The following is a 57,671-nucleotide window of genomic DNA, read 5'->3' as shown; positions in this document are numbered from 1 at the left end:
TGCGGTTTGGGGCATTACGGCTTGTGTGGTTGTTGGCTTCCTGAACCCGCATAACCGGATGGGCCTCAAGGATCTGATTGAGTCTCTGGCAACGGGTGCCAAGTACTCACTGGCTGTGGGTGCTGCTGCGGCGGCGGTGGGCATCATCGTCGGTGTGGTGACGCTGACAGGCACCGGCTTCCGGCTGTCGTTTGTGGTGACGCAGGCGGCGTCTGATCTGGGTGGCTTTATCGCGTCTGGTATGCTTGCAGAATACGTAACGCAGAATGCTCTGACGCTGTTCTTCACCCTGCTGTTTACGGCCATTGCCTGTATCATTATGGGGGCAGGCATTCCGACAACGGCGACCTACATCATTCTGGTTTCCATTGCTGCGCCGGCTCTTGGCCTGCTGGGCGTTCAGCCGCTCGTGGCGCACTTCTTCGTGTTCTATTACGGTGTGCTGGCGGATGTGACGCCACCTGTAGCATTGGCGGCGTATGCAGGGGCTGGCATTGCGGGGGCGAACCCGTTCAAGACTGGTAACACCGCGTTCCGGCTTGGCATTGCGAAGGCCCTGGTGCCGTTTGTGTTTGTCTACTCACCAGCCTTGCTGTTGGTGACGCCTGAGTTCACCTGGTACGACTTCCTGATCACCCTTTCCGGTGCCATGGTTGGCATTGGTCTGCTGGGTGTTGCGTTCTCTGGCTATATGCTGGCCGGGCTGAACAAGCTGGAGCGATACTGGACAGCTTTTGCAGCCATGTTCTTCGTGGCTCCGGGAATACAGACCATGGCGATTGGTGGGGTGCTGATGCTTCCGGTTATCGTGCGGCAAATGCTCGCCCGCAAGAACCAACAGCTGGTGATGCAAGACGCTTAGTGCGGGTGTCGGATTTGTGAGAATAACTCTGCCGGATGAGTAGGTTCGGCGGGGTGGTATTGAGGAACGGTTTGAGTGACTGAGTGTGGCACGAAAAGTTTGCTTGGGGTGACCCTTCCTGGACTGGCGTTGCGGGCGACGAGTGGTGAGATAGTGGATGTTTCAGCGTTGCCGGGCATTACTGTAATCTACGCTTATCCGAGAACAAGTCCTCCTGATGAAGGGCCGATTGAAGGATGGGATCTGATACCGGGTGCGCGCGGGTGTACGCCTCAATCCTGTTCGTTTCGCGATCACTTCAGTGAGTTGAAGGTTTCTGGCGCTCAGGCGGTGTTCGGGCTTTCCACCCAATCAACTGCGTTTCAGAGAGAAGCGGCTGAGCGGTTACATCTGCCGTTTGCTCTTCTTTCGGATGAAGATCTGGCCCTGACCAAGGCAATGGAGCTGCCGGTCTTTGAAGCGGGGGGCATGGTTCTGCTTAAACGGCTGACCATGATCCTTAAAGATGGTGTGGTTGAGCACGTTATGTATCCGGTGAGCGATCCGGCGAAAAATGCTGAAGACGTGATTGCCTATCTGAAGCAGGCTCAGTGACAAACCCCGCCGGACGCACCAATCCGGCGGGGTGTTTTGTTTATGCGGCTTCGGTTGCGTCCTCCGGGTAGGCTTCTTTGATGCGGTTGGCGTAGGCGACAAGGTTGGGGAACTGCTCGACGGTTTTTCTCCAGCCGGAGAATGGCAGATCGGAGAGAGCACAGAGGATCTGGGCACCAACGGCGGCGTCAGCAAAGCACGGGCGATCGCCGAGCAGGTATGGCTTGTCGCCTAACTGGGTGGAGATGGCCTGCAAATCCGCGCGGCCCAGTGCGAGACGCTCTTCCCATGTGTGCTGGCCGTAACCGTGGTTGTTGACTTTGGTGATGACGCTTTTGCGGGACTCGTTTGCGAGGGAACTGCGCATTTCTGGTGGCAGAATACCGAAGAACTGATCTTCGATGACAGCGAAGTTTTCATCTGGCAGCCAGCGGGTGCAGACGGTTACGAAGTAAAGGGAATGCTCTGCCATGCGCATGAAAGCGTGGGCGACAGCCAGCTCTGCCTCAGAATAACCGCCTGAGAAATCAGCGTTATAGTTGATCACCAAATGCCGTCTGATGAACTCGGAATCCGCAATCAGTTCCTCTTGATCCTTCATCACTGGCAGCTTGCCTTTGGGGGCGGTTTGCAATGCTGCCGGGCCTTCCAGAACGTCATAGGACAGGCCTGCCATGGCGAGCAAGATGTCGATCTTCAGGCAAAATGGGCTTGCACTGACACCGTCGAGTTTGGCGCTGAATTTGTGATGTGTGAGCATTTGCTTTCTCCGCTTGTGTTTGCTGGGGGATTGGTAGCAAGGTGCTCCTGACAGCATGGTGTCAGGAGTGTTCGGCTTCTGACAAATTTCTGGAGGATTTCATGCGCAGGGCAGATCGGTTGCTGCAGATCGTGCAGTTGCTGCGGCGTCATCGGGGGCCGGTGACTGGAGATGTGATGGCAGAGGAACTGGAGGTTTCTGTGCGCACGCTTTATCGCGATATTGTCAGCCTTCAATCAACCGGAGTGCCGATCCGCGGGGAGGCGGGTGTCGGCTACGTGCTGGATGAGGGTTATGATCTGCCGCCGCTGATGTTCAACAGTGATGAGCTGGAAGCGGTGATGATGGGCTTGCGCCATGTGCAGGTGCGCGGGGATGAGCAGCTCATCCGCACAGCCAGTGATGTGATTGCCAAGATAGCGGCGGTGCTTTCTCCCGAAGCGCGGGATGAGTTTATTGAGGCACCATTGTATGCGCCGGACTTTGGGGTGGAGCCTATTCCGACAGCGCGTATCGAGCTGAAGGATGTGCGGCAGGCTATTCGCGGGCAGCACAAGCTGCGGCTTACCTATGAAGATGCGCAGGGTGAGATGAGTGAACGCCTCATTTGGCCACTGAGTCTGACTTTTTTTGCGCAGTCCCGGATGATTGTGGCGTGGTGTGAACTGCGCAAGGACTTCCGGGCCTTCCGGACAGACCGTGTTACCCACATGGAGGTGCTGGAAGAACGCTACCGCGAAAACCGCGTCACCCTGCGCAATCGCTGGTGGAAGCTGGAATTGGCACGACGGGAGAAAGAGGCGGCGGAGAAGGCTGCGAAAGACGGCTTGCCTGTTGCAACGAGTTAGTGCGAGCCCTATCAATACTAAATGTATTTCTTCATTCTCACTCTACTCGTCGTATCCTTGATTTCAGCCGGAATTTCAGAGGGAATTTTTCTTCGGTTCAAAGCTGACGACTACTTTGAAAATAGGCAATCCGCACACATCTTTCATTTTCTAGTTGCGATGCTAGCTGGATTTGTTGCGATGTATTATACGTTATGGGATTACCATCAGGCTGCTGCTGATGAGCCACGAGCTTTCCAATACCTAGGGTACATCGTCAGTCTACCTACCGGCATTTTGGCGTATGCCGTTTGCAACCTGTTCTACGAGTTCTTCCGGTATGTGAGAGGAGCGTGAATACGTGCCGCAATATGCACCTTAAGGTTGTGATTGGCTGGTTTGTAAGTGAGAATGATTGCGTTTTGAAATTGCTTTTTTGAACGCGTGTGAGACTCGCTTTGCATTATATGATCTGGGACAGTCTTTTTTTGCTCGTTATCACCTTCGCTTTCACGGGGTTTGCTGAGCTGCTTATTATCGGGCGTAATGCTGAAGGATACTTCCGGTTTAATAAACTGGCGCGCGTGCTGTTGTTTGCTGGTGCGATGGCCGTATCGTTTGCGACGACGCTTTGGGTGCTACTCGGTTATGGCTTCGCTGATCCAGTTATGTATAGGGCGAATGGATACATGGCATTTGTTGCAGTTGTTTCCAGCTCGTTTCTCTCGTATCTGGCGCTCTATCTGATCTATAAGTTTGTCGAAGATATCTTCAACTAAGCAGCGACTTATCTGAGGTGCTCAGCACTCATTGCTTCCTTAATTTTTTTGAGTATCGCCAGCTGCTCGTCGTGGGGTGGATGGGGTCTATCCTGAAAAGTAAGGTCCTCATTGAGGATGTAGCGGCGGGAGGTGATGTCGGTTTTCTCATACATCGGGACCAGATGAGCGTGGGCGTGGGGGATGTCTCCGCCGGTGAAGAGGAACGCTACTCTTTCGACACCCGTGATTTGCTTGAGCGCTTTGGCAAGGCGTTGGCCGAGTTCCATGATGTTGGTCGCAAGTTCGAGCGGCAGGTCATCAAAGTAGTCGTAATGCTCCAGTGGGATGATCTGAATATGACCGGGACGGATTGGGCCATTGTCGAGAAAGGCCATGACCTTGTCATCGCGGTAGACCTCAAAAACGCGATAGTGCTTCTGGGCTATTTTGCAAAAGGAGCAATCCGTCTGTTCGGTCATCTTTACTCCGCTACCACTGCAGTGCCATGTGAGACCGTATCTCCCGGAAACTGGATCACAGTGTCGTTCTGGGTCAGACCAGAGCGGACTTCGGCCATATCCTGGTTGAAGGCGCCGATTGTGAGGAGTTGGAGGTGGGCTTTGCCGTCGATGACTTTGAAGGTGGCCCAGTCATTGCCCTCTCTGAATAGTGCAGTCATGGGAATACGCAGGACGTTTTGGCCGTGCCAGGTTTCGATGGCGGCGCGCAGGTGGAAGCCGTGGCCGAGTTCCAGAGCTGGGGTGTCCAGATCCAGAATGGCGTTGACGCGTTGCTCTTCGATGCCGAGGGCTGAGACCTTGGTGAAGCCAGCCGGGTCAATGCGGCGGACGGTTGCCTTCAAGGTGTTGCCGCCCCAATCGACCAGCGTTGCTTTTGCGCCTTCAGCGATTTTTACTGCTTCCGTTGAGAGCAGGTCGACAACCACCTCGATGTCCGCCGGATCGCCTAGTTCCATTAGCAGGGCGCCAGACTGGATGGTTTGCTCACTTTCGACGGCCAGATTGAGGACGACACCATTGATCGGGGAGATCATGCGGACGGCCAGTTCTTCTGAACGTTCAGGGTCTTGTGCGATGTGCGGCTCGATGAGGCGGGCTTTGGCGCTTTGCAGGTCGCTGCTCCGCTGGGCGATTTGAGCTTCTGCGCTTTGGACTTTGGCGGCTTTCAGGGTGACGTCGATTTCCACGCGCTCCAGCTGCGCATCAGAGATGGTTTTGGAGCGGTTGAGGCGCTGGGCGCGGATGAGCTCTGACTTGGCCAGTTTGTGCTCTGCCTTGGCGGAGGCGAGTTCAGCTTCTGCCAGAGTGATGGCGGCTTTGGCGGTTTCAACGCCTGCCAGTGCCTCTGCCTTGGTGCGGGCGTTCATGAACGGGGTGGTGAGCGGGTTGATGGTGGCAACTGTGGTTTCGCCGCGAGATACCTTATCGCCAACCTCCAGCAGGGAACGATCTACTCTTCCAGCGATTGGAGCGGAGATCTTGTAGATCTCCTTCACGCGGGTTTTGCCGTCTTCTTCCACGGTGACGACCAGATCGCCGCGCGTGACCTTAGCGGTTTCAACGGAGATTGGCTTTTCCTTCAAGGCCCAGCCGAAGAGGAGGAGAACGACCAGAGCGATAGCGATGTAAGCGCCTCGTTTGACGTATTTACCGTTCATTCCTATTCCCTCGTTTTTAAGGTTTTGATGAGATCAAGTTTGCCCACACGGCGGCGCACGATCAGCGCACAGGCCAGTGCGGCTGTGAGAATGACAAAACTGGCGATGGCGTAGGTGCTTGGCAGTACCACAAGCGGTACGCGGAAGAGATCGCTGGCGAAGCCCTGTATCATGCCCGCTGCCATGCCGTAGCCGATGAGCCAGCCCATGGGCTGTGCCAGCAGGACGATCATCGCCATCTCTACCAGAATGACATGGAAGACTTCTTGTTTGGAGAAGCCAATGACGCGCAGACTGGCGAGCTCGCGGCCCCGCTCTGACAGCTGGATGCGGGCGGCGTTGTAGACCACGCCAAAGGCCACGATGACGGCGATGGTGATGTAGGCCACCAGCATGGAGGTGAAGCTTTGGTCCATGAGCTCGCGGAATTTCTCGCGTGAGAGCATCTGCATGGCGATGCCACCAAGGCCCGGCGTTTCCTTCACAGCGTCGTAAAGATCATCAAGCCGTGTGCGATCGATGTTGATTGCCAGATCAGAGATGCGCGGGCCTGTTGGGACGAGGGCGTTCAGCGCGTCGATGTGCATGGAGGCGGAGATGCCCATGTAACTGGTGACGGTGCCGGACACGCGAACCTGCCGCTCAACAGAGTTGTGCTTGGTGAGCTCTACGGTGACCATCTCACCCGGCTTTACGCCCAACTGGTTGGCGAGATGGGTTGGGAGCATGAGGCCGGTTTGGGGCATCTGGATGGCGCGTTCATCAAGGTCCAGAATGCGGGAGAGATTGGCGTTGGTTGGGCGGCCTGTGATGGCGACGCGCTTTTCCTTTGGGCCAAAGCGCAGGATGACGGGTTCTTGTCTGTAGGCTTCAGCGGTGAGCACGCCGGGCAGGCGCAGGATGTCATCAAGCACGCTGGGGGCTTTGTCATCTGCCAGTGTCAGGCGGGCATCTGCGGTTTCTGCTTTGTTGAAGGCCACGTTAATCATGTGGTCCATGGAGTTGGTCAGGAACAATGCAGAGACGAGCAGGGCCAGTGAGAAGGAGACGCCAAGGCTGGTGAGCAAGCTGCGCACTGGATTGTGCATGAGATGGCGCAGGCCCATGGTGCTGAGCTGGGACAGGATGCGCACACGTCTGGATTTGGGCGAGAGGAAGCTGCGGAACCGTGGCGGGGCTGGTGGGCGCATAGCCACAGCAGGTGGCAGGCGGGCGGCTTTCATGATGGAGGAGAATGCGCCACCCAGAGCTGCGGCCAGTGAGATGACGGCTGCGATGAAGTACAGATCTGGGCTTTCATCGAAGACGAGGAAGGGGAACGAGAAGTACTGCGCATACATCTGCGTCATCAGGCGGCCCATGTAATTGCCTGCGATGGAACCGATGCCAACGCCTAGGAACGCAACGATGGAAACCAGTTTGGCGTAGTGACCGGCGACGGACCATGAAGAGTATCCGCAGGCTTTCAGCAGGCCGATTTGCTCGCGCTCCAGAGCAATCAGTCGGGACAGGATCATGTTGACCAGAAAAGCTGAGACCAGCAGGAATATGGGAGGGAGAACCTTCGCCATGGCAGAGAGCTGGGTGAGTTCTGCATCCAGAAACGCGTGGGATTGCTGGTCTTTGCGTTTGTATGCGCCGGTGCCGCCATAGGGCTTCAGCAAGCGATCGAGTTTCTCCAGCACGCAAGGTGTGCAGGCCCCTCTGAGCAGTCTCAGGGAGATGTCGTTGGCCGCGTTCTTCATATCAAACAGGCCTTCCATGGCGGATTGGGCCATGAAGAAGACGGCGAAGCGGCGGTCATCGGGGACCAGATCTCCGGGGCCGAGGGCATAGATGAACTCAGGGGAGAGGATGATCCCGGTGATTTCGAGATTCAGCTTTTTGCCGTTCAGGGTGGCGCTGAAGGTGTCTCCGGGGTTTAGTCCATGTGCTTTGGCAAAGCGCGAGTCGAGGGCAACCTCGTTGGTGCGGGAGCCTTCGGGCAACCGGCCAGCTCTCAGGTAGAGGCGGTTGACGGCTGGTTTTCTGCCGGAGGGCAGGGAAAGGGCGATACCGGCGGCGGGCTCGGCCATCTGTGGGATGTCGAGAATGGCAGAACGAACGATGCGCATTTCGACGGCTGCTACGCCATCAATGGCGGCGATGCGGTCTTTCAGGTGATCAGGTGCGCGGACGGCCTGCGCGAAGATGTGGCCGAAGCGGTATTGATCGTAATAGGTTTTCTGCGTTTCGCTCAGAGAGCGATAGGCTCCCTGGGCGAGGATCAACGTCATCACTCCGCAGGCCATGACCAAAGCAATCGCGAGGACTTGCGCCCAAAGGCGTTTCAAGTCGCGGATTACTTTCCGGTCAAGGACGGGCAGAGCTACCATGCAACCTCCGACGGCTGCTTGGGTGTCTCGTTTTCATGCGTGCTTTCAATGGCGCCGTCTTTGAAGACGTAGACACGGTTTGCCATTTGCTGGATGGCTGTGTTGTGCGTGATGATGGCTGTTGTGGTGCCCAGCTCTTTGTTGATGCGCTGCAAGGCTTCCAGCACCAATGTGCCGGTCTTAGTGTCGAGGGCGCCCGTGGGCTCATCACAGAGCAGGACTTCCGGTCGCTTGGCGATGGCGCGGGCGATGGCGACACGCTGCTGTTCACCGCCAGACATTTCCGCCGGGAAGTGGGAGGAGCGTTTGCCGAGACCGACCAGTTCCAACGCCTCCTGCGGGTCCATTGGGTTCTTGGCGATCTCGGTTGTCAGCGCTACGTTTTCCCACGCGTTGAGGCTGGGAATGAGGTTGTAGAACTGGAAGACGAAGCCAACGTAGTCGCGCCGGTAGCGGGTCAACTCGCTTTCGCTGAAATCGGTGAGGTTCTTGCCCATGAAGGAGACTGTGCCGGAGGTGGCATTGTCCAGCCCACCGAGAATGTTCAGGAAGGTAGACTTTCCGGAGCCGGATGGTCCGAGCAGCACAACCATTTCGCCTTCAAAAAGTGTCATGGAGACACCGCGAAGTGCGTGCACCTCAACCTCGTTGGTGACATAGGTTTTGGTGGTGTTTTCAGCGATGAATACTGGCGTTGGCATTGGGGCCCCAACCTGAATGTGCAGCTACATTACACTATAGCCTCAAACTCAAGTTGTATGGCAATGATCCCACTCAAGGAATTGAGTAAATTCCCTAGGTCAGCTGCCGCTACGTGGCGGAGCGCCTACAGATTTGCGGAAAATCAGCTCAGGGTGCCAGAGGCATTGCAACTCTTTGATGTCTGCGCCTTTGAGGTAGTTCATCGCCATGATTGCGATCTCACGACCTGCATCGCGCAGTGGGGAGCGGGTGACCGTCAATGGCGGGTCCATATCCGCTGCTTGTGCAAGTGGTACATTATCATCGTGGGCAACAATGGAGACTTCTGAGCCGATCTTGATGCCCAGTTCGTTGCAGGCTCTGTAGGCGCCTTTTGCCATGACCACGCTTGAGCAGAGCAGGGCGGTCGGACGATCTTCCAGTTGCAGGATCTCCATGGCGAAGGTGTAGCCATTCTCCTCAGACATGGCGCCAGCGCGCACGTAATCCGGGTTTGGCGTAACGCCTCGTTCTTTCAACGCATCTTGCCAGCCATTGAAGCGGTCAATGGCGTAGACGCGGTTTGGATGACCGTTGAGGATTGCGATCTTATCGTGCCCCATCTCCAGCAGCATCTTTGCTGGCTCATGGAAGACGCCATAGTTATCGATGTCGATATACGAGTAGCTGTCGCAAGTGGCGGTTCGGCCATGCACGATGAATGGCATGTTGAGGTCTTGCAGAAGACGGATCCGCTCTTCGCTGAGGTCCACGTTGGACAGGATCACCAGATCAACGGTGCCTTTTTCTGCAAAGCGGCGGTAGACGTCCACTTCCTCGCTCTGAGACGAGGAAATCATGATGTCGTAGTCCAGCTCGGATGCCTTTTCCGAGAGACCTGTCAGAAACTCGATGAAGTGCGGATCGAGGAACATGTTCATGTCTGTTGGGAAGGCGATGCCGATGACGCTGGAACGGCCTGTTGCCAGGCGACGTGCGTTGACATTGGGACGATAGCCATAGGTCTTCGCGGCTTCAGCGACCCGGTTTCGGGTGGCGAGCGACACATCAGAATACCCGTTGAGGGCTCTGCTGACTGTGGTTTGTGAAAGACCGAGATGATTGGCTAACGTCTTAAGATTCATAATTATTCAATGGCTCAAACTTGCTATGCGCCGCGTTTATAGCCCCTTTTTCTCCCGCATGCTTGTGAGAAATGTAGACCATAAACTTCAGGAAAATCCAGTGAGACCTTTGTCTTTTCCAAAGCGCTTTGGGTCCGATACCGGAGTCAGTGGAAAACTGATATTTTTCAGAGATGCAGTAAAATACCACATATGGGGTGCTCTAAACTTAGGAGAATTCAGCTATTTTGCAGGTGTTGCATCGCAAAATTGGGCCTTTGGCGGGCATGGTCACAAATGTTTCTACGGATTTTTACTATTGACTTAGACCGGTGAGTAAACTTTGCTGGTCTCAAAGCGCTTTGGGAATCTTTCAATAGATTGCCAGTGTTTGGGGAGCCCTTCGCTCTGGAGGGTTAATTACTGGCCGGACAACGATTGGGAATTCGTTGAATGAGGGCCAAGGACGAAACAGGGAGGCGTCCCATTATGGGTATCCGTCGTACATTATTAGGTTCTGCTGTTGCACTTGCTGGTATGGCTGGCGTTGCGGGTTATGCAATGGCTGCTGAAGTTACTGTTGTTTGCGGCAGTGTTGGGCAGGGCGCTAAGCTTTGTAAGGGCGCAGCAACTGAGTGGGCCAAAGAAACCGGCAACACCGTCAAGTTCTTCGCTGCACCTGCATCTTCTACCGAGCAGCTGGCCCTTTACCAGCAGATCCTGAGCTCTGGTTCCTCTGATATCGACGTCTTCCAGATTGACGTTATCTGGCCTGGTATTCTTGGAAGTCACCTGATCGATCTGAAGCCATACTCTAATGGCGCAGAAGACATGCACTTCCAGCCAATCGTTGCGAACAACACCTACAAAGGCAAACTGGTTGCGATGCCTTGGTACACCGACGCTGGCCTGCTGTTCTACCGCAAAGACCTGCTTGAAAAGCACGGCGAAAAAGCTCCTGAAACCTGGGGTGATCTGACCGCGACTGCGAAGAAAATCCAGGATGCTGAACGTGCAGCTGGCAACGACAAAATGTGGGGCTTCGTTTATCAGGCGAAGGCTTACGAAGGTCTGACCTGTGACGCTCTTGAGTGGGTTGACAGCTTCGGCGGTGGCGATGTTGTGAACGCAGACGGCGACATCACCATCAACAACGAAAAAGCTGCGAAAGCTCTTAAACTGGCAGCTAGCTGGACCGGTTCCATCGCACCTGCTGGTGTTCTTTCCTATCAGGAAGAAGATGCACGCGGTGTGTTCCAGTCTGGTAATGCGGTGTTCATGCGTAACTGGCCTTATGCATGGTCTCTTGGTCAGGCTGACGATTCCCCGATCAAAGACAAAATCGGTGTGATGGCTCTGCCTAAAGGTGGCGAAGACGGAAAGCAGACCGGTACTCTTGGTGGCTGGCAGCTTGCTGTTTCCAAATACTCTAAAGCGCCTGAAGCAGCTGCAAGCCTTGTTATGCACCTGACCAGCAAAAAGAGCCAGAAGCAGCGCGCTATCGAAGGTTCTTACAACCCAACCATTGCTGATCTGTACACCGATGCAGACGTGCTGGCAGCAAGCCCATTCATGGGTCAGCTAAAAGACACCTTCACCAACGCCGTGGCACGTCCATCCCGTGCAACTGGCTCTAACTACAACAAAGTTTCCAACGCATTCTACAATGCAGTGCATGATGTGCTTTCCGGTAAAACCGAAGCAGAAGCATCCCTTGCGAAACTTGAAAAGAACCTGAAACGCATCAAGCGTAAAGGCTGGTAAGTCTCCTCCCTAGACTTGCGATCTGTGTTGCGGCCTCCCGATGGCCGCAACACTGAACCGAGCTCCGGGGTGGTTCCTTGGAGTTTCCCTGAAATAAAGAAACCAAGGATCAGAGGATGACCCTTGCTCTGCAGCAGGATGGTACTGCCACACGTAAGGCAAAACGCTCTAATCTGAGTTCTGCCAGATTACGCGCCGCGTGGCTTTTTCTCGCCCCCATGATGATCGCATTGGCCGCTGTTGCAGGCTGGCCGTTGCTCCGCACCATCTGGTTGGGTTTTACCGACGCAAACCTCATAGATCTCAGTGAATCCCAGTTCATCGGCTTTGAGAACTATCTCGCCTTTTATGATGGGGAAGCTTACGGCGTTCTCGTTGATGCCGAGTGGTGGAATGCGGTTTGGAATACACTCTGGTTCTCTGTCATTTCTGTTGGTCTTGAAACCCTGTTCGGGCTCATCATTGCGCTGATCCTGAATGCGGAGTTCAAGGGACGCGGCCTTGTGCGTGCTGCTGTTCTGATCCCATGGGCGATCCCGACAATTGTTTCCGCCAAGATGTGGGGCTGGATGCTTCATGACCAGTTTGGCGTGATCAACGAAATTCTCCTCGGCGTTGGCATTCTGTCTGAGCCTGTTGCCTGGACCGCTGATCCTTCCACCGCGATGTGGGCTGTGATCATGGTGGATGTGTGGAAGACCACTCCATTCATGGCATTGCTGACCCTTGCTGCGCTGCAGATGTTGCCCGGCGATATCTATGAGGCGGCGCGTGTGGATGGCATCAATCCGATCCGCGTGTTCTTCAAAGTGACTTTGCCGCTGATCCGTCCAGCGATCATTGTTGCAGTGATTTTCCGCAGTCTTGATGCGTTGCGCGTGTTTGATTTGATTTACGTGCTGACATCCAACTCCACTTCAACAATGTCCATGTCAGTCTATGCAAGGCAGCAGCTGGTGGACTTCCAGGAAGTTGGCTACGGCTCTGCCGCTGCAACGCTGCTGTTCATTGTGATTGCCTTGTTGACGACCATTACTGTGGTGGCAGGCGGATTGAAATCCGGTGAAGGAGATCAGGCATGAACCGTCAAATCAAAACCTTTGTGTTCTATGCGCTGGTTGTCGGAGTTGTTCTCTTCTCTGTCTTTCCGTTCTACTACGCGATCATAACCAGTTTCAGAAGCGGGCAGGAGCTGTTCAATCCGTCTGTGTTCCCGACCAGCTTCAGTATTGGCAACTACTTCTCGATCTTTAAAGAGCAGCCGTTTGGTTTGAACATTCTGAACTCGGTGATCGTGGCGACATCCGTTGTGATCTTGTCGCTGATCATTGCGGTGACAGCATCTTATGCGCTGGCACGCATCCACTTCCGTGGTCGTGGCCTGCTGCTGATGACTATTCTGTCTGTCTCCATGTTCCCGCAGGTGGCAATCCTTTCCGGCATGTACGAGCTGATCCGCTCCATGGGGCTTTATAACTCCCTGCCGGGTCTGATTATTCCAAACACCGTGCTGACGCTGCCGTTTACCGTGTGGGTGCTGACCACCTTCATGAAGGAGCTGCCAAAGGAACTGGAAGAGGCTGCTGTTGTTGATGGTGCTTCTCCGCTGACCATTGTGCGCCGGATCTTCCTGCCGCTGATGTGGCCAGCCATGGTGACCACCGGTCTGCTTGCTTTCATCGGTGCGTGGAACGAGTTCCTGTTCGCGCTCACCTTTACTCTATCCAACGAAGTTCGCACCGTGCCAGTGGCGATTGCCCTGATGTCCGGCGCAACTGAATACGAGCTGCCATGGGGCAACATCATGGCTGCTTCTGTACTAGTGACCGTTCCGATCGTGGTCTTAGTGCTGGTGTTTCAACGAAAAATCGTCGCTGGTCTTACTGCCGGTGCGGTTAAAGGATAACTGGAATGAACCTCTCTACCCCAATAAACGAAAACACAAGCCATCGAGTTCTGGCGAACGATCCGGATTGGTGGCGGGGCGCAGTCATTTATCAAATCTATCCGCGCTCCTTCGCTGATAGCAACGGTGATGGCATTGGTGACCTTCCAGGAATTACCGAGAAGCTGGATTACATCTCTGATCTTGGTGCCGCTGCGATCTGGATTTCGCCTTTCATGAAGTCGCCGATGGATGATTTTGGCTATGACGTTTCTGATTATGAAGACGTTGATCCAATGTTCGGCTCTCTGGACGACTTTAAAGAGCTGATTGCCAAAGCGCATGGCAAGGGCATTCGTGTGCTGATCGATCTGGTGATCTCGCACACCTCTGATCAGCATGAGTGGTTTGTTGAAAGCCGGAGCAATAAGACCAACAGCAAGTCTGACTGGTATGTGTGGGCTGATCCGAAGGCTGATGGGTCTCCGCCAAACAACTGGTTGTCCATCTTTGGTGGTTCTGCTTGGCAGTGGGATAGCCGTCGTTGTCAGTACTACCTGCACAACTTCCTGCGCTCCCAGCCGGACCTAAACTTCCATTGCGAAGAAGTGCAGCAGGCTGTTCTGGATGCAGCGCGCTTCTGGCTGAAGCTGGGTGTTGACGGGTTCCGTCTTGATACTGTGAACTTCTACGTTCACGACAAGCAACTGCGTGACAACCCTCCTTATCCGGATCCAGATAGCCTTGCGGATGTGACCGGCGTGAACCCTTATGCGTTCCAGGATCACAAGTTCGATAAGTCTCAGCCTGAGAACCTGAAGTTCCTTGAGCGTCTGCGTGAGGTGATGAATGAGTTCCCGAACACCACCACAGTTGGTGAGATCGGTGCGGGGCACGAAGCCAGCGAGATCATGAAGCAGTACACCTCAGGTGATGGTCGTCTGCACATGGCTTACAGCTTCGATCTGCTTTCCAATACGCCAACCGCGAAGTACGTGCGTGAGCGTGTGACCAATCTGCAGAACATCGTGACTGAGGGCTGGCCTAGCTGGGCGATGTCCAACCACGATGTGAAGCGTATGGGTTCTCGGTTGCCAGAGGGTGTTGATCCTCAGGTGGCAACACCGGCTCTGCTGGCTCTGAGTGCTTCACTGCGTGGTAGCCCTTGCATCTATCAGGGTGAGGAGCTTGGCTTCAAAGAGGCTGATGTTGCTTTTGAAGATCTTCAGGATCCGTATGGCATTGAGTTCTGGCCTGAGTATAAGGGGCGTGATGGTTGTCGTACGCCCATTGCCTGGTCCAAGGATGGTGGTTTCACCACTGGCAAGCCTTGGCTGCCAATGGCGCAGGATCATCTGGATCACAGTGCTGAAGCTCAGGTGGGCGATGAGGCTTCTCCAATGCGCCGGACTGCGAAGTACCTGCATTGGCGCAAGGACCAGAAGGTTCTGCAGAAGGGCTCTCTGGACTTTGTTGATCTGGGTGAAGATGTGCTGGCGTTTGAGCGTGAGCATGATGGAGAGAAAGTTCTGTGCATCTTCAACCTGACAAATGATGATATGCGTGTTGCTCTGGGAGCTTACAGCTCTGCTACGTTGCTGGAGGGGCATGGATTTAGTGCGGAAATGGACGGCGAGGCACTCAACCTGCCTGCATGGCAAGTGGCTTACTTGCAAATCTCAAAGAACTAAGCTGAGGGCAACACCATGGCAGATGTAACACTTAAGGGTATCGTCAAGGACTTCGGGTCAACCCGCATCATCCACGGCGTTGATTTGCAGATCAAAGATCGTGAACTGATCGTGTTTGTCGGACCTTCCGGCTGCGGTAAGTCGACTTTGCTGCGCCTGATCGCCGGGCTTGAAGATATCACTGATGGTGACATGTTCATTGATGGAGACCTGGTGAACCAGCGCACTCCTAAGGAACGCAAGATTGCCATGGTGTTCCAGAGCTATGCTCTTTATCCGCACATGAGTGTTTATGAGAACATGGCGTTTGGCCTTGAGCTCTCCAAGCACTCTAAAGAGGACATCAAAGAGAAGGTGATGGAGGCGGCTCGAATTCTTGAGCTGACTCCGTTGCTGGAACGTAAGCCGAAGCAGCTCTCTGGTGGTCAGCGTCAGCGTGTGGCGATTGGCCGTGCGATTGTTCGTAATCCGAAGGTCTTCCTGTTTGATGAGCCGCTGTCCAACCTTGATGCGGCGCTGCGTGTGCAGATGCGTATCGAGATTGCCAAGCTGCATCAGGACATGGATGCCACCATGGTGTACGTGACCCACGATCAGGTGGAAGCAATGACGCTTGCTGACCGGATTGTGGTGCTGAATGCGGGCCGTATTGAGCAGGTTGGTAGCCCGCTTGAGCTGTATCACCGTCCACGCAACAAGTTCGTGGCTGGCTTCATTGGATCGCCAAAGATGAATTTCATTGAGGCTCAGGTGACAGGTGTTGCTGAAGATGGTGTTGAGCTGTCTGTTGTTGGCTCCGCACCGGTGAAGGTTGCTGTTGACCCGTCCTCTGTTGCTGTTGGCGATAAGGTGGAATTCGGCATTCGTCCTGAGCATATGGTGAGCGGCGGCGAAGGTGAGCTGGCTGGCAAGGTGGAAGTCATCGAAGAGCTTGGTGAAAGCCACTTTCTGCATGTGCGCCTGACGGATGGTTCTCTGGTGACTGTTCAGGGCAAGGGTGATGCGCAGGCGAAGGCTGGCGAGAGCTGTCAGGTGAAGCTGGAATGCGGCCATGCGCACGTGTTTGGTGGTGACGGATTCGCGATTTCCAAATTGGGGACGTTAGGTCAGCAAGAAAAGGCCGCAACTCTTGAGAGTGTTTGATAAATAAAATTTCTCACAGGCTCAGTCCAATTTGGCATTTTGTTCCAGTGCCGCACCTTGTGTGCGGCACTTGTCGTTTGGGGAGTCGCCAACGCATCCTTAAAACGATTAAATAGCTGATTTTTTTAGGCTGAATCAGGTCTGATCATACCAATTGACTACTCCGTTAGGGGAGGTTGGATTACTGGCAGAAACCGCAAGGTTAGTCTTTCAGGATCAAGCGAAGATTGAGCTCCTGCATGGTATTCTTTGGCTGAGCTCAACCAAGGGTACTTGTTCCCTTTCCTAAAAAATGAAAGAATTTAATCAGTGATTGCACTTATGCGCGATTACAATTCTTTTTGCCTTTGCCAGTCCAACGATGCGAAGGCCTTTTATAAATAGGGGAGCATTTTTAAATGCAATTTAAGCGTAGTCTTCTCTCGCTCGCGCTTGCTGCAAGCGTGGCGATGCCAATTTCCGGCGCTATCATCACTGAGGTAGGTGCTGCAACACCACCTAACATGCTCATCATTGCTGGCCGTATCGACGACCTCATCTCTCTTGACCCGCAAGAGATGTTTGAGTTCTCCGGCACAGACATGGCGAACAACATCTACGACAAGCTGGTTATGCTGGATCCATCCGACCTTTCTAAAGGTTATGGCCCAGGTCTGGCTGAGAGCTGGGAGATCTCCGAGGATGGCAAGACCTTTACCTTCAAAATGCGTGAAGGCATCAAGTTCCATTCCGGCAACCCTGTAACTGCAAAGGACGCTGAGTTCAGTATCCGCCGTGCAGTTGCTCTGAAAAAGACGCCTTCATTCATTCTTACTCAGTTCGGTTTCACCGCTGAGAATATGAATGACACCATCAAGGCTGTTGATGCGAACACCTTCCAGATCACCACTGACAAGAAGTACGCTCCTTCTTTCGTGCTGAACTGCTTCACCGCTGCAATCGCTTCCATCGTTGACTCCGAGCTGGTTAAGTCCAACGAAGTCGATGGTGACTGGGGTAACGGCTGGCTGAAAACCAACTCTGCTGGTTCTGGCGCATTCAAGCTGCAGAACTGGAAGCCAAATGAGTCTTACTCTCTGACAGCTGTTCCAGGTTACTGGCGCGGTGAAGTTGCGATGAAGCGCGTTATTGTGCGTCACGTGATGGAATCTGCTTCTCAGCGTCTGATGCTGGAAAAAGGCGACGTTGATATTGCTCGTCACCTGTCTCCAGAAGACATTGCATCCATCTCCACCAACGAAGACCTCAAGGTTGAGGACACTCTTCGCGGTCGTCTGATGTACATCTCCTTCAACCAGAAAGATAAGGCTCTGTCCCATCCGAAGGTTGCGGAAGCTCTGAAGTACCTGGTTGACTATAAAGGTATGACCGGATCCTTCCTGAAAGGTCAGTACACCATTCAGCAGGCGTTCCTGCCACAGACCTACATGGGTGAGTTAAAAGACACTCCTTACTCCCTGAACGTTGAAAAAGCGAAAGCTCTGCTGGATGAAGCTGGTTATGCTGATGGCTTCGACGTTGAGTTCATCGTTCGTAATGCAACAGAGCGTCTCGAAATTGCTCAGAGCTTGCAGAACACCTTCGGTCAGGCTGGCATCAACGCGAAGATCTCTACCGGTACTGGTAAGCAGATCCTCGGTCGTTACCGTGCTCGTGACTTCCAGATCTACGTAGGTGCATGGGGTCCGGACTATCCAGATCCACACACAAACGCTGACACCTTCGCGAACAACCCTGACAACCGCGATGAAGCAAAACTGACAGGTAAACTGGCATGGCGTAACGCTTATCCAGCAAAAGACCTGACTGTTCTGACTGATCTGGCTGTGCAGGAAAGTGACCGTGAGAAGCGTGCTCGCATGTACGTTGAAGCTCAGAAGACCTTCCAGAAAGAAGCTCCATTTGCAGTTATGTTCCAGAAAATCGAACAGAACTCCATGCGTGCAAACGTATCTGGCTTCAATCCGGGTGGCGCGATCACAAGCGTATTCTACTGGCCTGTTAAAAAATAAGATTGGCTGATACAAAATGAGCATCGCTGACTCTACAGCGACTGTGGCGCGGCGAGGGACTTCCTCGCCGCTCTACAAAATTTTGAAAGGTTTGATCGCTGGCCTTTTCTCCATCACCCTCACCATGGTGGGGCTGCTTTTCGTAACCTTTATCATTGCGCGCGTTATGCCCGTCGATCCGGTTCTTGCGGTTGTCGGTGAGCGTGCTTCCCAAGAAATTTATGAGGCAGCCTACAAGGCCATGGGTCTCGACCAGCCACTGATTGTGCAGTTCTGGCTGTTCCTGAAACAGGTGGCTATGGGTGACTTCGGGATGTCGACGCTGACAGCGCGGCCCGTAGTTGAAGATGTTGCCCGTGTATTCCCGGCAACCCTTGAGCTTGCAACCCTGGCGACGATTGCCGGTGTGGGCCTAGGTGTGCCGATGGGTGTGATTGCAGCTGTGAATGAAGGCCGGTGGCCTGACCAGCTGATCCGCCTTGTTGGATTGTTTGGCTACTCCATGCCGATCTTCTGGTTCGGTCTGATGGGCCTGCTGATTTTCTACGGCATTCTTGGTTGGGTTGGTGGCCCAGGCCGTATTGATATCTACTATGAAGATATTGTTCCTGTCGTTTCAGGGATGATCCTGATTGATAGCCTGCTTGCCGGTGAGATCGAGATCTTCTGGAATGCGGTGAGCCACATCATCCTGCCTGCCAGCATTCTTGGCTATTATTCCATCGCCTACATTTCACGCATGACTCGGTCTTTCATGCTTGAGCAGTTCTCTCAGGAGTACATTACAACTGCGCGCGTGAAGGGTGTTTCTGAGACTGCTGTGATCTGGCGTCATGCTTTGCCGAACGTGATGATACCGCTGATTACCGTTATTGCGCTTTCCTACGCGAACCTGCTGGAAGGGTCTGTGCTGACTGAGATCATCTTCTCCTGGCCGGGGCTGGGCAACTACATCACCAACGCTCTGCTTTCTGCGGATATGAACGCGGTTCTGGGTGGAACGGTTGTGGTTGGTGCGATCTTTGTGGGTCTCAACCTCTTCTCTGACTTTATGTACAAAGTGGTGGATCCGAGGGCACGATGACAACAGCACCTGTAAAATCAAATGTGCCTGAGAAGACTGGTTTGAAGGCATGGTTAACTTCGGATGCGCCTGAATCTCGTGGGCATGCCCGTGCGGTTCAGCTGTATCTTGGATGGTTGAAACTCTACGAAAACAAGCTGGCTTTCCTTGGCTTCCTGATCATTCTTGGTCTGGTGTTGATGGCTGTCTTTGCGCCGCTGCTGGCGACCGCTGAACCGAATGCGCAGGACTTGAGTAAACGCCTGCTGTCACCGGGGACAGATGGGTATTTGCTGGGTACTGATGAGCTGGGTCGCGACATTTACAGCCGGCTTGTTTATGGCTCCCGTATCACTCTCTTGATTGTCGGCATTGTTGCCTTCACCGCACCGGTCTTCGGTTTGCTGATTGGTACAGTGGCTGGTTATCTGGGTGGTTGGGTTGATCAGGTGCTGATGCGCTTGGTGGACATCTTCCTTGCCTTCCCGCGCCTTGTTTTGGCGCTGGCGTTTGTTGCTGCGATTGGTGCAGGTATTGAGAGTGCCATTATCGCGATCAGCCTGACAGCCTGGCCTCCTTACGCGCGTATTGCACGTGCTGAAACTCTGACCATTCGTAATGCAGATTACATCAGTGCTGTGCGTTTGCAGGGTGCGGGTGTCATGCACATCATCGTGGGCCATGTGTGGCCGCTGTGTTTGTCCTCCATCATCGTGCGTGTGACGCTGGACATGGCTGGTATCATTCTGACCGCTGCTGGTCTTGGCTTCCTTGGTCTTGGTGCTCAGCCGCCAGAGCCAGAGTGGGGCGCGATGATCTCTGCTGGCCGTAAGTTTGTTCTGGACCAGTGGTGGGTTGCCGCCATGCCAGGTATGGCGATCTTTATCGTGTCTTTGGGCTTCAACCTGCTGGGTGATGGTCTGCGCGATATTCTTGATCCGAAGAAAAGCCAGAGCTGAGGGAGAGGACCATGAGTGATACGCTTTTAAGCGTTGAGGACCTTTGGGTTCGCTTCCCAACCCGCAATGGTACCGTTGATGCTGTGCGGGGGATATCGTTCTCCGTCGGGCGTGAGCGCGTTGGAATCGTGGGTGAGAGTGGTTCTGGTAAGTCTATGACTGGCCGCAGTATCCTTCGGTTGATCCGTGCTCCGGGGCAGATGGAAGCCAAGTCCATCCTGTTCAACGGTGAGAATCTGCTGGACTATTCTGAAAAACAGATGCGCAAGATCCGTGGGCACCAGATTTCCATGGTGATGCAGGACCCGAAGTTCTCGCTGAACCCGGTTCACACTGTTGGTAAGCAGATCTGTGAAGCTTTGCGCCTTCACACCAAGGCGTCTCGCCGCGAAGCTTGTCAGGGCGCATTGGAGATGCTGGAAGCGGTGCAGATCCGTAATCCTGAGCGTGTGTTTGACAGCTACCCACATGAGCTTTCAGGCGGTATGGGCCAGCGTGTGATGATCGCGATGATGCTGATCACCGATCCCAAACTGCTGATTGCTGATGAGCCGACTTCTGCATTGGACGTGACCGTTCAGATGAAGGTGCTGGCGATTATGGACAAGCTGGTACAGGAACGTGGTATGGGGCTGATCTTTATCAGTCACGACCTGAACCTTGTCTCGTCTTTCTGTGACCGCATCATCATCATGTATGCAGGCCGTATTGTTGAGACCTGTAAGGCCAGTGAGCTGCACAAAGCCACACATCCTTATACTCGCGGGTTGCTGAACGCTTTGCCGCGCATTGAGGAGCCTAAGGGACGTCTTGAAGCGCTGCAGCGTCAGGACAGTTGGAAGCAGGAGGCCAGTGTCGATGCAAGGGTCTGATAGTGCTGTGATGGAACGTAAGCCATGGGTTGCGGAAGCAACGAATGATGCGCGTCTCGAAATCAAGAATCTCAATGTTTACTTCGGTGATGGTCCGGATCGCTTTCAGGCTGTCAAGAATGTGAGCCTCAAGGTTCAGCAGGGTGGCAGCTTCGGTATTGTTGGTGAATCTGGCTCAGGTAAATCAACTGTTCTGCGCGCTGTGTGCGGACTGGTTGAGAGCTGGGACGGTGAGATCGATATTGATGGAGCCCCTGTCTCTCATAAGCGCGACAAGGCCTTTGCGCGTAAGATTCAGATGGTCTTTCAAGATCCTTACGCATCGCTGCATCCACGCCATACGGTTGATCGAGTTTTGTCAGAACCGCTGAAATTACACGGGTTTGACGATATTGATGGTCGTGTGCTTCGTGCGTTGGATGACGTGGGGCTGGGCGCTGATTTCCGCTTCCGTTATCCGCATCAGCTTTCTGGTGGTCAGCGGCAACGTGTGGCGGTTGCACGAGCTTTGATGCTGGAGCCGGAGATCTTGTTGTTGGATGAACCAACCTCAGCGTTGGATGTGTCCGTGCAGGCGGAGATCCTGAACCTGTTCGCAGATCTACGCAAAGAGCATAACCTCACCTACGTGATGGTGACGCACGATCTGGCTGTGGTGGCTCATATGTGTGATGAGATCGCGGTTATGCAGCATGGCGAAGTGGTTGAGGTGATGGATGTTGAGGCTATGCGCCAATCCAAACCGGAGACTGCCTACACGCAGGAACTGCTAAAGGCCTCCATGGGATATGACGCTGAGTTCTTTGGAGACAGCTGATTTGCCAATGAGTTAGACGATTTACGAAAGCCCTGCCATCTTGGTGGGGCTTTTGTTGTTTTGGGCCAAGAACTTTACTAGGATCGCGTCATTGCTTTTGGGATTATGAGCTGCGGAGCCGCAGATGAAATATTTTTATGGCCTTCTTTGTATTTTGGGATTTCTGCTGCCCTACTGGGCATTTATGCCATGGCTGCTTGAAAATGGCCCGGATTTGCCACGGCTTTTAACGGAGGCCTTTTCAGGTGAGATTTCTGCATTTGCCTGGCTGGATGTTGTGGTTTCTGCTGTGGTTTTGACCGGCTTCATCTTTGCCGAAGGGCAACGACTTGGAATGAAGTTTCTTTGGCTACCGATTCTTTCCGTGTTCACCGTTGGTGTGTCACTCGGCCTGCCATTGTTCTTGCTGCTGCGGGAATTACACGTTGAAAAAACATCGAAAACGGGTGCGGTTAGCGGAAAAAACGTAGCGCGTATATGATAGTTGGAACTCATGTGCAGAAAATAGACTACGCCAATGAGTTCACTGTGAATTTCTTAATGTTTTCTGCTATAAACAAGCCGCTTAATCCTACGAGTACACGAGCTGAAACACTCGCAGATTAGCTTGGGTGTTTTCTAATTTATCTACGGTGTCTTCTTTGAGAAGTCTTGACGAAAATCTTATTTCGCATATTCCTCCGTTCCGCAAACTGGAACGCGTTGATATTAGAGAGATTTTGGACGCAGCAACGCCAAAGCGTTTCAGTGCGGGTCAAGCTATCTTTGAAGAACATGAGCCAGCAGAGCGGTTCTTTCTGCTTCTCGATGGCCATGTGCGGGTTATTCGCACCACCGCAGCTGGTGATCAGGTGATTGCACGCCACATCGTCAGCGGCGAGCTGATGGGCATCGCGCCTGCAATCGGGCGCACGACTTATCCGGCAAGTGCTGTCGCGATTGATGATTGCCTTGTGCTGTTCTGGCCTACAAACCTCTGGCAGACGTTTGTTGCGAAGTATGATGGCTTTGCCACGGAGACCTACAAAACCGTCGGTGAGCGCATCTCAGAGGCTAACAACCACATTCTGGAGCTGGCGACCCAGCAGGTTGAGCAGCGTGTTGCTCGTGCGCTTCTGCGTCTGGCTATTCAAAGCCATCGTGACACGGAAGAGGGCATGGAAATCGATTTTCCGCTTACCCGCCAGAATATCTCCGAGATGACAGGCACAACTCTCTACACCGTGAGTCGTTTGCTAAGTGCTTGGGAGAAGCAGGGAATTGTGACCAGCGGTCGTAAAAAGGTTGTTGTGACAGACCTCGGCAAGCTGAAGACTCTGGCTGATTTGGACCCTATGGGCGACTCCTAAGTAGGGCAGGGTACTCATGCGTGTGGTACTAGGCATAAGTACCAGTATTCTCGATTTTGTATCTCATTGTTTTATTTGAATTATTTCTTACATATCCGGTAATTACCGAATAGGTTGTTCTAGCACAAACTTCGCCACTGGCGTCAATTTTATCATCTTCGGGACCGTAACCACGATAGGATTCCGTAGATGTCAGAATTCCTTACAAAATCGCGGGCACGAAATATTTTTTATGGGGGATCCTTATTCTTCATAGGCATATTTGCCGTGCTCTCAATCGACAGCCACCTTTACGTCGTGAATGAATCGACTGCTAAGGCTCCGCTTACGGACGAAGTCGTCCTTGGTAAGCACGTTTGGGAAAAGCATTCCTGCATCAACTGTCACACACTGCATGGTGAAGGTGCTTACTTTGCACCAGAAGTCGGCAACGTGATGACACGTTGGGGTGTTCTGGATGATCCAGATGATGCTGCTGAAACTCTTGGCTCATGGATGGAATCTCAACCTAGCGGCATCGAAGGGCGTCGTCAGATGCCATACTTCAAGCTGACAGAAGAAGAAGTCCGCGGCCTCTCAGAATTCTTGCGTTGGGCTGACAAGACCAACACGCAAGACTGGCCACCGAACGACGCTGGTTAAGGGGTGGTATTATGAAATACAGTTCTCAAAAAGTTGCGTATGCTTACTTCGTAGCTGCGCTTGGACTATTTGCAATCCAGGTTCTCGTCGGTTTGATCGGCGGCTGGATTTACGTTTCACCTAACTTCCTTTCGGAGTTGCTGCCGTTCAACATCGTTCGCATGTTGCACACCAACGCGCTGGTCGTCTGGCTTCTGCTCGGCTTCTTCGGTGCGGCTTACTTCATCATTCCTGAAGAGAGTGAGCGGGAAATCCATTCCGTAAAGCTCGCTTACATCCAGTTGCTTATTCTGGTTGTTGGTACTCTGGGTGCTGTTGTCAGCTATATCTTCGGCATTCACGAAGGTCGTGAGTTCCTTGAGCAGCCGCTCTGGGTTAAAGTCGGCATTCTTGTTGCTGCACTGATCTTCCTGTTCAACATCTCCATGACTGTGCTGAAAGGTCGTAAGACTGCAATCACCAACATCCTGGTGATCGGTCTGTGGGCTCTTTCCCTGCTGTGGCTGTTTGCATTCTACAACCCTGCAAACCTCAGCCTGGACAAAATGTACTGGTGGTATGTTGTTCACCTTTGGGTGGAAGGTACCTGGGAACTCGTGATGGCTTCCATCCTCGGCTTCCTGATGCTGAAGCTCACCGGTGTTGACCGCGAAGTTATCGAGAAATGGCTCTACATCATCGTAGCAACCGCTCTGTTCTCCGGTATTCTTGGTACAGGCCACCACTACTACTGGATTGGCTTGCCTGGCTACTGGCAGTGGATTGGTTCCATCTTCTCAACTCTGGAAGTTATTCCATTCTTCCTGATGATGACCTTCTCCTTCGTCATGGTCTGGAAGGGTCGTAAGAACCATCCAAACAAAGCAGCTCTGCTGTGGTCTCTCGGTTCCGCAACTGTCGCGTTCTTCGGCGCTGGCGTATGGGGCTTCCTGCATACTCTGCACGGTGTGAACTTCTACTCACACGGTACTCAGATCACTGCAGCGCATGGTCACCTTGCCTTCTTCGGCGCATACGTTGCTCTGAACCTTGCAGTATTCACCTACGCAATGCCAATGCTGAAGGGTCGTAACCCATACAACCAGGTTATCAATATGGGCAGCTTCTGGCTCATGACCGGTGGTATGTCCTTCATGACCTTCGTGCTGACATTTGCTGGTACCATCCAGACACACATGCAGCGTGTTGTTGGTGAAGACTTCATGACCGTTCAGGATCAGCTGACAGTGTTCTACATCATGCGCTTCGGTGCTGGTGCAGCTGTTGTACTCGGTGCAATCCTGTTCATCTACTCCGTGCTCGTACCACGGAAGGAACTGTTCACCGAGACATCTGGTTCCAAACCAGTAACCGGAAGCAACCCTGAAGCCCAAGCAGTTCTGGAAGGTGGTCGTTAATGACTGTACAGAACCACGTTTTTGATGTGCCCTATTATCAGCCAATCGCCGATGAATGTGCATTATTTGAAACGGCTTTTAACAAAGGTCTGCCCCTTCTTTTGAAGGGGCCGACGGGCTGCGGCAAAACCCGCTTCGTGGAACACATGGCCGCGAAGCTGGGTCGCCCGATCTACACCGTGGCTTGCCACGATGATCTTTCCGCAGCAGACCTGATTGGTCGTTACCTGCTTAAAGGCGGCGTGACTGAGTGGGTTGATGGCCCGCTGACCCGCGCTGTTCGTGAAGGTGCGATCTGCTATCTTGATGAAGTGATCGAAGCACGGAAAGACGTTGCGGTTGTTCTGCACCCGCTGACCGATAACCGTCGTCGTCTCATCATTGAGAGAACTGGCGAAGAGCTGCAAGCTCCTCCGAACTTTATGCTCGTTGCCAGCTATAACCCCGGCTATCAGAACGTTCTGAAGCAGATGAAGCCTTCCACACGGCAGCGCTTCCTCTCAACCACCTTCGATTTCCCTGATGCGGAAACTGAAATTCAGGTTGTTGCTAAAGAAAGCGGACTTGATGTTGAGCGTACCAAGAACCTGGTTCGTCTTGCCGGCCATATCCGTGGTCTTTCCAGCCTGGATCTGGAAGAGGGTGTCTCAACCCGCTTGCTGATCTATGCAGCATCCCTGATTGCTGGTGGTATGCCAGTCGACAAAGCACTGCAATACTCTGTTGTTGAACCGCTGAGTGATGAACCTGATGTTCAGGTTGCGCTTCGTGATTTGATCGCAGTTGTTTACGGGTGAGCCTGATGAAAGAGCAAATACTGGAGTTTTTAGAGCCTGAAGAAGCCGTAGGTAATCTGTGGCATGATTATGCTTCAAGCCTGGGTGCTCCAGTGCACTACGAAGATATGGAGGTCGAGCTGGCTAAGCTTCGTACCTCCGTGCAAGTGGTGTTTCGCGGGTTAGGTGGTGAAGCGAAAGTCGAGATCAGTCAAGCTCCGGCGACCGCTTCAACCTACCGTATGCCCGTCAAACGCAAACTGGGTAACGCGGCTGAGACTATTTTTCTCTCCGAGTTTGATGGTGAGCGTTTAAGACTTCCGCCGGTTCTTGGTGTTTTCCCAAGTGCGGAGATGAATCGCGCGCATTACATCTGGCTTGCTGCTTTTGCGGCCAACTGTGATGTTCAGAAAATGCCGGAAGATCCTTTGCAGGCGGATGTTCAGGCGTTGGCTTTGGCCAAGCAAGCTATTGAGCGTGTTTGGGAAAAGTGCAGCGGCCTGCAGAAGTTCTTCCGTGAATCCTGCGAGTTTTTGTTGCAAACTCGTAAGCGTCCAAGTCTTCCTGAATGGGAAGCTGCGGTTGAAGCTATTGTTCTGGAATTGCTTGGTGGACCGCGTGCGGTGACCAGCACAAGTGCAACTATTCGCAAGGCGATGGAATGTGTTGATGAGCGTTGGAAGCTGCAGGCTCCACGTGGATATTGCACCTTTGCGCCTGTGCCGATCTGGGTTTCCAGTGAGTTGGTCAACGGTGAACGGGGAGAAGAGCGCTCAGATGAGCAAGCTCCGCCAACACCGCAAGGTGCCAACGCGACATCGAAACGCAAAGCGAAGCGCGAGAAGCGTGAGCAGGCGGATCGAAAAGACAGTTTTATTCTGCACCGGTTTGAGGCGATCCTCTCCTGGGTAGAAAGCATGAACCTCAATCGTAGTACTGACGATGACGAAGAGGAAAATGCGCAGAAAGCAGCTGATGATCAGGACTACATCAGCCTTTCCAAAAATCAGCGGAAAGCCGCGACGCGTTTGCGTTTGCATCTAGATTTGTCTCCGGAAGATGCGGACCACGAGCGCCTTTCCGACAAATACACTTATCCTGAATGGGATCATCGTCAGCGCAAGTTCCTAGAGGATCACTGCCGCGTTCTTGAGAAAGACGCCGAGCCTGATTACGAAAGCGTGCTGCTGACAGATGCCTATCACAGACGCCGTATCCGGCAGGTGAAACGCCAGTTTGAAGCTTTGCGTCCGAAGCGGATTATGCAGATGCGTCAGGCGGAAGGTTCTGAGCTGGATCTGGATGCGTTGGTTACAGCGCAAGTGGATCTGAAGGCATCCGGGTATGCGTCCGATCGGATCTTCCAGGATGCCCGCGCGGTTGAGCGTGATCTTTCCGTTGCGATGTTGCTTGATACATCCCGCTCCACAGAGAGTGCGGTTGGCGATTCCAGCGTAATCGAAATTGCTGGTGCTGCTTTGGCTGCACTGTCTGGCGGTATCGATGCAAGTGGTGATCATCTTGGCGTCTGGGGCTTCTCATCCTTGAAACGAGACCGCGTTTTCATGAACAAAGCCAAAGGCTTCGATGAGCCGATGACTGATGAGGTGATCGCGAAGATTGGTGGTCTCAAGCCTTGTTATTACACCCGTCTGGGTGCTGCGATCCGGCATACAACCGCGCAGCTTGCCTTGCAGCAAACACAGCGGAAGCTTTTGCTTGTACTAACAGATGGAAAGCCAAACGACCTGGATCACTATGAGGGCATTCACGGCATTGAAGACAGCCACATGGCTGTTCGTGAAGCGCGTCGCCAAGGCATGGCGGTTCATGGTGTGATTGTTGATGAGGATGGGCAGGACTGGTTTGCCCGGATCTTCGGCAAGGGTGGTTACACATTGTTCCCAAATCCGGAGCGTCTTACTCGCGCGCTACCTGATATCTACAGAAGCCTGACAAGGGAGTATTAGATTATGAAGCTTTTCTATATGGTTATGGGCTTTATGGCGGGTCTACTGCCTTTGTCCGCAATGTCGGCGGTTTCCGGGTATCAGCGCCCTGTGCCTCAGCCGCAAAGTGCGACCGCTGAACTCTGGTTTTTGCTGGCAACAGTTATGCTTGTTGTTTCACTTTATGTCGTTCACAGGGTCGTTAAAGGCAGATGACTGAAGACGAACTCCGCAATCGCATCAGCGTAAGAAGGCTGGCGCTCTATCTTTACCCGTTGGGTATTGGAGCGGTTGGCATCAACCTCTTCTTTTTGTCGCTGATCTTCTCATGGGTTGGGTTGCCAGTTATGTCGCCCTATCTCGCGATGGCTGGAGGTGTTGTGTTCGGCTATCCATTTGCATATCCCTTCGCGAAGCATATCCGATACCTGATGGATAAATCGGACGGATTGCTGGACTGATCGAACAGTTCAGTGAAGGTTGAATCTCAGCGCGGCCTCTTCAGGTCGCGCTTTTTTTGTGAGAAGTGGTCACTGCGTTGATCTGATTGACAATTCTGTCAATTCAGGACTGCTGATTATTGTGCCAGCATAGTGCTGATTTGCTGGAGTTGTTTTGCGTTCCTTCTGGCCTAGACTTCTGATCGAGAGAGGCAGCAGTTGCGAGCGTTTTCTGCCCGTATATTTTTGCAGGAACTGAGATTGTGTTGCTGGCTGACGGCAGCATGCTTTGGGTTTTGCGTGGGTTTTGGGGGAGAGGCCTTTGCTCAATCAGGCCGCTGGCCTTTGGACTGGAACAGCTGGGAAACCGCGACTGGAGACTGGGGCGGATATCGCACCAAGCTCAATAATATGGGCATTGATCCAGAGCTGAATTATACGCATGACATCATGGCAAACCCGGTTGGTGGCGAGCGGCAATCTTTGGCTTATGCAGGGGCGCTTGATGCCAGTGTCGACTTTGATCTTGAGACATTGCTGGGATTGAACGGAACCAGTTTCAGCTTGGGCTTGTACCAAGGTCTCGGGCGTGATCTCTCCGGCGAAGACATCAATAACTTCTTCGATGTGGCGCAAATCTTCATTGGTGATGTGTTTGGCATTTCGCAGATGAACTTTCTGCAGACATTGGCCAATGATCGGATTGAGATTGCGCTCGGCAGATTGTCGGCTGGTACCGACTTTGCCTTCAGTGAAGCATTCCCGCTTTATGTGAACACGGCGGTTAACGGTAACCCGGCTCAGCTGCTTGAAAACGTACCATCTTTTACGACGCCGCCCTTCAGCCAATGGGGTGTGCGAGGAACGGTTAAGCCGGAGGAGTTCCTGTATCTTTCGGTTGCCGCTTATAATGCTGATGTGAATGCTCAAGACAATGATACGCAAGGGCTGAACTTCAAGTTCAATCCCGAAGATGGTGTGCTGGCTATTGCTGAAGGTGGGCTGCTTGTTGGGCAGGAAAGCAATGGTCCATATCTACCCGGGCGTTACATGATTGGCGGGTACTATGATACCAGCGATTACACCAGTTTTGTGGATCCAAATGACATCATTGAGGGGAACTGGGGGCTCTACTTCATCGCCAACCAAATGGTTTATGAAGAGCAAGAAGATCAGGGACTTAACATCTGGGGTGTTTTCACGTTGGCCCCGCGCCAAAGCATCAATAGTTTCCCTTATGGTGTGAGCGGTGGTGCTTATTACAAAGGGCTGTTTGACAGCCGTGATAACGACATCACGGCAGGTGCATTTTACTTAGGCATCTATAGCGAGGATCTGCCCGGTCAGACCTTCGAACTCGTTTTCGAACTGAACCATCGTTTTCAGTTTAATCAGTGGTTCTATACGACGGTGGATGGCCAATACGTTGTGAACCCAAATGGGCAGACAAACATCTCTGATGCGTGGGTTGTCGGCCTCGAAATGTCCGTCGATTTCTAAGTAGTTTCCCTCTGATTTTGAGCGCGTTTTGACCGTATCTGATAGTGCAAATCAATTGCATAAAGCATGTAGGTTTACGGAAGAAAAAATACGCGGAAATCCACTGTAAACTTAGAGTTTTTGCGGCTCGGATAGCTGTTCTGCGAGGGGGAGTGCTCTGCAGTGAAGCAGTACAAAATTTCAGCTTTAAAACAAAGGTATTCAAGCGCTGATTTTGTCCTGTTGAGTGGAACGTACTGACTCTACATCAGAATTCTCTAAATTAGTTTGGTTTGATGTAATTTGAAATATGGACGAAAGCTAAATCATCACGGAAATGTGAGATGTAAACTCAAGTTAATTTTAAATCTTGAGTTTTCTGTACTAGTATTTCTCAAGCTTTCAAATTGATTGCAATCAAAATGCAAAAGTAATCTCGTTGATATATTTTTCTCAGTTCAGTTGAGAAGTTGATTCTATCATGCAAACGCAGATGGAGAGGCGGCGTTTTCTTGGTATATCCAAGTATGCGGAGGATAAGCCGTGCCCGCCCTACAGTATTATCATAGATAAATTTTCGGATGCTTGCACCGGTTGCGGCGATTGTGTTTCCGCGTGCCCTGAAAAGATCCTTCTTATTTCTGAACGGAGCAGATTGGCTGTTGTCGATTTCGGCATGGGATCCTGCACGTTTTGTGAGGAATGTGTTGACGCCTGCAAGGAGGGAGCGTTGGTCAAGACTGATGAGGCTCCCTGGGCGATGAAAGCGACCATCGGCTCCAACTGCCTCTCTTTTCAAAAGATCGCGTGCCGGGCCTGCGCAGACTTTTGTGAGATGAGGGCAATCCGGTTTCATCTTGGCCTTGGTGGCCAGCAAATTCCTGATTTGGACAGTGAAGCCTGTACCGGCTGCGGTGCCTGCCTTGTTGCCTGTCCCAATGGATCCATCGAAATGCGTGAAATTAAACTCCAAGAGGAGGTTCTATGAACATTTGCGGCGTTCTTGTGACCTGCGAGCCGGGCAAGACCCAAGAGGTTTCCGAAGCAATCACAGCCCTTCCGGGCGTGGAAGTTCATATCACCAATGAAGAAACAAGGCAGCTCATCGTCACGGTGGAAGACACGGATGAGACCTTTGCTGATCAGCAAGTGGTCGAGCTCCACCGGACACCGGGCGTTGTTTCTGCAGCACTTACTTACCATCAATTCGAACCAAACACCGACCCTGACTTGAAGGCGGCCTAACGGGAGGCAAACCATGTCAATCACGGCATCTCGCAGAGATTTAATTAAGTCAGCAGCGGTTGCAGCAACTGCTTCTGCAGCTGGCATCGCTCTACCAAAGTCCGCCGAGGCTCAGGGAAAAGCCTCCGACATCCGCTGGGATAAGGCTGTCTGCCGCTTCTGCGGTACAGGCTGTTCACTCCTTGTTGGTGTGAAGGATGATCGCGTTGTGGCAACTCAGGGCGATCCTGATGCGCCTGTGAACCGCGGCCTGAACTGCATCAAAGGCTATTTCCTCTCCAAGATCATGTATGGTCAGGATCGCCTGAGAACACCACTGCTGCGTAAGACCGGTGGCGTTTACGACAAGAATGGTGAGTTTGAGCCTGTTTCCTGGGATGAAGCCTTCACCGTTATGTCCGGCAAATTCAAGGATGCGATCAAGAAGACTGGTCCGTCTGCGGTTGGTATGTTTGGCTCTGGTCAGTGGACCATCTGGGAAGGTTATGCAGCCTCTAAGTTCATGAAGGCAGGTCTGCGTTCCAACAACATCGATCCAAATGCACGCCACTGTATGGCGTCTGCTGTGGCTGCGTTTATCCGCACATTCGGTATTGATGAGCCAATGGGCTGCTACGATGATCTGGAGCTGGCTGACACATTCGTGCTGTGGGGCGCGAACATGGCAGAGATGCACCCAATCCTCTGGTCACGCCTGACAGATACACGCCTGACAAAGCCTGGCTGTGAAGTGCATGTTCTTTCTACCTTTGAGCATCGCAGCTTTGAACTTGCTGACAACGGTATGGTGTTCACACCACAGACCGACCTGGTGATCCTCAACTTCATCGCGAACTACATCATTGAGAATGATGCGGTGAACTGGGACTTCGTGAACAAGCACGTCAACATCACCAAGACTGCTACAGATATCGGCTACGGTCTGCGTCCAACTGACGAACGTGAAAAAGATGCCGAGAATGCTGGTTCCGGCAAGATCTCCAAGATCGACTTTGAAGAGTATAAGAAGCTCGTTTCCAAGTATACGCTTGAGTATGCAGAGGAAATGTCCGGTGTACCTGCAGAGAAACTTCTGAAACTGGCACAGGCATATGCTGATCCAAACCGGAAGGTTATGTCTCTCTGGACTATGGGCTTCAATCAGCACTCACGTGGTACATGGGTCAACAGCCTTTGCTATAATGTGCACCTGCTGACAGGTAAGATCTCTGAGCCAGGTAATGGTCCGTTCTCTCTGACTGGTCAGCCATCTGCTTGTGGTACTGCTCGTGAGGTTGGTACCTTTGCGCACCGTCTGCCTGCGGACATGGTGGTTAAGAATCCTAAGCACCGCGAGATCTGTGAAAAAGCTTGGGGCATTCCTGAAGGTACGATCCCTGGTAAGCCTGGTTACCACGCTGTTCTGCATCACCGGATGCTTAAAGATGGCAAGCTGAATGCCTATTGGGTTCAGTGCACCAACAACCTGCAAGCTGCTCCAAATATGAACGAGGAAGGCTGGCCGGGTTATCGGAACCCAGACAACTTTATCGTGGTGTCTGATCCGTATCCAACCGTTACTGCAATGGCTGCTGATCTTATTCTGCCAACCGCTATGTGGGCAGAAAAAGAAGGTGCTTACGGCAACGCAGAACGCCGTACTCAGTTCTGGCGTCAGCAGGTGAAAGCTCCGGGTGAAGCTATGTCAGATGTCTGGCAGGTTATGGAGTTCTCCAAATACTTCAAGACAGAAGAAGTCTGGACTGAAGAGCTGCTTGCCAAGAAGCCTGAACTACGCGGTAAGACACTGTTTGAAGTTCTTTTCGCCAATGGTGTGGTCGACAAGTTCCCAGTCTCTGAAGTGAAAGAAGGTTTCAACAACCACGAGTCTGAAGACTTTGGCTTCTACGTACAGAAGGGTCTGTTTGAAGAGTATGCTCAGTTCGGTCGCGGTCATGCGCACGATCTGGCTGACTTTGACACCTATCACAAGGCTCGCGGTCTGCGTTGGCCTGTGGTTGATGGCAAGGAAACACTCTATCGCTTCCGTGAAGGCTACGATCCTTATGTTCCAAAAGGAGAGGGCGTCCGCTTCTACGGTAAGCCAGATGGTCGTGCGAACATCATCTTTGCTCCTTACGAGCCGCCTGCAGAAATGCCTGACAAAGACTTTGATCTCTGGCTGTGCACCGGTCGTGTTCTTGAGCATTGGCACACAGGTTCTATGACACGTCGTGTTCCTGAGCTGCACAGAGCATTCCCTGCCGGTGTCGTGTTCATGCATCCGCAAGATGCACGTGAGCGTGGTCTGCGCAGAGGGCAAGAAGTCACTGTATCAACCCGTCGTGGTGAAGTGCAGACACGCGTTGAAACCCGTGGTCGTAACAAGGTGCCTAAGGGCTTGGTCTACATGGCTTTCTTCGATGCAAGTCAGCTGACCAACAAACTCACCCTTGATGCCACTTGTCCGATTTCCAAAGAGACGGATTTCAAGAAGTGCGCTTGTAAAGTCGAAAGCGCTTAGAGCAACCCTCTGAGCAGCAATGGATAAGAACCATGTCTGATCTCAAAAAGACAGGCCTCAGCAGTGCAAAGCGTCGTCAGTTTCTTGGCGACGCAGCCCGCACGGCGTGTGGCTGTGCTGTTGCTGCGACGTTCCTGACGGTCTATCAGGCGCAGGCCAAGGCTTTGCCTGCCGACGCCATCAGACCGCCCGGAGCTCTTTCTGAAGAGGAGTTTTTGAGTGCATGTGTGCGGTGCGGACTGTGTGTTCGTGACTGCCCTTATGACACTTTGAAACTCGCTGAGCTTGGTGAAACCGGCCCGGCAACCGGAACGCCATACTTTACAGCTCGCGATGTGCCTTGTGAGATGTGTGAGGACATTCCTTGTGTTGCTGCCTGTCCAACAGGGGCATTGGATCATTCTCTCACCGACATTGATGATGCTGATATGGGTGTGGCTGTCCTGATCGATCAGGAGAACTGCCTCAACTTCCTCGGTTTGCGTTGTGACGTTTGCTATCGGGTTTGTCCGCTGATTGATGAAGCGATCAAACTTGAGATGACGCCAAACACGCGAACGGGCAGCCATGCTGTCTTCTCGCCAACTGTCTATGCAGATGCCTGCACAGGCTGCGGTAAATGTGAGAAGGCGTGTGTTCTGCCAGAGTCTGCGATCAAGGTTCTTCCTCGCCGTATCGCCAGAGCTGAGAGTGCTGAGCACTACAGGCTTGGTTGGGAGGAAAAAGCCAAGGCAGGAAATGCGTTGGTGCCAGGTGTGATCGATCTGCCGGATCGTGTGCCGGATGCAGGTGCCTTCAAGCCCGTGTTCCAGCCAGGGAAGGGGCAGTGATGACTACACATGCATTAGACGCCCAAAGCCTTAAGGAAAAGAAGCGGAGTTGGGTTCTGCGTAACCGCTTTCTGCTGCTTAGACGAAGCACTCAGTTGCTGGTTCTGGCTCTTTTCCTTGCTGGTCCCTGGGCCGGGATCTGGATTGTCAAAGGAACGCTGACGTCCAGCATGACGCTGAACATCCTTCCGCTGTCAGATCCGTTTTTGCTGTTGCAGACAATGGTGACGGGACACTGGCCTGAGCTGACCGGTTTGATTGGTCTGGCCATTGTGGTTGTTTCCTACGCCGTGTTTGGTGGCCGGCTTTACTGCTCATGGGTTTGTCCCATGAATGTGGTGACTGACAGTGCAAACTGGTTGCATCGCAAGCTTGATCTGAAAAAGGGGTGGCAACCGAAGAAGCACACCCGCTACTGGGTTCTGGCGATGACGCTGCTTATCGCTGCCGGATCTGGTTCTCTGGCTTATGAGCTGGTCAATCCAGTCACCTTGCTACACCGTGGGCTGGTGTTTGGCATGGGCTTCGCCTGGGCTGCGGTTTTGATGGTGTTCCTGTTTGACACTTTCGTCTCCCGGCATGGCTGGTGCGGACATCTGTGCCCTATGGGTGCGGTGTATGGACTGCTCAACACCAAGAGCTTGCTGCGGATCTCTGCCAAGAACCGCGAAGCTTGTGATGACTGCATGGACTGCTTTGAGGTTTGTCCTGAGAACCATGTGATCTCGCCGGCTCTGCGAGGCAAAGGGGATGATACCCCGCTCATTCAACATCGGGACTGTACGTCTTGTGGTCGCTGTATCGACGTATGCGATCTGGACGTTTTCAGTTTCACCCATCGTTTCGATACTCAACTTATTCAACCTACTTCAATCGAACCGGGCCCCCGCGATCCGGTCGCGACCAAAGCTATGGGAGGTCACAAATGAAAACGGGAGTGCCTTGGAAGGCTATCACCATTATGGCGGTTTTGAACCTTACCGGCTTTGCTGCCTTGAACGCACATGCCGAGGGGGTAAAGTCCTTGCGGGGTGTACAGGTCGATGAGCCCGTGTTCGTAGAACCGATCGCTCGTCCTCAAAACACCCGGGTGAACCGCGAGTTTCGTCAGCAGCCACCGTTGGTGCCGCACAAGACTGAAGCCTATCAGGTGGACCTGAAGGTGAACCAGTGCCTGACTTGCCATGACTGGGCAAATGCAGGTGAGAAAAAAGCACCAACCCTTTCCATGACACACTATGCGGACCGTGAAGGGCGTCAGCTGGATCAGGTTGCTGGTACACGCTGGTTCTGCACGCAATGCCATGTTCCTCAGGTCGAAGCTGAGCCGCTCGTGGAGAATGAATTTACTCCGTCAAGCAAACGCTAGATGGCACTCTGACTGGAGGAACTAAATATGAGCAATCAAGGCGCAATTCCCAATAAAGATCAGGGGCCTGGCCTGATCAAACGGATCTGGCGTTTTCTGAGACATCCTGCTGCGACGATTTCTGCAGGTGCTCTGTTGCTGATTGGTGTCGTTGTTGGTGTGGCTTTTTGGGGTAGCTTCAACTGGTCTATGGAAATGACCAATACAGAAGAGTTCTGCATTGGCTGCCATGAGATGGAGGCAAACGTCTACGCGGAATACACTGAGACAGCGCACTACAACAATGCTTCAGGCGTACGGGCAACCTGTCCAGACTGCCATGTGCCTAAAGAGTGGGTGCATAAGGTGGTTCGGAAGGTGCAGGCAACCAGAGAGCTTTATCATAAAGCTTTGGGTTCCATTGATACCCCTGCGAAGTTTGAAGAGAAACGTCTTGAGCTAGCAACCAACGTTTGGACAGCAATGAAGAAGACAGACAGCCGCGAATGCCGGAACTGTCATGAGTTCGACTCTATGGACTTTGTTCTTCAGGAAGGCCGTGCATCCGCAGCTCACTCTGATGCATTCAAAGAAGGCAAGACTTGTATCGATTGTCACCAGGGCATCGCACACAGCCTGCCAGCAAACGCTCTGGAAGCTTACAAAGAGAAGGTTTCAGCTGTTTACGACTAAACATCGCATTTGCTGACGTCAGACAAGACAATTGGCAGAACCCACCTTCAAGCAACTTTGAAGGTGGGTTTTCTTTGTCTCAAGCGCAGTACGAAGAGCGAATCAGCTTTTGTGAGTGGCTGCAGAAATGCAGGAAGAGAGCGCAGCATTAATGAGTTTGCTTGATCCAAGTCAAATAAGGAAGGGAGCAGTTATATTGGTTGTGATCAAAATGACACAAATATGAGTATTATATTCATATTTATTTTTGAATGGTCATTTTTACATTGATAAATCTCTCTACTCAATAATATGAGTCCTTAACTCATATTAAAAGGGTGTAGGGATGTCCAAGGGTTTTGTCTCCGGCTTGATGACCGGAATCTGCTATCTCGCACTGCAATCCGGTGCATATTCTCAAGAACAGAAAGAACCAGAAGAGCTCGGTCCGATCGTCGTAACCGCTGCCCGCGGTGAGCAAAGCCTCGACGAAGTCACACGCTCCGTCGCTGTCGTCGTTAGCGAACAGATCGAGCGTGCCTCCACGAACAGTGTGGCTGAGATCTTGCGTGATGTGCCGGGTGTTAAGATCGTTGACTCAAGCGTAGCAGGACTGCAGCGCATCAGCATTAGAGGGGAAGAGTCTTCTCGAAATGTTGTTCTCGTGGATGGTCAAGAGATTACAGACCACACATCTTACGGAGCTGTTTTTTTAATTTCGCCATCGGATATCGAGCGAATTGAAGTTGTAAAAGGCCCTGGTTCTGTATTGCATGGCTCGAAGGCAATCGGTGGTGTTGTAAACATCATCACAAAGAAAGGCGCGGATCGAGCTCTGCAGGTTGAAGTAGGCACTTCCTTTGACACATCTACAAATGGCATTTCAGGCTTTAGCGCTGCTTCGGGAACTGTTGATCGCTGGGACTATCGCTTTTCATTAAGCAAGGACAAGCATGGAGATCGAGAGACTACCGGTGGCACGTTGGAAGGATCTAGTCATGAAAGTCAGAGTGTCTCCGCTTATGTTGGTTACAATGGTGACCAGCATAAATTCAGCATAAAGGCGGAGCGCTATGAAAAAGAAGGCGAAACCTACTCTGAGCCAGAGTTTCCGATTACTGCGATTGATCTGCAACTGCCTAAAAGAGATAGATCAAAGATAGCTTTCTTCTATGATTTTAAAGAGGTCAGTGAGAGTATCGCCAATATTCATCTCGATGGATACTTCCAGCAGATTGATCGCATTGCTACCAATAATTATACTGCGCAAACTCCCTTTGGCACATTCGATACAGTTTCTGTAAGAGAAAACAAAATTGAGAGTGAGCTTTATTCGCTTGGTTTGAATGGTCAAGTAGATTTGACCCTTGCTGACCAGCATCTGACGACTGCTGGTTTTCAAGCTGTTCAAGATCGGTTGGATAAAGTTAGTACCAGCATCGGATCCGATGATCCATTTGGACCTGCTCCTGAGACCCCTTTCAGCGACCGGGATGAAGATGAAGCAAAACTCACGACACTCTCGGCTTTCCTGCAAGATGAATGGGATATTACTGAAGAATTAACACTGACAGGCGGCGGACGCTATTACTTCGTTCAGCTTGAAAATGATGGTAGCGCAGGTGACAAAGATGAGAATGATCAAGCCTTTGTTGGGGCTTTTGGGCTGAACTATGTTGGGTTCGAGAATCTTGCTTTTAGAGCTCATCTCTCGCAAGGCTATGTTTATCCGACTTTACTTCATAGTACGACCGGTTCGATTTTTTCACCAGCAGGACAAATCTTCGGCAATTCTGATCTAGATCCTGAAACATCTGTAACTGCTGAGATAGGTGGGCGTTACGATGATGGATTACTCGTTATCGATGTTAGTGCTTACTATACTGATGCCAAAGACTACATCGATACAGTAAGATGTGATCCTGCGTCTCACGGTTCAAAATGTACTGCTGGTTCATTGATTTATGAGAACATTGATAGTGCAAAAACTTGGGGCCTTGAATTAGCCGCATCCTATCAAATCGATAATTGGGGGCTTACACCTTATGCCAATCTTGCTTTGATGCGTCGTCAGTTCAACACAAGTTCGACAAGTACATTCCACACAGATACTCCACTCTTTTCGGGACGTGTGGGTGTGACAAAGGAATGGGACTTTGATAGCGGCGTAAATGCGTATGCAGATCTCTATTCACGATTTGCTAGTGAGCGCCGCTTGGTTACTTCAAGAGAAGATGAGAGCGAAGCAGGCTTCGCAACTCTCAACTTAGCAGGTGGGTTCTCTTATGACTTTGATGATGAGCGTAAGTTGAAGGTGAATGCTGCGGTCGAGAACATTTTTGATCTTGAGTATAAGCCTTCTCTGGATGAATTGACTGCTCCAGGGCGGACCTTCAAGCTTTCTGCAAGTGTGATCTTTTAAGTTTTTTGAGCTCTGCCGTGATTGCGGCAGGGCTTTTCTATAAGGAAATAATAGAATGAAAACTGTGCTTCTCATGTTTCTGCTGAGTTCAGTAGGGGCTGACGGGGAGGTTAGTGCCTCCTATGTTGAGAAAGACAGCCACGAAGAATGCCAGGAAGGCATTGTTGCTCTTAAAGAAATTCTGACTGAGCCACGTTTCAAGATCCACTATGCTGGATGTCATGAAAGTACTGCAAATATCTCAGAGTTTGAGCATCCGGGGGCTGAAGACGAAGGAGAGCAAGCTGAGCGGTTTGTGTATCTGAATGCGCTTCAAGATGGAAAACTCTTGGTTTCTCAAGCTGAAAGCCTTTCTCTCTGTGAAGCTCAGCTAGAGGGTTCTGACAGCTGGTGCGCCACCAGCACGCAGAAGTTATTGCCGTAACAAAGTGAACTATGCTTTGCTCTCCCTAGGGACTTTTGCTTTTGGGGGGAGCACGCATGTCATCACATACCAAGATTGTCTGGATTATTGGAGCGACTTCAGGAATAGGTGAGGAGCTGTGCAAGCTCTATGTTGCAGAAGGTTGGAAAGTTGTGGCGAGTGGCCGACGTGTTGAGCGCCTTGAAACACTGACGAAGGCGCACAGCTCAGTGAAAGCTTTGCCAGTTGATGTAACCGATAAAGAGCAGATTGAACATGCGGTTCAAAGACTTGAAGCCGAAGATTTGCTGCCGGACCTCACTTTGTACTGCTCTGGCGTGTTCCATGTCGGCGGACTATCCACTTTGACGGAGGATGTATGTGTCAATGCAATGGATACCAACTACTTTGGCGCTGTTCGCACTATCCATAATCTATATCCACGACTGAAAGAGCGGGGCTCAGGCCAGATAGCAATCATCTCCTCATTGAGTGGATATGGCGGTCTGCCTTATGCGGCTAGTTACGGCCCAACAAAGGCCGCCTTGATCAATCTCTGTGAGGCGCTGAAGCCGAGCTTTGATCGGGCAAACCTTTCTCTGTCGGTGATCAACCCGGGCTTTGTTAAAACCGCAATGACGGAGAATAGCAGGTTGCCTATGCCGTTTATCATTGGGGCTGAAGGTGCTGCGCGACGGATCAAGAAAGGCCTTGATCGAAAGAAGTTTGAGATCGCATTTCCATTCCCGCTGGTGGCTGCGCTGAAACTGCTCCGATTTATGCCCTACTGGGCTTACTTCCGACTAGTTGGTTTGTCTGCAGGCAAAAAAGGGCGAAGCTGATCTGCTTTCAAGATGGCTGAAGTTGCGGTGAGCTTTGAGGTTGAGGCTTATCTGCTGCCTGTGACATGGTGTGTTGCAGCTCAGGTATGAATGCCCAGATCTCACGGTTCAGTTTGACCAGTTTTTCGATCGCTTTCCCCATTTGAGCGATGCGGGCATCATCCAGTGCTTTGATTTCTCCGAGTTGGATTTGCCCGTTTTTACGCTGAATGCGCATTGAATGGGTGTGCGTTATCTCACCCTGCTGGTTTTGCCTGAAGGTTGCGTGGCTAAACTCGTTTCTCAGGCGCGTGCTTTCGTTGAAGATGCGCAGGATACGGCGAAGTTTCTTTTTGAGGGTATCGTCTTTGAGCTTTGCGTCGGCTAGGCGCTCGATCAGGTCTACGCGGGCCCTTGTTGTATTGAGCGTGCCAAAGACCAGTGTCGCGGTGAGTTCATCTGTCTCCATCAGGTGCTGGAGGATGTAGATGAACGTGCTCTCATTGTTTGACCAACTGTAGTTGATGTTGCCAATCAAGGCGAACAGCAGGTTGCGCCTGCCTGCTTTGTTGGGGGCCAAGCGATCCAGTTCGTCAAAGTCAGGCGAATGAGGGATCTGATCATCATCCATGGAGCTTACCCGTCTAAGAATATACGTTGATGTGCATGGTCTCTATATTCTGACGTAAGGGTAGCAAAGCCGTGGGTTCATTGACAGGGGCTGTCAGATTGATTTTCGCCAGCGACTCCTAGGATGGGTGTGATGCATGCTTTCGTGAAGTATATGAAGCATCAAAAGCAGAAATGCTTAAATCTTAAGGGCTATAAATCTCAATGGAGCCAAATAATCTTGAATTACCTGTGAAGAAATTTATGCGATCAGAAATATAAATTAAGTACCGTATTGTGTCCTTAAATTGGAGTATTACGTTCTTTTATTAGTCGGCGAAGTATGGTTATGGATCCATAACTTTTACACTGAAACAGTGTTTGGGGCGTACTGTAATTTTACTGCATATTGCATGAGTTCTTGAAAACCTGTTTCCCGATCAGCTTGCTAGGCGATTTAGATGAGACTGGCATTATTGAGACCAATAAACATACCCTTGTGAGGGGTGCCCAATTAGTTTTCAGTGATATTTAAAACATTAATTTGCAAATACTAACGTTAACTAGCTATTAATATCCTAGATAATCATAGTAATTTATATCTAGTTCAATTGAATGTATTGTTTGTTTTGACCCAGTATTACTCTTGGTTTGTCTGTTTTTTAGGCCGTGTTATAGCTTCCGCCGCTTCCGTGAGGAATTTTCTTTCTTGTCTTTGCTGGAGCTTTGTTTGAAGGAATGGAGTCAATTCGTTTTAGCAAGAGCATTTAGTTAGTATTTAGAGCGGAAACCCAGAACCAAAGCATTTTATCGGTTCCTTCGCTTTCTGAAGCCGAAATCATGTTTATCGTGCAGATACTTTGTTTGTGCGGGCTGGACCCTTGCGCCTAAAATTCGGAGTTATCCGGGTGCGCGAGCCATTTGCTCTCTTTGGTCCCAGACCGAAACGCTGAACCGAAAAGACAGCCTTCAAATCATGGAATGAAACATTTTTTCAATCCTCAGGAGAACCTGTGGCAACCAGCTGACGTAAATGATCGGCTTTTTGCAGGGCAGTTCTCCGAATATTTGGAGACGATATGTCTGGTTATAATCCATTTAGTGATGGCACCGATACACGTATCCGCGCGGAGCAGGATAACACGCTCGGTGATAAGGACGTTGTCGAGCACAACGGTGATAGTAGTGCTGAGGTCCTTAATGACGGTTCGTTAGATCAAAGCATTGAAGTGAACCGTACTGATGATGTTCGGACCTATGCTCAGGCCGGCGATGGTATTCAGGATATCAATGCTGCTCTTAAGATCGGCGACGACTTAACCATTGATGCTAGTTCGGCTGCATCTGCTAATGGTAAAGGTGTTGCGCTTGCCTTTGATCAGGGTATTGCAACTGGTGCGAACCAACAGAGCAACGATGTTTCTGGCAGCGTAACTGGTGGTAACTTTGATGCTTCTTCAGTTGGTGGTGATGGAACTGGTGTGAATGCACACCAAGCTGGCGCAGTAGCAGAAGATAATGACACCGATACTTTTCTTCGTGCCAACCAATCAAACTACGCAAACGATCTTGATACACTGGACAATGTAACCGTCACGAATGACGGTAATCTTGAACAGCGTGTCAAAGTTAAAGGTGGTGATGCAGATTCCGGAAACGGGATTATTGGTGCTGGTCCAACAGACATTGCTGGTTCTAATGTTGGCGTAGGCGATGATGAAAGTATCACTGGCTCTACTGCTGCTCAGGCAGATGCTTCTGGTCTTGCACGTAGTTTCAACCAGACACTGCAAACTGGCAACAACGAGCAGGGTAACAATGTCGACCTCTCGATCACCGGTTCTGACGTAGATGTATCAGGTGCTGGTGGTTCCGGTGCAGAAGCTATTGTTGGTGGTGCGGACGTCACCTCTGGTAACTCAGACACAAACACTCGCGCTCGGGTCACACAGTCAAATGAGCTGAATGACGGCGTTGGCGGTGGTTTTGGTGGTGGCAACATTGATGGTGCCATTGCAAATCCTGAGGTTGCGAACCTTGATGACTCTCATCAGGTTGTTAAGTCTAAAGCTGGTGAAGCAACCAGTAAAGATGGCATTAACTCCATAGACCAGATCGGCACTTCCGCTTCTGTTGGTGGTGATGGCAGTGTAAATGGTAGTGCCGCTGCTTCAGCATCTGCAAGTGCTGTCGGCGTTGGTTTCCAGCAAGATATCTCTGCTGGCAGCAATGCACAGGCCAACTCTGCTAGCCTTGGTATCACTGGCACTGGTGTTGGTCAGGCGACTTCTGGTGAAGATGGTGCGACTGCAGGCATTAAGGTTTCAGCTGACTTAGATTCTACGCTCATGGAATCCGAGACAGGTACAAACGCACGATTCAACCAGTCGAATGATGCCTATGATGGTGACGCGATAATTGAGCCGAGCCTTCATAACGATGGTCATGCCAATCAGAAGATCGAAGCTTACGGCAACGATGCAACTGCTGGTGACGGCATTGACATGAACGGTGGCCGTCTTGGTGCGACACATGTTGTTGATGACGGTTCTATCACTGGTTCTACGCTCGCTAAATCCGATGCTTTGGGTGTTGCTGCAAGCTTTGAGCAGAAGGTTAGTACGGGTGGCAATGCGCAAAGCAACGCATCTGACCTGGATGTAACTGGGGCGAACCAAGTTACTGCTTCTGCTGGTGAAGATGGTGCTGCCGCTTCTTTGAATGCAGATGAGCCATCTGTTTACGGTGATCATCAGACAGGCACACGTACATCAAGCGATCAGACTAATGCTCTTGGTGATCAAGACGATATTGATGATGCGAATGTCTGGAATGAGCATGACAGCACGCAGACTGTTGATGTAGATGGTGGTACCTCAAGTGCTGGTAACGGTATCTCGTTTGATTCCGGTACTTCTGCTGCGGTTCACAGCAACTTTGATATGAGCGGTTCGGCTGCGGCCTCTGCTAATGCTCAAGGTGTTGCTCAGTCCTTCACACAGTCCCTGACATCTGGCGGTAATGCACAAAGCAACTCCGCTGAAGTCTCCGTGACAGGCGCTGAAATGACTGCATCTGTTGCGGGTGAAGACGGTGCTGGTGATGACACGGGGCCAGTTTCACTTCTTGCTGGCAGTGGTAACACCAATACAAATACCAACTCCAATCAGTCTCAAGACAATGAGATGTATGATGGAGATTCCCTATTCAGCCCAGATGTTATCAATACTGGTGGGGCAGACGCGGCACAGACTGTCACGGTTGATGGTGGCAATGCGACTGCTGGTAATGGTATTGAAGCTCTTGGCGGGAATCTTGGTCCGGACACTGTTGGTGATGATAGCTCCATCTCCGGTAGCACATCTGCGAATGCAAACGGTACGGGTGCTGCAATCAACTTTGGGCAGACGCTCAAAACTGGTGGCAATGCTCAATCTAACTCTGTTGATGTGGATGTTGTTGGCGGCAATAAAGCACTTGCATCTGCGGGTGAAAGTGGAGCTGTTGCTGGATCAGAAACAGATACCCCTGTTGATCACGACACCACAACTACCTCATGGAGTGAGCAAAGCAATCAGCTTGGTGATGTAGATAATATTAGTCGTGCTGACGTAGCTAACTGGGGCCATAGCACTCAAACCGTTGATGTAGACGGTGGAACTGCGTCTTCTGGAGCTGGCATTGTTCAGACTGGTGGAAGTTCTACCAACATCGATGGCAATGAAAGCATCTCGGGCTCTAGTTCGGCTTCTGCAGATGCGACCGGTGTTGCTCAGTCCTTCACTCAGACACAAGTGACAGGTGGTAATGCTCAAAGCAACTCCGCATCCGTCTCTGTAACTGGTGCTGATGTGAACGTTGCTTCAGCAGGTCAAGACAATGCAGAAGTGAATGGTTCTTGGGCTGGAACCACGAACACGGATAGCTTCTCAGGTGGCCTCCAGGGTAACACTGCATACGATGGTGACACCATCTGGGATAGTGATGTTCGCAACCACCACGATTCCGTTCAGGACGTAACTGCTACTGGTGGCACAGCAACCGCAGGTGATGGCATTGAATCTACTGGCGGTGGTCAGATTGGTGCTCAGGGTGCTCCTGGCGTTGAAGAAGATAGCACCATTAGTGGCCTTTCAAGTGCTGGTGCTGATGCGACTGCTGCAGCTGCCTCGTTTGAACAGGTTCTGAGCACTGGTGGTAATGGGCAGGGTAACTCTTACGATGCAAGCATCGTAGGTGCGAACTCAGGCGTTGCTGCATCTGGTGAAGACAATGCAACTCTTGGCCAGTTCGGCCAGGCTGCTGCGGCAGGTCAAGCTGATACTGATACTGCTGCTGGTGCCTGGCAGGAAAACACGCTCGGTGACAACGATGAGTTGCTTGGCCCGGACGTTGAGAACCATGACCTAGTTGATCAGGATGTTTCCGCTACTGGTGGTACAGCCACAAGTGGTGCTGGCATTAGTGTTGCTGGGTTTGGTGGCGACGTTGGAGCAGCGCGTGTTGGTGACGACTCATCTATCACTGGTGTCACCCAAGCGACAGCGGATGCATCAGCATCTGCGTCTTCCATGAACCAGAAACTGTTTTCTGGTGGTAACTCGCAGGGTAATGATCTTGATCTGAGTGTGACCGGTGGAAGTAGCAATGTGCAGTCTGCAGGTGAAGATTCAAACGTAACGTTTGCATCTGTGGCTGGTACTGGTCCGGCTGATAATGGTGGAGTGGATTCTACTGACTCTCTCCTAGGCGGATATCAGAGCAATACTCTTTATGATGGTGATGAAGTTTCTTATGCAGATGTTGAGAACCATCATGAAGTTTATCAGGATGTAACCGCCACTGGTGGTTCTGCGAGTGCTGGTGTTGGCTCTGGTGGGATTGATGGCACCGATGTGAAAGGTGCATTGAATGTTGGAGATAACGCATCTCTCACCGGTAAAGCGTTGTCATCAGCTGATGCTGTTGCAGAAGCTTCTGCCTTCAATCAGGTAGTCTCTACAGGTGGCAATGCTCAGGTTAACTCTGCTGATGTTGACATTGTTGGAGACAACAAGAATGTCATCTCTGTTGGGGATGACAGTGAAGGTGGAGCTGACAACTCAGTTCGCTCCGGCACCATTGCTGGAAACGCTGATAGTCTTGCTTTGTTCTCACAAAACAACACAGCGGGTGACAATGATCTCATAGATGAGATGGATGTTAAGAACTGGGAAGACGTTAACCAGACTGTGACTGCGGTTGGTGGCGATGCTCAATCTGGTGACGGCATTACTGATCCTGTGAGCACCTTTGTTGCCAATGGTTCCGTTGGTGATGATTACACCGTAACTGCGGAAGCTGTTGCTTCTGCCGACGCTACTGCGAAGACATCTGCCTTCAACCAGAGCCTGTATTCAGGTGGTAACAAGCAGGTCAACTCAACTGAGCTGGATGTTACTGGTCAGAACGACACTCTGCTCTTTACTGGTGAAGATGACGGTCTGGGTGCTTTGGACATCACTCCATCTGGTAGCCCAGATGTTGGCGGTGGCTTCTTCGGTACGCTGGACTCCAACGGTACTGACACCATCTTCGGTGCTGAGCAGGCAAATGCATTGTATGATCAGGATGTGATCACCAATGTCGAAGTTCACAATCATGGCACACTTAATCAGACGGTGACTGCTGATGGTGGTGAGGCGATCTCTGCAGATGGTATCCATGATGCAGAAAGCCTCTTCGACTTCGGTACAGGTGATGACTACAGCGTGACGGCTTCTACGGCTGCGACTGCTGATGCTCTGGGTGTGGCGAATGCCTTTAACCAGACGATCGTCATGGGTGCGAACGTTCAGGCCAATGCTGTTGATGTCAACGTTGTTGGCGGTTCTTCAACCGTGAACGTTGTTGGCGAAGACGACCTTGCATAAACAGATCTAAACAAGACCTGCGCGGAGCAATTCGCGCAGGTCATTTTATATATCCATATGAAATTGTTAGGATATTTTATGCTGTCGCAGGCTATAAATGAATTAAGCTGGCACTTTATCGGCTATATGAAGATCTTTGATAGTATCGCTACAGCCGAACAGAGCTTTGACGAAGCCTGGTTTGCTCAAGACACTATTGTTATTACCCCAGTGGAAGTTGTTTATTCTCGCGGAGATACCGCTGAGCTTCCCTATGAGAAATTCTATAATCTTCCGTCATTGCTGCCAGAGGTTGGCGCAGTCTCTCAGGCTCGTCTCCCATATTCGGTTGAGACGCTTGTAAATGCTTCGGACTTTACGCTGCCTTCTGAAGGTGTGTTTTTTGAAGATGATGGTGAAACAGATCAGCCGCAAAATGGTGATGTCGGTCAGTCTCTCGACTACACCTATACAATCACATTCACCTATCGCGATATTTATGCTCCAGACATCGAAATCAACCTTGCTCAAGAGAATGCCCTGACAGATGACGATCTGTTGCTGTCCAAGAGCGAGTTTGGTGATGATATTCCAGAGAGCAATGCCGATGAGGTGTTAGAACAGCTTCTGAATGCTGCCAATGAAATAGAGCTCGATACTCTCGATCAGATTTTTGAGGAGGAGGATGCTCAAAGTGCAGCTGATGCTATCGGTGAAGCACTGGTTCAACGTGCTGAAAATGATGCTCCGAACCCATCATTCACCAGCGGTGACAACATCGGTGAACTGCCTGAAGAAGAGCAAGTTAGTGATGAGAGCTCTGATGATGACGAAAATGATAGCAGCTATGTGACGACTGGCGATAATGAGGCCGTGAACGTGGCTTCAATCGTGGATCTGAGTGAGCTGAAGTGTTCGACTGTTGTAATGGGAGATTACTACGCTACAAACTCGATCATTCAGAGCAACCTCTATTATGGGCCAACTGAGCAGCCCACCGATGTCGTCAATGGGCAAGGCCTCTCGGACACGGTTGTCTACAACGATGCCAATGTGACCTCAGAAGGGGAGTATCTGATCTCCTCGCACGTGACCTACGATAATCCAGACTACTCCTTCACCGTCGATGTGGTGAGTGGCAACTTTTACGATCTGAACATTGTTAGTCAGAAAAACTATCTGTCAGATGATGATTGCGTGTCCTATCAGCTGAACAACAACGGCTACTATGTTCAAACTGGTGACAACACCCAGGTGAATGCGGCGCAGTTGATTGATAGCATTCAAAATTATGACGTCATTGTCGTGCTCGGGAACTATTACGACGTCAACTACATCAGCCAGAAAAACATCCTTCTTGATACTGATTATGTCGATACAACGGGTACTTCGATTAACGGTACGGGGCGGCACAATGTCCTGACGAACGAAGGCACCATTAAGAACATTGGTGGTGGGTCGCTGATGAAACCCATGACTTCTGAGGTTCATGGTTTGGTCGACGCGATGGATGGCCGGGCTGGAGAGTATGAGTACACCGCTTCTTCGGCGACAGGCGGTTTGCCAATCCTGCCCAGTACTGATCTGAAAGTCCTTTATATCACAGGCGATTACTATCAGATCAATGCGATTGAACAGATCAATGTTCTTTCAGACGCTGATTACGTGAAGATCCATAAGGAAACTGAAGACAGCGGAGTGCTGACGCAGACGATCAATGGTGAAGTTGTTGAGGCTGATGAGGATGGTTATCTGGACACGTCGAGCAACAAGACAAGCAACAAAGCAACCATCATTGATTACGACAGTCAGTCAGGTTTTCAATATTTGGATGGCGAATACTCAGAGGAAGACATTGTCATAAAAGTCAATATCGTAGTCTCTGAAGAGGAAGATCTCGAAACAGCATTGAATGGAAATACTGATCTGGTTTCGGAGGTTGTTGCGTTTACTGGCAATGATGTTGGTAGCGAAGCCGGATCGTCTCCCGCATTTGTTCCTTACGCGGGTGAGAGTGACATGGTCTCAGATATAATCGTTTGATTTTAATAGATTTTTATAGAGAGAATGTATGTTTAAAGCTCGAGAGACTAAGAATAATAGCCGACAGCGTGGAGGGCAGGCGAGCAAAACATTGCAGGTGGATGGTATTTCGCAGCAACCTGCACATGGAGAAAAGCTCGCAGGCCAAAAAGGCAATTTTGCCTCCAGAAAAAATGGCGGCCCTTATGAAGATATTGATTTTCGGAAGTTGATGCAAAATGGTCTGGCACGGGCAAAGATCAACCTGCTGTATGTTGGGTTCTTCTCCTTCTGTGCCAGCCTTCTGATCCTTTCTGTTCCTATTTATTTGTTCCAGATTTCTGACCGTGTGTTGACCAGCCGAAGTGTCGATACACTTGTTATGCTGACTGTTATTGTTATCGGCCTTGTTCTTGCGCATGTGCTGCTGGATATGTTCCGCCGCTTTATGCTCATGAGGGTTGCTGTGGATGTTGAGACGCGGCTCGGTGGGCCTGTGCTCAGTGCAGCAGCAAGGGCGTCTCATAACGGTAGTAGTCAGGAGTTTCAGGCTCTTTCTGACTTGCAGCAGTTGCGGAGCTTTTTGACAGGTTCCGTGCTTCTGACCATGATGGATGCACCTGTGGCTCCGATCTATCTGCTTGTCGTTTACATGGTGCACCCGCAACTTGGCATGATCGTGACAACGACCATTTTGCTGCTGCTCGTTCTTGCACGGATCAACCAGCGACTAACTGCTGTTCCATTTGGAAAGGCCAATGCATTTTCTTCCCGTGCAAACCTGCAGGCAGAAGCGATGGCTCGAAATGCTCAGGTTATGAACGCAATGGGAATGATCCCTGAAGGCGTGATTATCTGGGGTAAGGAAACTGCTGAATCGTTGAAGGCTCAGATACTGGGGCAGGATCGAAATGTCCTGATTTCAGCTGTATCCAAGTTCATCCGCTTGTCTACTCAGATCACGATGCTTGGTTGGGGCGCGTGGCTTGCGCTTTCCAATGAAATTACTGGCGGGATGATTATTGCGGCGTCCATTATTGGTGGTCGTGCTCTAGCTCCTGTTGAAGGCATTATTGATGGCTGGAAGAGCTATGTGGGGGCGAAAAACGCATATGGGCGCATCCAGAAACTGCTGCATACCTCTCCGCTTAATGTACATCGGCTTCGACTGCCGAATCCTGCTGGCCGACTGAGTGTTGAGCGGCTGCTATTCGTGCCGCCTCCAAACAAGCGTGTGATCCTGAATGGTATTTCGTTCCAGCTCTCTCCAGGAGATTCTCTGGCTGTTGTTGGCGCGTCTGGTTCTGGGAAGAGTACGCTGGGAAAAATGTTGGTTGGATCTCTCATCCCAACAGCAGGCAATGTTCGCCTTGATATGATGGATTTGAGGAACTGGGATAGTCGGCAGCTCGGTGAGAATATCGGTTACTTGCCGCAGGATGTTCAGCTCTTTCCGGGTACGATCAAAGAGAATATTGCCCGAATGAACAGAGAAGCCAAAGATGAGGATGTCTTCAAGGCCGCTCAAATGGCAGATATTCATGAGATGGTCTCTCAGTTTTCTCAGGGCTATGAGACACAGGTTGCCATGGATGGAGCGCCTCTATCTGGCGGGCAGAGGCAGCGGATTGGGTTGGCTCGGGCATTCTATAACAACCCTCGTCTGTTGGTATTGGATGAGCCAAACTCCAATCTGGACACTATCGGGGAACATGCTTTGGCAGAAGCTCTTGGACGCGCCAAGCAGGACGGAATGACCGTTATTGCGATCACACAGAGGCCTGCACTGCTGCGCTGTGTCGATAAGATCATGATGCTCAAAGATGGGACTGTGGCGGCGTTTGGAAGCCGTGATGAAGTGATGCCTTTGATTACCGGAAAACGGCCGGGCATTTCACAGCATCAAAATGCCCCGGGGCATAACTTGCCGGCGGCGCAACCAGCTGAATAGTTTAAGCTTTTGATATTTGGTGATTTTAATGTCTACTAGAGCACTTATACTTGATGGGAGCTGGTATGAGGATGTGCCTCGCACAACTCGCTCTCCTATATTGGCTAGTTTAATCATTATTGCGCTTACTTTTGCCGGATTTGGTTATTGGGCCTCCAGTGCTCCTATGGCAGGTGCTGTGGTTGCTTCCGGTTCCTTTGTTGCTACAGGTCAGAACAAGATTGTCCAGCACTTTGAAGGTGGGATCATCAAAGAGATCCTCGTGAAAGAAGGGGATGTGGTTTCTGCCGGTGATGTTCTGGTGAAACTGGATGAAACCGCTGCTGAAGCAAATCTGGAACGGTTGGTGATCCGGCAAGCACGCTTGCAAGCTATTCAGGCGCGCCTAACACAAGAAGCCAAAGGGCATAAGACGCTGGTTCTTCCGGAGATGCTAACAAGCACGGCACATGATCCGAAAATTAAAAGCATCATCTTGAACCAGTCACTAACATTCAAAGCCAGAACCAGAAAGCTGCAGAGTGAGATTGATATTCTAGCACAGGGTATCGATGCTCTAAAGGAACGCATACAGGGTGGTCAATCTCAGTTGGTTGCCGTGAAGCAGCAGATGGAGTTGTTCCAGGAAGAGCTGGACGCCAAGAAGAAGATTTTGGGTAAGGGGCTGATCCGAAAGTCTGATGTGCTGCGCATAGAGCGTTCACTTGCAAACCTGAAGGGGGAAGAAGGACGTATCCTCGCTGAGATCGGAGATGCGACTGAGCGGATTGCACGAGCGCGGGCTCAGATTGTTAAAGTGGAGAATGAAGCATCCCAAACGGCAGTGGGTGAACTGCAGGTGGTCAATGCGGATCTTGATGATGTAAGTGAGCAGATACGGGCGGCACAAGATGTCTTGCAGCGTGTTGAGATTGTTGCTCCTGTACGGGGCATTGTCGTTCGGATGCGTTATCACACTGCTGGTGGTGTTGTTGAGAGTGGCAAAGACCTGATGGAGATCCTACCTCTGCAAGACGAGTTGATCATCGAGGCTTCCATCCAGACCACGGAGATCGACAATGTGAAGGAGGGGCAGAAGGCTATGGTGCGGCTGACAGCCTTGAACCAGCGCATTACGCCAATGCTGGATGCCAAAGTCATCTATGTCTCAGCAGATGCCTTACGAAATGAAGATCCTATGAGCAGTATGGGGGACGTTTACAAAGCGCGGGTACAGTTGGATCGTGAGAAGATTCCTGGGCATCTGAACTTCAAGGCAACTCCCGGCATGCCTGCTGAAGTGTACATCACGACGAGAGACCGAACCTTCTTTGATTATCTCATGGAGCCTGTGCGAGACAGTATGGCCAGAGCCTTCAGGGAGCCGTAAAACCTGAAGTGGTACAGGCCAGTTCGTTAAGTCGATTTAATGATTGGCGCTTTCTGCCGGGTTATACTTCTTGGCAGAAAGTTTAATGTGCGAAAGTCTCTTCTAAGAATGGTTCAAAGGAAAATAAAAGAGTTTGAGTGACTTTTTTAGTCAGACTCAGTCTTGTTACTGGAATCTTATTTGCTCGGTTGTGCTGAGGTGCAAGCTTTAGGCGAGTGTGTGTGGATCTATATTCACAACTGTTTAGTGTAATTTGAAGAAAATTTTTTATTGTGTTTTCAATGTTTCAGTAACTAATTGAAGACCCAACTGCTTTGTGGTGCAAAACCTCGCAAACTACCGCTTACGTTAGCTTTATTCCGTTGATGAAGGAAATTAAAGGGTCTGTGCACTGACGGTGGACGAACCGTGTATGCCTATAGGTAAATAGAACCATGAGTTTGATACTAGGCATTTAATGATAACTATTTGGCATTTCTTAACACTGTCTCCTTAAGCGAAGATAACCATGGGGTGAATTTGTTCAACTGCTGCGGGTATTTGATACCTTCGGCAGTTAGGCTCGTGGTGGTAGCTGCATGACAACAATCGTTATTGTCGATGACAGAGCAATTAATAGAAGTATCTTTGAGAAGCTCGCACTCGCTGTAGATGCATCTGTCAAAGTACAGTGTTTTGCCTCGCCGATTGATGCTCTCGAATATATGGAGAGCAACGTCCCCGACTTGATCATTACCGATTACAGCATGCCAGAGATGGATGGGGCTGACCTGACGCAGAAGGTACGCGCGCTGGAGCATTGCAGCGATGTGCCGATCGTCGTCATTACGGTCTTCACAGACCGCTCGTTCCGCATCCGTGCTTTGGAAGCAGGTGCAACTGATTTCCTGCAGAGTCCGGTTGATCATAATGAGTTTGTAAGCCGAGCGCGAAATCTGCTTGCTCTGCGGGAAGAGCAAAATGCAGTTAAACGCCATGCACGGTTTCTTGAGCAAGAACTGGTCAACGTAGAACAGCAGAGCAAAGAAGCGCTGCGAGATTCTCGTGAGCAGCTGGCGCAGGTTATCGATAGCGTTCCTGCGATGATCACCACTAGTACGCGTGATGGCCTTTGCGCTTTCTCCAATGCAGCATGGGCCCGATTCCTGAACTCAACGACTGCTGAGCTTGTTGGTGAAGACACCTACGGGAAGTTCGATAAGTTTACCCGTGAGAGGAATCGCCGGCTGGATCGCAAGGTGTTTATTACGGGCAGGGCGCTGCCACCCTATGAGATCGAGCAGCGTAACCACGCAGGTGACATCTTCCACTTCATCGTCACAAAGAGCCCTTTGCTGGATGCGGAAGGAAACACGACGCATGTGGTGACGACTGCGACCAACATTTCTGATCGCAAGCGTGCTGAAGCTCATTTGCTGCATATTGCGCACCATGATGCGCTGACTGGTTTGCCAAACAGGACCATGCTTGGTGAGCGGATTGATGAAGAGATCTTTCAGTGTCGCAACAGCGGACGTAGCTTTGCGCTGCATTTCATCGATCTGGACCGCTTCAAATCCATCAATGATGCCTTAGGCCACCGTACGGGTGATCGCTTGCTGGAGGTACTCGCAGAGCGTTTGCTGCGCTGTGTAGATGGTTCTGACCTGGTCGCGCGACTGGGTGGTGATGAGTTTGCTATTCTTCAGACTGATTTGAAGAGCTCTGAAGAAGCCATGCGCTTTGCTCAGCATCTGGTGAGTGTGGTAGAAGAGCCGTTCCACATCAGCGGTAAAGAGCTTCAAACCAGCGCCAGTGTTGGGATTACGAAGTATCCTGAAGATGGCTTGAACAGTGAAGAACTGCTGCGCTGTGCGGATATGGCCATGTATCAGTCCAAAGCTGATGGTGGGAACACGTTCCACCTGTTCTCAACCAAGATGGACCATCACGTTAAAGAAACTGTCGCACTGGAAGCTGAACTGCGGAATGCGATTGAGCATGATCAGTTGGAGCTGTTCTATCAGCCACAGATTGATTTGCGGACTAACGAGATTGTTGGGGCTGAAGCTCTGCTGCGCTGGAACCGTCCTGACTATGGTGTGGTTGCACCGAATGTTTTCCTTGGTACGGCTGAGGAGGTTGGGCTTATTTTGCCAATTGGAGAATGGGTGATTTTCGCTGCGTGTCAGCAGGCGAAAAAGTGGATGGATATGGGGCTTGAGACGCCGCGTATTGCCGTCAACATCTCACCGACGCAGTTCCGCAAGCAGAATGTGCCGCAGCTTTTGAAGGACGCGCTGGTTTCCTGCAGCTTGCCAGCTGATAAGCTTGAAATCGAGATCACTGAGAATATCGTGCTGCATGGCTCAGACGCCACAGTGCGCGATTTACGTGAGATCCGTGAGATGGGGATCGCGATCTCCATTGATGACTTTGGAACTGGTTACTCGTCGCTTGCGTATTTGAGCAGATACTCGGTTGACTGTCTGAAAATCGATCGCTGCTTCACGCGCGATATGATGACAGATCCGAATAACACCGTAATTATCAAAGCGATTGTTGGTCTGGGTAAGAGCCTTGATCTCTCTATCATTGCAGAAGGTGTCGAGACGCGCGAACAGGCGGAGTATCTGAAGGATGCCGGTTGTGAGATGGCGCAGGGCTATCTGTTTGGCAAGCCTGTACCTGCTGAAGATTTTGCTCGTCTGTTGGAGGAGCAATCCTCGAACTTGCAAGGACATAGCCAGCAACGAGCTCTGGCAGGGGCGGAGTTTGAGCTATGAACGATAACAGAAAAGTAAAGCTGCAAATGCTTCCATTGGGCAAACTGAAAGAGCTGTACTCCCGCATCACTCAGCTGGGTGGTGGTGAAGGTGAGATGTCTCTGAACCGGTTTATGTTCACACTGCTGATAACCCCGTATCTGGCATCGAACATCACCTTTGGCACTGCTGAGAACTTCCAGACCAACGTTATCATGACCACCTTTGCTTTGGGCTCCGTAGCACTGCTCGCGCATTTACTATACTCGAAGCAGGTCAGCTCATTGCGGCGGGTTCTGGCAATTTTTCTGGATGTGGGAGCCGTTTCTGCAGGCCTTTATGCAGGTGGTGAGTATCTCTCCATTTTGTTCCCAATCTATCTTTGGGTGATCTTCGGCAATGGCTTCCGGTTTGGATTGGATTATCTGGCGTTGGCAACGATCGCTTCTGTGAGTGGGTTTGCGGTGGTGCTGACAACGCCATATTGGCAAGGTGAGTTTATCCTTGGACTTGGTTTGCTGGGTTGTCTGGTCGTCGTGCCGCTTTACGCCAGTAAGCTCATTCGCTCGATGACAGCTGCGCAGCAAGCAGCTGAAGCTGCCAATAAAGCAAAAACTCAGTTCCTGACTGCTGTGAGCCACGAACTGCGTACGCCGCTTAATGCGATCATCGGTATGGGGGATCTTATTCAGGATACCAAGTTGGATCCTGAGCAGCGAGATATGGCTAAGACCATCCAGTACTCTGGCAGTTCATTGCTTTCCATGATCAACGGCATTCTTGACTTCAGCCGGATCGAAAGCGGACGCATGATCGTCAATCGGACTGTCTTTGACATGAACTCGATCCTGCGTGAAGTGACTCAGATTGTTCAAGGGCAAGCCCGCGGTAAAGGCCTGATTATTTCGCGCTACGTGGATAGCAAGTTACCTCCGTTCCTGGTGGGGGACGCGCGTCATATCCGCGAAGTGCTGCTGAATATCGCCGGTAATGCGGTCAAGTTTACCGAAGAGGGCTCCGTTTCCATTAGTGCAACCTGCAAGGAAATGAACGGCGGTAAAGTCAGTTTGCTGCTGGAAGTGAAAGATACCGGCATTGGTATCTCTGAGGATGCTCAAGGCCGTATTTTTGAGCGCTTTACTCAGGCCGATGAAAGCATCGTTGATCGCTTTGGTGGTACTGGTCTTGGTCTTTCCATTGTGCGTGAAGTTGTGCGAGCGATGGGTGGTGAAGTCAAGGTCAGCAGCCAGCCTGGGCAAGGAAGTATGTTCACCATTGAGCTTGAAGTCGGTCGTGCCGTTGGTGATGAGACTGCACTTCTTGAAGTGGCTGATGGTGCTGTTGCAATTGTCTCCAAACGCAAAGATCTGCGTGATGTTTGCGCTGAGTCTCTGGTCGCGTGTGGTATTGAGCCTGAGTGTTTTGAAACGGTCGGTAGTGCTTTTAGTTCGTTGCGACAGCAGACGTCTACTGATGGTGGCAAGATTGTTCTGTTTGTTGGTGAAGATGTTTTGGCTGCGACCTCTGACAGCCTGCATTATGCGTTGAAGTCAACGGGTCAGCATCACAACGTCAATCTTATTCCGATGTACTCTTCTGCTTCGGAAAAAGAGTGTGAGGATGTGTTCCAGCCGAGCATTGTGTCTTCCATCAAAGTTCCTGTTACTACTCAATCCGTTGCGTGGGCGTTGAGAGCGGCGGGTGCTGAAGACGCTAAGTCTGGCATGGAACTGAAAGAAGAGCTTCAGGCCTACTTCAGCCGCTACATCGGCCTTAATATTCTTGTCGCTGAAGACAACAAGACCAATCAGCGTGTGATTGAGAAAATCCTGCAGAAGGGCGGGCACACCTGCACGCTCGTCAGCAATGGTGAGCTGGCTCTGGATGAGCTTGAAGAGAACTCCTACGATCTTGCGATTATGGATATCAATATGCCGGTTCTGAATGGCATTGAGACCATCAAGCTGCACCGAATTACAGAGCTTGGTCAGGATCGTCTGCCTATCATTGCATTGACGGCAGACGCAAGCCGTGCTGCAGCTCGCAATGCCCAGGAAGCTGGTGCTGACGCTTGTGCAACAAAGCCGATTGAACCTCAGAAACTCCTGACACTGATTGATGACGTGATTGCCGAAAGTGGTGTTTATGAGAACATCACGCGCAGGCAAATCGCCAACAGTCAGGTGACTTCTATTGCGGAGCATCCGCGTTTCTCTTCTGATGTGTCTTCAGGGATTGACTATGGAAGCCTGTCTCAGCTGAGAACGCTTGGTGGTCTGGACTTTGTGATTGGGGTGATCGAGGATTATCTGAAAGACACCACGCAGCTGCATCGCGATATCAAAGCTGCTTATGAGGCTGGAGATACTGAGCTATTCCGTGCAAGTGCACACGCGCTGCGATCTGCTTCAGTCAATCTTGGGGCGACTGAAGTTGCCAAACTGAGTGATGATATGGAGAACATGCCTCCACACCAGATGCATGTTCTGGGTGAAGACATGGTGCGAAAGCTGTCCGGCAAGGTGAAGCGAGATCACGATAATCTTAGTCGCTACCTGCAGCAGCTCAAGCAGGAAGGGCATAACCCTGTCAACCGCTTGAGCACTTTGGATTTTTCTTAGAGCTAAGCTCTAGAAAGCTTGTTTGCGAACGGATGGAGCGCCGAGACGGTCCTGAGCTTTTGTCAGGCGTTCCATCTTTTTCAGGTCCTGATCGGACAAAGACAGAGCGGCATCTACCCAGATTTCAACCACGTCAATCAGCTCTTCATAGCTCACCGGTTGTACGGTGCGGCCTGCGCGGTAGATTGCAGAATGAGCGGTGTGCTTACGTGAGTTCTTGGTGATGTACTGCTGAACTGCGAACGGTGCCTGGCCTTCTTCAACCACCTCATGGACAATGCCCATTTCGTGAAGTTCTTCTGCTGAGTACAAGCGACCGC

At 51.3% G+C, this 57,671-nt stretch carries 46 protein-coding genes and 1 pseudogene (1 of these 47 running past the window's edge); 39 read left to right on the top strand and 8 right to left on the bottom strand.

The window, feature by feature from the left end; translation table 11 throughout:
* Positions 1-862, top strand: the 3' portion of a protein-coding gene (locus PJE062_RS24620) for a TRAP transporter permease (RefSeq protein WP_008552873.1). The gene continues 1,175 nt to the left of window position 1, outside the view; the window shows 862 of its 2,037 coding nt (coding positions 1,176-2,037); its start codon lies beyond the left edge, outside the window; its stop codon occupies positions 860-862.
* A 75-nt stretch (positions 863-937) separates the two neighbouring features.
* Entirely contained in the window at positions 938-1,456 is a 519-nt protein-coding gene (locus PJE062_RS24615; RefSeq protein ID WP_037038184.1) for a peroxiredoxin, read from the top strand.
* Between the two features lie 40 nt (positions 1,457-1,496).
* On the opposite strand, the gene PJE062_RS24610 is transcribed toward PJE062_RS24615, so the two are convergent.
* Positions 1,497-2,216 (bottom strand): glutathione S-transferase family protein, encoded by a 720-nt coding sequence (locus tag PJE062_RS24610; protein ID WP_008552896.1) that lies wholly within the window; start codon positions 2,214-2,216, stop codon positions 1,497-1,499.
* A 101-nt stretch (positions 2,217-2,317) separates the two neighbouring features.
* Here PJE062_RS24610 and PJE062_RS24605 point away from each other — a divergent pair, with 101 nt between their 5' ends.
* Entirely contained in the window at positions 2,318-3,064 is a 747-nt protein-coding gene (locus tag PJE062_RS24605; protein ID WP_198136908.1) for a YafY family protein, read from the top strand.
* Between the two features lie 446 nt (positions 3,065-3,510).
* Entirely contained in the window at positions 3,511-3,822 is a 312-nt protein-coding gene (locus tag PJE062_RS24595) for a hypothetical protein (RefSeq protein WP_008552872.1), read from the top strand.
* A gap of 8 nt (positions 3,823-3,830) precedes the next feature.
* On the opposite strand, the gene PJE062_RS24590 is transcribed toward PJE062_RS24595, so the two are convergent.
* The 5 genes from PJE062_RS24590 to PJE062_RS24570 form a co-directional block, all read right to left on the bottom strand.
* Positions 3,831-4,283 carry an HIT family protein gene (locus tag PJE062_RS24590; RefSeq protein ID WP_008552910.1) on the bottom strand — a complete coding sequence of 151 codons (453 nt, stop codon included), beginning with the start codon at positions 4,281-4,283 and terminating at the stop codon, positions 3,831-3,833.
* A gap of 2 nt (positions 4,284-4,285) precedes the next feature.
* Positions 4,286-5,482, bottom strand: coding sequence for an efflux RND transporter periplasmic adaptor subunit (locus PJE062_RS24585; protein ID WP_008552878.1), 1,197 nt, complete (start codon positions 5,480-5,482; stop codon positions 4,286-4,288).
* A gap of 2 nt (positions 5,483-5,484) precedes the next feature.
* Positions 5,485-7,857, bottom strand: coding sequence for an ABC transporter permease (locus tag PJE062_RS24580; RefSeq protein WP_008552881.1), 2,373 nt, complete (start codon positions 7,855-7,857; stop codon positions 5,485-5,487).
* Positions 7,851-8,558 (bottom strand): ABC transporter ATP-binding protein, encoded by a 708-nt coding sequence (locus PJE062_RS24575; protein WP_008552870.1) that lies wholly within the window; start codon positions 8,556-8,558, stop codon positions 7,851-7,853. The genes PJE062_RS24580 and PJE062_RS24575 overlap by 7 nt, the downstream gene beginning before the upstream one ends.
* Before the next feature lie 99 nt (positions 8,559-8,657).
* Positions 8,658-9,683, bottom strand: a complete 1,026-nt coding sequence (locus PJE062_RS24570) for a substrate-binding domain-containing protein (protein ID WP_008552827.1) — start codon at positions 9,681-9,683, stop codon at positions 8,658-8,660.
* 468 nt (positions 9,684-10,151) lie between these two features.
* Here PJE062_RS24570 and PJE062_RS24565 point away from each other — a divergent pair, with 468 nt between their 5' ends.
* The 29 genes from PJE062_RS24565 (at position 10,152) to PJE062_RS24425 (ending at position 40,165) form a co-directional block, all read left to right on the top strand.
* Complete coding sequence (locus PJE062_RS24565; protein WP_008552837.1) at positions 10,152-11,426, top strand: ABC transporter substrate-binding protein; 1,275 nt, start codon at positions 10,152-10,154, stop codon at positions 11,424-11,426.
* Between the two features lie 116 nt (positions 11,427-11,542).
* On the top strand, positions 11,543-12,508 hold the full coding sequence (locus PJE062_RS24560; protein WP_008552909.1) for a carbohydrate ABC transporter permease: 966 nt from the start codon (positions 11,543-11,545) through the stop codon (positions 12,506-12,508).
* Positions 12,505-13,332, top strand: coding sequence for a carbohydrate ABC transporter permease (locus tag PJE062_RS24555; protein ID WP_008552832.1), 828 nt, complete (start codon positions 12,505-12,507; stop codon positions 13,330-13,332). The genes PJE062_RS24560 and PJE062_RS24555 overlap by 4 nt, the downstream gene beginning before the upstream one ends.
* A 5-nt stretch (positions 13,333-13,337) precedes the next feature.
* Entirely contained in the window at positions 13,338-15,002 is a 1,665-nt protein-coding gene (locus PJE062_RS24550; protein ID WP_008552834.1) for an alpha-glucosidase family protein, read from the top strand.
* A 15-nt stretch (positions 15,003-15,017) separates the two neighbouring features.
* Positions 15,018-16,145: an ABC transporter ATP-binding protein gene (locus PJE062_RS24545; protein ID WP_008552857.1), complete on the top strand. Its 1,128-nt coding sequence runs from the start codon at positions 15,018-15,020 to the stop codon at positions 16,143-16,145.
* A 398-nt stretch (positions 16,146-16,543) separates the two neighbouring features.
* Positions 16,544-18,157 (top strand): ABC transporter substrate-binding protein, encoded by a 1,614-nt coding sequence (locus tag PJE062_RS24540; RefSeq protein ID WP_008552865.1) that lies wholly within the window; start codon positions 16,544-16,546, stop codon positions 18,155-18,157.
* Positions 18,158-18,173: 16 nt separating this feature from the next.
* Positions 18,174-19,241 (top strand): ABC transporter permease, encoded by a 1,068-nt coding sequence (locus tag PJE062_RS24535; protein WP_008552824.1) that lies wholly within the window; start codon positions 18,174-18,176, stop codon positions 19,239-19,241.
* Positions 19,238-20,179 carry an ABC transporter permease gene (locus PJE062_RS24530; protein ID WP_008552852.1) on the top strand — a complete coding sequence of 314 codons (942 nt, stop codon included), beginning with the start codon at positions 19,238-19,240 and terminating at the stop codon, positions 20,177-20,179. The genes PJE062_RS24535 and PJE062_RS24530 overlap by 4 nt, the downstream gene beginning before the upstream one ends.
* Positions 20,180-20,190: 11 nt before the next feature.
* Complete coding sequence (locus tag PJE062_RS24525) at positions 20,191-21,051, top strand: ABC transporter ATP-binding protein (RefSeq protein WP_008552904.1); 861 nt, start codon at positions 20,191-20,193, stop codon at positions 21,049-21,051.
* On the top strand, positions 21,038-21,868 hold the full coding sequence (locus tag PJE062_RS24520; protein WP_008552918.1) for an ABC transporter ATP-binding protein: 831 nt from the start codon (positions 21,038-21,040) through the stop codon (positions 21,866-21,868). Before PJE062_RS24525 ends, PJE062_RS24520 begins: the two co-directional genes overlap by 14 nt.
* Before the next feature lie 124 nt (positions 21,869-21,992).
* Positions 21,993-22,349, top strand: coding sequence for a DUF2834 domain-containing protein (locus PJE062_RS24515; protein ID WP_008552913.1), 357 nt, complete (start codon positions 21,993-21,995; stop codon positions 22,347-22,349).
* Between the two features lie 151 nt (positions 22,350-22,500).
* Positions 22,501-23,217, top strand: a complete 717-nt coding sequence (locus tag PJE062_RS24510) for a Crp/Fnr family transcriptional regulator (protein ID WP_008552895.1) — start codon at positions 22,501-22,503, stop codon at positions 23,215-23,217.
* A gap of 189 nt (positions 23,218-23,406) precedes the next feature.
* The gene (locus tag PJE062_RS24505; protein ID WP_037038179.1) at positions 23,407-23,859 is read left to right on the top strand and encodes a cytochrome c; all 453 of its coding nucleotides are present in this window, start codon (positions 23,407-23,409) and stop codon (positions 23,857-23,859) included.
* Between the two features lie 11 nt (positions 23,860-23,870).
* Complete coding sequence (locus tag PJE062_RS24500; RefSeq protein ID WP_008552859.1) at positions 23,871-25,256, top strand: cbb3-type cytochrome c oxidase subunit I; 1,386 nt, start codon at positions 23,871-23,873, stop codon at positions 25,254-25,256.
* Positions 25,256-26,053 (top strand): CbbQ/NirQ/NorQ/GpvN family protein, encoded by a 798-nt coding sequence (locus PJE062_RS24495; protein WP_008552880.1) that lies wholly within the window; start codon positions 25,256-25,258, stop codon positions 26,051-26,053. The genes PJE062_RS24500 and PJE062_RS24495 overlap by 1 nt, the downstream gene beginning before the upstream one ends.
* Positions 26,054-26,058: 5 nt before the next feature.
* A complete protein-coding gene (locus PJE062_RS24490; protein ID WP_193384378.1) occupies positions 26,059-28,002 on the top strand; it encodes a nitric oxide reductase activation protein NorD in 1,944 nt (647 codons plus the stop codon).
* A gap of 3 nt (positions 28,003-28,005) precedes the next feature.
* Positions 28,006-28,197 (top strand): hypothetical protein, encoded by a 192-nt coding sequence (locus PJE062_RS24485; RefSeq protein ID WP_037038177.1) that lies wholly within the window; start codon positions 28,006-28,008, stop codon positions 28,195-28,197.
* A complete protein-coding gene (locus PJE062_RS24480; RefSeq protein ID WP_008552875.1) occupies positions 28,194-28,442 on the top strand; it encodes a hypothetical protein in 249 nt (82 codons plus the stop codon). The genes PJE062_RS24485 and PJE062_RS24480 overlap by 4 nt, the downstream gene beginning before the upstream one ends.
* Before the next feature lie 279 nt (positions 28,443-28,721).
* Complete coding sequence (locus PJE062_RS24475; protein WP_008552921.1) at positions 28,722-29,921, top strand: carbohydrate porin; 1,200 nt, start codon at positions 28,722-28,724, stop codon at positions 29,919-29,921.
* Positions 29,922-30,381: 460 nt separating this feature from the next.
* On the top strand, positions 30,382-30,888 hold the full coding sequence (gene napF, locus PJE062_RS27120) for a ferredoxin-type protein NapF (RefSeq protein ID WP_050773980.1): 507 nt from the start codon (positions 30,382-30,384) through the stop codon (positions 30,886-30,888).
* On the top strand, positions 30,885-31,145 hold the full coding sequence (locus PJE062_RS24465; RefSeq protein WP_008552901.1) for a chaperone NapD: 261 nt from the start codon (positions 30,885-30,887) through the stop codon (positions 31,143-31,145). Before napF ends, PJE062_RS24465 begins: the two co-directional genes overlap by 4 nt.
* Positions 31,146-31,158: 13 nt before the next feature.
* Positions 31,159-33,648: a nitrate reductase catalytic subunit NapA gene (napA, locus tag PJE062_RS24460; protein WP_008552812.1), complete on the top strand. Its 2,490-nt coding sequence runs from the start codon at positions 31,159-31,161 to the stop codon at positions 33,646-33,648.
* A 32-nt stretch (positions 33,649-33,680) separates the two neighbouring features.
* On the top strand, positions 33,681-34,478 hold the full coding sequence (gene napG, locus PJE062_RS24455; RefSeq protein WP_008552862.1) for a ferredoxin-type protein NapG: 798 nt from the start codon (positions 33,681-33,683) through the stop codon (positions 34,476-34,478).
* Entirely contained in the window at positions 34,478-35,407 is a 930-nt protein-coding gene (gene napH, locus PJE062_RS24450; RefSeq protein ID WP_008552879.1) for a quinol dehydrogenase ferredoxin subunit NapH, read from the top strand. Before napG ends, napH begins: the two co-directional genes overlap by 1 nt.
* Positions 35,404-35,847 carry a nitrate reductase cytochrome c-type subunit gene (locus PJE062_RS24445; protein WP_208608778.1) on the top strand — a complete coding sequence of 148 codons (444 nt, stop codon included), beginning with the start codon at positions 35,404-35,406 and terminating at the stop codon, positions 35,845-35,847. The genes napH and PJE062_RS24445 overlap by 4 nt, the downstream gene beginning before the upstream one ends.
* Before the next feature lie 27 nt (positions 35,848-35,874).
* Complete coding sequence (locus PJE062_RS24440) at positions 35,875-36,519, top strand: NapC/NirT family cytochrome c (RefSeq protein ID WP_008552814.1); 645 nt, start codon at positions 35,875-35,877, stop codon at positions 36,517-36,519.
* A 325-nt stretch (positions 36,520-36,844) separates the two neighbouring features.
* Positions 36,845-38,920 carry a TonB-dependent siderophore receptor gene (locus PJE062_RS24435; protein ID WP_008552807.1) on the top strand — a complete coding sequence of 692 codons (2,076 nt, stop codon included), beginning with the start codon at positions 36,845-36,847 and terminating at the stop codon, positions 38,918-38,920.
* Positions 38,921-38,975: 55 nt separating this feature from the next.
* Complete coding sequence (locus PJE062_RS24430; RefSeq protein WP_008552902.1) at positions 38,976-39,344, top strand: hypothetical protein; 369 nt, start codon at positions 38,976-38,978, stop codon at positions 39,342-39,344.
* Between the two features lie 56 nt (positions 39,345-39,400).
* The gene (locus PJE062_RS24425) at positions 39,401-40,165 is read left to right on the top strand and encodes an SDR family oxidoreductase (protein ID WP_008552861.1); all 765 of its coding nucleotides are present in this window, start codon (positions 39,401-39,403) and stop codon (positions 40,163-40,165) included.
* Positions 40,166-40,172: 7 nt separating this feature from the next.
* Here the strand turns inward: PJE062_RS24425 and PJE062_RS24420 are convergent, their stop codons facing one another.
* Entirely contained in the window at positions 40,173-40,775 is a 603-nt protein-coding gene (locus PJE062_RS24420; RefSeq protein ID WP_008552815.1) for a hypothetical protein, read from the bottom strand.
* A 1,057-nt stretch (positions 40,776-41,832) separates the two neighbouring features.
* On the opposite strand from PJE062_RS24420, the gene PJE062_RS24415 reads away from it, so the two are divergent.
* The 6 genes from PJE062_RS24415 (at position 41,833) to PJE062_RS24390 (ending at position 57,351) form a co-directional block, all read left to right on the top strand.
* Positions 41,833-46,665 carry a hypothetical protein gene (locus tag PJE062_RS24415; RefSeq protein WP_008552884.1) on the top strand — a complete coding sequence of 1,611 codons (4,833 nt, stop codon included), beginning with the start codon at positions 41,833-41,835 and terminating at the stop codon, positions 46,663-46,665.
* Between the two features lie 78 nt (positions 46,666-46,743).
* Positions 46,744-48,687, top strand: coding sequence for a hypothetical protein (locus PJE062_RS24410; protein WP_008552822.1), 1,944 nt, complete (start codon positions 46,744-46,746; stop codon positions 48,685-48,687).
* 91 nt (positions 48,688-48,778) lie between these two features.
* Entirely contained in the window at positions 48,779-50,617 is a 1,839-nt protein-coding gene (locus tag PJE062_RS24405; RefSeq protein ID WP_008552835.1) for a type I secretion system permease/ATPase, read from the top strand.
* 28 nt (positions 50,618-50,645) lie between these two features.
* Complete coding sequence (locus tag PJE062_RS24400) at positions 50,646-51,986, top strand: HlyD family type I secretion periplasmic adaptor subunit (protein ID WP_208982476.1); 1,341 nt, start codon at positions 50,646-50,648, stop codon at positions 51,984-51,986.
* 578 nt (positions 51,987-52,564) lie between these two features.
* Positions 52,565-54,751: an EAL domain-containing protein gene (locus PJE062_RS24395; RefSeq protein WP_008552818.1), complete on the top strand. Its 2,187-nt coding sequence runs from the start codon at positions 52,565-52,567 to the stop codon at positions 54,749-54,751.
* On the top strand, positions 54,748-57,351 hold the full coding sequence (locus PJE062_RS24390; RefSeq protein WP_008552858.1) for a hybrid sensor histidine kinase/response regulator: 2,604 nt from the start codon (positions 54,748-54,750) through the stop codon (positions 57,349-57,351). The genes PJE062_RS24395 and PJE062_RS24390 overlap by 4 nt, the downstream gene beginning before the upstream one ends.
* A 9-nt stretch (positions 57,352-57,360) precedes the next feature.
* Here PJE062_RS24390 and PJE062_RS26620 read toward each other — a convergent pair.
* Positions 57,361-57,671: pseudogene (locus PJE062_RS26620) on the bottom strand (enoyl-CoA hydratase); the annotation flags it as partial.

The organism is Pseudovibrio sp. JE062 (assembly GCF_000156235.1).
Lineage (GTDB): Bacteria > Pseudomonadota > Alphaproteobacteria > Rhizobiales > Stappiaceae > Pseudovibrio.
This window is presented reverse-complemented; position numbering and strand designations above follow the sequence as displayed.

Coding starts and splice junctions, on each gene's coding strand:
- PJE062_RS24610 (WP_008552896.1), bottom strand. CDS start 2,216: ATGCTCACACATCACAAATTCAGCGCCAAACTCGACGGTGTCAGTGCA.
- PJE062_RS24605 (WP_198136908.1), top strand. CDS start 2,318: ATGCGCAGGGCAGATCGGTTGCTGCAGATCGTGCAGTTGCTGCGGCGT.
- PJE062_RS24595 (WP_008552872.1), top strand. CDS start 3,511: ATGATCTGGGACAGTCTTTTTTTGCTCGTTATCACCTTCGCTTTCACG.
- PJE062_RS24590 (WP_008552910.1), bottom strand. CDS start 4,283: ATGACCGAACAGACGGATTGCTCCTTTTGCAAAATAGCCCAGAAGCAC.
- PJE062_RS24585 (WP_008552878.1), bottom strand. CDS start 5,482: ATGAACGGTAAATACGTCAAACGAGGCGCTTACATCGCTATCGCTCTG.
- PJE062_RS24580 (WP_008552881.1), bottom strand. CDS start 7,857: ATGGTAGCTCTGCCCGTCCTTGACCGGAAAGTAATCCGCGACTTGAAA.
- PJE062_RS24575 (WP_008552870.1), bottom strand. CDS start 8,558: ATGCCAACGCCAGTATTCATCGCTGAAAACACCACCAAAACCTATGTC.
- PJE062_RS24570 (WP_008552827.1), bottom strand. CDS start 9,683: ATGAATCTTAAGACGTTAGCCAATCATCTCGGTCTTTCACAAACCACA.
- PJE062_RS24565 (WP_008552837.1), top strand. CDS start 10,152: ATGGGTATCCGTCGTACATTATTAGGTTCTGCTGTTGCACTTGCTGGT.
- PJE062_RS24560 (WP_008552909.1), top strand. CDS start 11,543: ATGACCCTTGCTCTGCAGCAGGATGGTACTGCCACACGTAAGGCAAAA.
- PJE062_RS24555 (WP_008552832.1), top strand. CDS start 12,505: ATGAACCGTCAAATCAAAACCTTTGTGTTCTATGCGCTGGTTGTCGGA.
- PJE062_RS24550 (WP_008552834.1), top strand. CDS start 13,338: ATGAACCTCTCTACCCCAATAAACGAAAACACAAGCCATCGAGTTCTG.
- PJE062_RS24545 (WP_008552857.1), top strand. CDS start 15,018: ATGGCAGATGTAACACTTAAGGGTATCGTCAAGGACTTCGGGTCAACC.
- PJE062_RS24540 (WP_008552865.1), top strand. CDS start 16,544: ATGCAATTTAAGCGTAGTCTTCTCTCGCTCGCGCTTGCTGCAAGCGTG.
- PJE062_RS24535 (WP_008552824.1), top strand. CDS start 18,174: ATGAGCATCGCTGACTCTACAGCGACTGTGGCGCGGCGAGGGACTTCC.
- PJE062_RS24530 (WP_008552852.1), top strand. CDS start 19,238: ATGACAACAGCACCTGTAAAATCAAATGTGCCTGAGAAGACTGGTTTG.
- PJE062_RS24525 (WP_008552904.1), top strand. CDS start 20,191: ATGAGTGATACGCTTTTAAGCGTTGAGGACCTTTGGGTTCGCTTCCCA.
- PJE062_RS24520 (WP_008552918.1), top strand. CDS start 21,038: ATGCAAGGGTCTGATAGTGCTGTGATGGAACGTAAGCCATGGGTTGCG.
- PJE062_RS24515 (WP_008552913.1), top strand. CDS start 21,993: ATGAAATATTTTTATGGCCTTCTTTGTATTTTGGGATTTCTGCTGCCC.
- PJE062_RS24505 (WP_037038179.1), top strand. CDS start 23,407: ATGTCAGAATTCCTTACAAAATCGCGGGCACGAAATATTTTTTATGGG.
- PJE062_RS24500 (WP_008552859.1), top strand. CDS start 23,871: ATGAAATACAGTTCTCAAAAAGTTGCGTATGCTTACTTCGTAGCTGCG.
- PJE062_RS24495 (WP_008552880.1), top strand. CDS start 25,256: ATGACTGTACAGAACCACGTTTTTGATGTGCCCTATTATCAGCCAATC.
- PJE062_RS24490 (WP_193384378.1), top strand. CDS start 26,059: ATGAAAGAGCAAATACTGGAGTTTTTAGAGCCTGAAGAAGCCGTAGGT.
- PJE062_RS24485 (WP_037038177.1), top strand. CDS start 28,006: ATGAAGCTTTTCTATATGGTTATGGGCTTTATGGCGGGTCTACTGCCT.
- PJE062_RS24480 (WP_008552875.1), top strand. CDS start 28,194: ATGACTGAAGACGAACTCCGCAATCGCATCAGCGTAAGAAGGCTGGCG.
- napF (WP_050773980.1), top strand. CDS start 30,382: ATGCAAACGCAGATGGAGAGGCGGCGTTTTCTTGGTATATCCAAGTAT.
- PJE062_RS24465 (WP_008552901.1), top strand. CDS start 30,885: ATGAACATTTGCGGCGTTCTTGTGACCTGCGAGCCGGGCAAGACCCAA.
- napA (WP_008552812.1), top strand. CDS start 31,159: ATGTCAATCACGGCATCTCGCAGAGATTTAATTAAGTCAGCAGCGGTT.
- napG (WP_008552862.1), top strand. CDS start 33,681: ATGTCTGATCTCAAAAAGACAGGCCTCAGCAGTGCAAAGCGTCGTCAG.
- napH (WP_008552879.1), top strand. CDS start 34,478: ATGACTACACATGCATTAGACGCCCAAAGCCTTAAGGAAAAGAAGCGG.
- PJE062_RS24445 (WP_208608778.1), top strand. CDS start 35,404: ATGAAAACGGGAGTGCCTTGGAAGGCTATCACCATTATGGCGGTTTTG.
- PJE062_RS24440 (WP_008552814.1), top strand. CDS start 35,875: ATGAGCAATCAAGGCGCAATTCCCAATAAAGATCAGGGGCCTGGCCTG.
- PJE062_RS24435 (WP_008552807.1), top strand. CDS start 36,845: ATGTCCAAGGGTTTTGTCTCCGGCTTGATGACCGGAATCTGCTATCTC.
- PJE062_RS24430 (WP_008552902.1), top strand. CDS start 38,976: ATGAAAACTGTGCTTCTCATGTTTCTGCTGAGTTCAGTAGGGGCTGAC.
- PJE062_RS24425 (WP_008552861.1), top strand. CDS start 39,401: ATGTCATCACATACCAAGATTGTCTGGATTATTGGAGCGACTTCAGGA.
- PJE062_RS24420 (WP_008552815.1), bottom strand. CDS start 40,775: ATGGATGATGATCAGATCCCTCATTCGCCTGACTTTGACGAACTGGAT.
- PJE062_RS24415 (WP_008552884.1), top strand. CDS start 41,833: ATGTCTGGTTATAATCCATTTAGTGATGGCACCGATACACGTATCCGC.
- PJE062_RS24410 (WP_008552822.1), top strand. CDS start 46,744: ATGCTGTCGCAGGCTATAAATGAATTAAGCTGGCACTTTATCGGCTAT.
- PJE062_RS24400 (WP_208982476.1), top strand. CDS start 50,646: ATGTCTACTAGAGCACTTATACTTGATGGGAGCTGGTATGAGGATGTG.
- PJE062_RS24395 (WP_008552818.1), top strand. CDS start 52,565: ATGACAACAATCGTTATTGTCGATGACAGAGCAATTAATAGAAGTATC.
- PJE062_RS24390 (WP_008552858.1), top strand. CDS start 54,748: ATGAACGATAACAGAAAAGTAAAGCTGCAAATGCTTCCATTGGGCAAA.